This window comes from Shewanella sp. MF05960, from assembly GCF_050849305.1.
In the GTDB taxonomy this organism is placed as follows: domain Bacteria; phylum Pseudomonadota; class Gammaproteobacteria; order Enterobacterales; family Shewanellaceae; genus Shewanella.
Genome location: NZ_JBOZPS010000020.1, coordinates 1 through 57,671 on the forward strand (window position 1 = coordinate 1; position 57,671 = coordinate 57,671).

General features: G+C 43.3%; 58 protein-coding genes, 2 pseudogenes and 1 riboswitch (1 of these 61 running past the window's edge). Of the genes and pseudogenes, 13 read left to right on the forward strand and 47 right to left on the reverse strand.

Features of this window, described 5'->3' with window-relative positions; translation table 11 throughout:
* Positions 1 to 124: 124 nt before the first annotated feature.
* Positions 125 to 292, forward strand: a pseudogene (locus tag ACROAE_RS17070) (HAD family hydrolase); the annotation flags it as partial.
* A gap of 100 nt (positions 293 to 392) precedes the next feature.
* Here ACROAE_RS17070 and ACROAE_RS17075 read toward each other — a convergent pair.
* The 12 genes from ACROAE_RS17075 to gspC are packed head-to-tail and all read right to left on the reverse strand — an operon-like array spanning position 393 to position 11,891.
* On the reverse strand, positions 393 to 1,154 hold the full coding sequence (locus ACROAE_RS17075) for a type II secretion system protein N (protein WP_432403994.1): 762 nt from the start codon (positions 1,152 to 1,154) through the stop codon (positions 393 to 395).
* Positions 1,155 to 1,163: 9 nt separating this feature from the next.
* The gene (locus tag ACROAE_RS17080) at positions 1,164 to 1,640 is read right to left on the reverse strand and encodes a type II secretion system protein M (protein WP_432403997.1); all 477 of its coding nucleotides are present in this window, start codon (positions 1,638 to 1,640) and stop codon (positions 1,164 to 1,166) included.
* Between the two features lies 1 nt (position 1,641).
* Positions 1,642 to 2,850 (reverse strand): type II secretion system protein GspL, encoded by a 1,209-nt coding sequence (gene gspL / locus ACROAE_RS17085; RefSeq protein WP_432403999.1) that lies wholly within the window; start codon positions 2,848 to 2,850, stop codon positions 1,642 to 1,644.
* A gap of 50 nt (positions 2,851 to 2,900) precedes the next feature.
* Positions 2,901 to 3,887, reverse strand: coding sequence for a type II secretion system minor pseudopilin GspK (gene gspK, locus ACROAE_RS17090; RefSeq protein ID WP_432404001.1), 987 nt, complete (start codon positions 3,885 to 3,887; stop codon positions 2,901 to 2,903).
* Positions 3,887 to 4,591 carry a type II secretion system minor pseudopilin GspJ gene (gene gspJ / locus ACROAE_RS17095; RefSeq protein WP_432404004.1) on the reverse strand — a complete coding sequence of 235 codons (705 nt, stop codon included), beginning with the start codon at positions 4,589 to 4,591 and terminating at the stop codon, positions 3,887 to 3,889. Before gspJ ends, gspK begins: the two co-directional genes overlap by 1 nt.
* Entirely contained in the window at positions 4,572 to 4,970 is a 399-nt protein-coding gene (gene gspI / locus ACROAE_RS17100) for a type II secretion system minor pseudopilin GspI (protein ID WP_432404008.1), read from the reverse strand. The genes gspJ and gspI overlap by 20 nt, the downstream gene beginning before the upstream one ends.
* Complete coding sequence (gene gspH, locus ACROAE_RS17105; protein WP_432404012.1) at positions 4,963 to 5,535, reverse strand: type II secretion system minor pseudopilin GspH; 573 nt, start codon at positions 5,533 to 5,535, stop codon at positions 4,963 to 4,965. Before gspH ends, gspI begins: the two co-directional genes overlap by 8 nt.
* Position 5,536: 1 nt before the next feature.
* Positions 5,537 to 5,971, reverse strand: a complete 435-nt coding sequence (gene gspG / locus ACROAE_RS17110; RefSeq protein ID WP_432404016.1) for a type II secretion system major pseudopilin GspG — start codon at positions 5,969 to 5,971, stop codon at positions 5,537 to 5,539.
* A gap of 60 nt (positions 5,972 to 6,031) precedes the next feature.
* Entirely contained in the window at positions 6,032 to 7,264 is a 1,233-nt protein-coding gene (gspF, locus tag ACROAE_RS17115; RefSeq protein WP_432404019.1) for a type II secretion system inner membrane protein GspF, read from the reverse strand.
* A gap of 3 nt (positions 7,265 to 7,267) precedes the next feature.
* Positions 7,268 to 8,812 carry a type II secretion system ATPase GspE gene (gene gspE / locus ACROAE_RS17120; RefSeq protein WP_432404221.1) on the reverse strand — a complete coding sequence of 515 codons (1,545 nt, stop codon included), beginning with the start codon at positions 8,810 to 8,812 and terminating at the stop codon, positions 7,268 to 7,270.
* Between the two features lie 7 nt (positions 8,813 to 8,819).
* The gene (gspD, locus tag ACROAE_RS17125) at positions 8,820 to 10,952 is read right to left on the reverse strand and encodes a type II secretion system secretin GspD (protein ID WP_432404024.1); all 2,133 of its coding nucleotides are present in this window, start codon (positions 10,950 to 10,952) and stop codon (positions 8,820 to 8,822) included.
* A 24-nt stretch (positions 10,953 to 10,976) separates the two neighbouring features.
* The gene (gspC, locus tag ACROAE_RS17130; protein ID WP_432404027.1) at positions 10,977 to 11,891 is read right to left on the reverse strand and encodes a type II secretion system protein GspC; all 915 of its coding nucleotides are present in this window, start codon (positions 11,889 to 11,891) and stop codon (positions 10,977 to 10,979) included.
* 253 nt (positions 11,892 to 12,144) lie between these two features.
* Between gspC and hslR the strand changes: the two genes are divergently transcribed.
* The 4 genes from hslR (at position 12,145) to ACROAE_RS17150 (ending at position 17,244) form a co-directional block, all read left to right on the forward strand.
* Positions 12,145 to 12,543, forward strand: coding sequence for a ribosome-associated heat shock protein Hsp15 (gene hslR, locus ACROAE_RS17135; protein ID WP_432404030.1), 399 nt, complete (start codon positions 12,145 to 12,147; stop codon positions 12,541 to 12,543).
* A 28-nt stretch (positions 12,544 to 12,571) separates the two neighbouring features.
* Complete coding sequence (gene hslO / locus ACROAE_RS17140) at positions 12,572 to 13,432, forward strand: Hsp33 family molecular chaperone HslO (protein ID WP_432404033.1); 861 nt, start codon at positions 12,572 to 12,574, stop codon at positions 13,430 to 13,432.
* 250 nt (positions 13,433 to 13,682) lie between these two features.
* Complete coding sequence (locus ACROAE_RS17145) at positions 13,683 to 15,239, forward strand: phosphoenolpyruvate carboxykinase (RefSeq protein ID WP_432404036.1); 1,557 nt, start codon at positions 13,683 to 13,685, stop codon at positions 15,237 to 15,239.
* A gap of 220 nt (positions 15,240 to 15,459) precedes the next feature.
* Entirely contained in the window at positions 15,460 to 17,244 is a 1,785-nt protein-coding gene (locus ACROAE_RS17150; protein WP_432404224.1) for a M14 family metallopeptidase, read from the forward strand.
* 44 nt (positions 17,245 to 17,288) lie between these two features.
* On the opposite strand, the gene ACROAE_RS17155 is transcribed toward ACROAE_RS17150, so the two are convergent.
* Together ACROAE_RS17155 and ACROAE_RS17160 are read right to left on the reverse strand one after the other, a co-directional pair.
* Positions 17,289 to 18,158, reverse strand: a complete 870-nt coding sequence (locus tag ACROAE_RS17155) for a hypothetical protein (RefSeq protein WP_432404039.1) — start codon at positions 18,156 to 18,158, stop codon at positions 17,289 to 17,291.
* A gap of 50 nt (positions 18,159 to 18,208) precedes the next feature.
* Positions 18,209 to 18,493 (reverse strand): annotated as a pseudogene (locus ACROAE_RS17160) (GIY-YIG nuclease family protein); the annotation flags it as partial.
* 150 nt (positions 18,494 to 18,643) lie between these two features.
* Between ACROAE_RS17160 and moeA the strand changes: the two are divergent.
* Both moeA and moeB read left to right on the forward strand, forming a co-directional pair.
* Entirely contained in the window at positions 18,644 to 19,897 is a 1,254-nt protein-coding gene (moeA, locus tag ACROAE_RS17165) for a molybdopterin molybdotransferase MoeA (protein ID WP_432404043.1), read from the forward strand.
* A 7-nt stretch (positions 19,898 to 19,904) separates the two neighbouring features.
* Positions 19,905 to 20,675: a molybdopterin-synthase adenylyltransferase MoeB gene (gene moeB / locus ACROAE_RS17170; protein WP_160055487.1), complete on the forward strand. Its 771-nt coding sequence runs from the start codon at positions 19,905 to 19,907 to the stop codon at positions 20,673 to 20,675.
* Positions 20,676 to 20,741: 66 nt separating this feature from the next.
* Here moeB and ACROAE_RS17175 read toward each other — a convergent pair whose 3' ends face one another.
* Together ACROAE_RS17175 and ACROAE_RS17180 are read right to left on the reverse strand one after the other, a co-directional pair.
* On the reverse strand, positions 20,742 to 20,915 hold the full coding sequence (locus ACROAE_RS17175) for a DUF2986 domain-containing protein (protein WP_432404046.1): 174 nt from the start codon (positions 20,913 to 20,915) through the stop codon (positions 20,742 to 20,744).
* Positions 20,916 to 21,033: 118 nt separating this feature from the next.
* A complete protein-coding gene (locus tag ACROAE_RS17180; protein WP_432404049.1) occupies positions 21,034 to 21,207 on the reverse strand; it encodes a YqaE/Pmp3 family membrane protein in 174 nt (57 codons plus the stop codon).
* A 200-nt stretch (positions 21,208 to 21,407) separates the two neighbouring features.
* Between ACROAE_RS17180 and ACROAE_RS17185 the strand changes: the two genes are divergently transcribed.
* A complete protein-coding gene (locus ACROAE_RS17185) occupies positions 21,408 to 22,592 on the forward strand; it encodes a diguanylate cyclase (RefSeq protein ID WP_432404052.1) in 1,185 nt (394 codons plus the stop codon).
* 44 nt (positions 22,593 to 22,636) lie between these two features.
* Here the strand turns inward: ACROAE_RS17185 and ACROAE_RS17190 are convergent, their stop codons facing one another.
* The 11 genes from ACROAE_RS17190 to moaA all read right to left on the reverse strand — a co-directional run bounded on the left by ACROAE_RS17190 (position 22,637) and on the right by moaA (position 31,024).
* Positions 22,637 to 23,314, reverse strand: a complete 678-nt coding sequence (locus ACROAE_RS17190; RefSeq protein ID WP_432404058.1) for a TIGR01621 family pseudouridine synthase — start codon at positions 23,312 to 23,314, stop codon at positions 22,637 to 22,639.
* A gap of 41 nt (positions 23,315 to 23,355) precedes the next feature.
* Positions 23,356 to 24,597: a sensor histidine kinase gene (locus ACROAE_RS17195; RefSeq protein ID WP_432404228.1), complete on the reverse strand. Its 1,242-nt coding sequence runs from the start codon at positions 24,595 to 24,597 to the stop codon at positions 23,356 to 23,358.
* Positions 24,598 to 24,664: 67 nt separating this feature from the next.
* The gene (locus ACROAE_RS17200) at positions 24,665 to 25,348 is read right to left on the reverse strand and encodes a response regulator transcription factor (RefSeq protein WP_188958739.1); all 684 of its coding nucleotides are present in this window, start codon (positions 25,346 to 25,348) and stop codon (positions 24,665 to 24,667) included.
* Between the two features lie 7 nt (positions 25,349 to 25,355).
* Complete coding sequence (locus ACROAE_RS17205; protein WP_432404062.1) at positions 25,356 to 25,817, reverse strand: hypothetical protein; 462 nt, start codon at positions 25,815 to 25,817, stop codon at positions 25,356 to 25,358.
* Positions 25,818 to 26,004: 187 nt separating this feature from the next.
* Positions 26,005 to 27,123: an ABC transporter ATP-binding protein gene (locus ACROAE_RS17210; protein ID WP_432404067.1), complete on the reverse strand. Its 1,119-nt coding sequence runs from the start codon at positions 27,121 to 27,123 to the stop codon at positions 26,005 to 26,007.
* Positions 27,104 to 27,784 carry a molybdate ABC transporter permease subunit gene (modB, locus tag ACROAE_RS17215; protein ID WP_432404072.1) on the reverse strand — a complete coding sequence of 227 codons (681 nt, stop codon included), beginning with the start codon at positions 27,782 to 27,784 and terminating at the stop codon, positions 27,104 to 27,106. The genes ACROAE_RS17210 and modB overlap by 20 nt, the downstream gene beginning before the upstream one ends.
* Entirely contained in the window at positions 27,784 to 28,617 is an 834-nt protein-coding gene (gene modA, locus ACROAE_RS17220; protein ID WP_432404079.1) for a molybdate ABC transporter substrate-binding protein, read from the reverse strand. The genes modB and modA overlap by 1 nt, the downstream gene beginning before the upstream one ends.
* Positions 28,618 to 28,737: 120 nt before the next feature.
* Complete coding sequence (gene moaE / locus ACROAE_RS17225; protein WP_432404081.1) at positions 28,738 to 29,199, reverse strand: molybdopterin synthase catalytic subunit MoaE; 462 nt, start codon at positions 29,197 to 29,199, stop codon at positions 28,738 to 28,740.
* Between the two features lie 2 nt (positions 29,200 to 29,201).
* Positions 29,202 to 29,450, reverse strand: a complete 249-nt coding sequence (gene moaD / locus ACROAE_RS17230) for a molybdopterin synthase sulfur carrier subunit (protein ID WP_432404084.1) — start codon at positions 29,448 to 29,450, stop codon at positions 29,202 to 29,204.
* A gap of 49 nt (positions 29,451 to 29,499) precedes the next feature.
* The gene (gene moaC / locus ACROAE_RS17235; protein WP_432404232.1) at positions 29,500 to 29,931 is read right to left on the reverse strand and encodes a cyclic pyranopterin monophosphate synthase MoaC; all 432 of its coding nucleotides are present in this window, start codon (positions 29,929 to 29,931) and stop codon (positions 29,500 to 29,502) included.
* Between the two features lie 112 nt (positions 29,932 to 30,043).
* Positions 30,044 to 31,024, reverse strand: coding sequence for a GTP 3',8-cyclase MoaA (moaA, locus tag ACROAE_RS17240; RefSeq protein WP_432404087.1), 981 nt, complete (start codon positions 31,022 to 31,024; stop codon positions 30,044 to 30,046).
* Positions 31,012 to 31,144, reverse strand: a riboswitch (molybdenum cofactor riboswitch). Its footprint overlaps the gene before it by 13 nt.
* 232 nt (positions 31,145 to 31,376) lie before the next feature.
* On the opposite strand from moaA, the gene ACROAE_RS17245 reads away from it, so the two are divergent.
* Positions 31,377 to 33,026: an electron transfer flavoprotein-ubiquinone oxidoreductase gene (locus tag ACROAE_RS17245; RefSeq protein WP_432404090.1), complete on the forward strand. Its 1,650-nt coding sequence runs from the start codon at positions 31,377 to 31,379 to the stop codon at positions 33,024 to 33,026.
* Positions 33,027 to 33,261: 235 nt separating this feature from the next.
* Positions 33,262 to 35,181 (forward strand): methyl-accepting chemotaxis protein, encoded by a 1,920-nt coding sequence (locus ACROAE_RS17250; RefSeq protein ID WP_432404093.1) that lies wholly within the window; start codon positions 33,262 to 33,264, stop codon positions 35,179 to 35,181.
* Between the two features lie 94 nt (positions 35,182 to 35,275).
* On the opposite strand, the gene ACROAE_RS17255 is transcribed toward ACROAE_RS17250, so the two are convergent.
* The 6 genes from ACROAE_RS17255 to ACROAE_RS17280 all read right to left on the reverse strand — a co-directional run bounded on the left by ACROAE_RS17255 (position 35,276) and on the right by ACROAE_RS17280 (position 40,378).
* Positions 35,276 to 35,635, reverse strand: coding sequence for a DUF4870 domain-containing protein (locus ACROAE_RS17255; protein ID WP_432404096.1), 360 nt, complete (start codon positions 35,633 to 35,635; stop codon positions 35,276 to 35,278).
* A 63-nt stretch (positions 35,636 to 35,698) separates the two neighbouring features.
* Positions 35,699 to 36,391 carry an MOSC domain-containing protein gene (locus tag ACROAE_RS17260; protein ID WP_432404099.1) on the reverse strand — a complete coding sequence of 231 codons (693 nt, stop codon included), beginning with the start codon at positions 36,389 to 36,391 and terminating at the stop codon, positions 35,699 to 35,701.
* Positions 36,392 to 36,617: 226 nt separating this feature from the next.
* The gene (locus tag ACROAE_RS17265) at positions 36,618 to 37,463 is read right to left on the reverse strand and encodes a PfkB family carbohydrate kinase (RefSeq protein WP_432404101.1); all 846 of its coding nucleotides are present in this window, start codon (positions 37,461 to 37,463) and stop codon (positions 36,618 to 36,620) included.
* Between the two features lie 78 nt (positions 37,464 to 37,541).
* Positions 37,542 to 38,879 (reverse strand): coproporphyrinogen III oxidase family protein, encoded by a 1,338-nt coding sequence (locus ACROAE_RS17270; RefSeq protein WP_188958710.1) that lies wholly within the window; start codon positions 38,877 to 38,879, stop codon positions 37,542 to 37,544.
* A 263-nt stretch (positions 38,880 to 39,142) separates the two neighbouring features.
* The gene (gene yqfB / locus ACROAE_RS17275) at positions 39,143 to 39,466 is read right to left on the reverse strand and encodes a N(4)-acetylcytidine aminohydrolase (protein ID WP_432404104.1); all 324 of its coding nucleotides are present in this window, start codon (positions 39,464 to 39,466) and stop codon (positions 39,143 to 39,145) included.
* 42 nt (positions 39,467 to 39,508) lie between these two features.
* A complete protein-coding gene (locus ACROAE_RS17280) occupies positions 39,509 to 40,378 on the reverse strand; it encodes an AraC family transcriptional regulator (protein ID WP_432404107.1) in 870 nt (289 codons plus the stop codon).
* Between the two features lie 251 nt (positions 40,379 to 40,629).
* Here ACROAE_RS17280 and ACROAE_RS17285 point away from each other — a divergent pair, with 251 nt between their 5' ends.
* Positions 40,630 to 41,793 carry an iron-containing alcohol dehydrogenase gene (locus tag ACROAE_RS17285; RefSeq protein ID WP_432404110.1) on the forward strand — a complete coding sequence of 388 codons (1,164 nt, stop codon included), beginning with the start codon at positions 40,630 to 40,632 and terminating at the stop codon, positions 41,791 to 41,793.
* A 110-nt stretch (positions 41,794 to 41,903) separates the two neighbouring features.
* Here ACROAE_RS17285 and ACROAE_RS17290 read toward each other — a convergent pair whose 3' ends face one another.
* On the reverse strand, positions 41,904 to 42,236 hold the full coding sequence (locus ACROAE_RS17290; protein ID WP_432404113.1) for a DMT family transporter: 333 nt from the start codon (positions 42,234 to 42,236) through the stop codon (positions 41,904 to 41,906).
* Between the two features lie 278 nt (positions 42,237 to 42,514).
* Between ACROAE_RS17290 and ACROAE_RS17295 the strand changes: the two genes are divergently transcribed.
* Positions 42,515 to 44,317 (forward strand): tetratricopeptide repeat protein, encoded by a 1,803-nt coding sequence (locus ACROAE_RS17295; protein ID WP_432404115.1) that lies wholly within the window; start codon positions 42,515 to 42,517, stop codon positions 44,315 to 44,317.
* A gap of 17 nt (positions 44,318 to 44,334) precedes the next feature.
* On the opposite strand, the gene ACROAE_RS17300 is transcribed toward ACROAE_RS17295, so the two are convergent.
* Positions 44,335 to 44,982 carry a hypothetical protein gene (locus ACROAE_RS17300; protein WP_432404118.1) on the reverse strand — a complete coding sequence of 216 codons (648 nt, stop codon included), beginning with the start codon at positions 44,980 to 44,982 and terminating at the stop codon, positions 44,335 to 44,337.
* Positions 44,983 to 45,199: 217 nt separating this feature from the next.
* Here ACROAE_RS17300 and ACROAE_RS17305 point away from each other — a divergent pair, with 217 nt between their 5' ends.
* Positions 45,200 to 46,234 (forward strand): DUF7450 family protein, encoded by a 1,035-nt coding sequence (locus ACROAE_RS17305; RefSeq protein ID WP_432404120.1) that lies wholly within the window; start codon positions 45,200 to 45,202, stop codon positions 46,232 to 46,234.
* A gap of 106 nt (positions 46,235 to 46,340) precedes the next feature.
* Here the strand turns inward: ACROAE_RS17305 and ACROAE_RS17310 are convergent, their stop codons facing one another.
* The 12 genes from ACROAE_RS17310 to ACROAE_RS17365 form a co-directional block, all read right to left on the reverse strand.
* Positions 46,341 to 47,210 carry an EamA family transporter gene (locus ACROAE_RS17310; RefSeq protein ID WP_432404123.1) on the reverse strand — a complete coding sequence of 290 codons (870 nt, stop codon included), beginning with the start codon at positions 47,208 to 47,210 and terminating at the stop codon, positions 46,341 to 46,343.
* 112 nt (positions 47,211 to 47,322) lie between these two features.
* Complete coding sequence (locus tag ACROAE_RS17315; protein WP_432404126.1) at positions 47,323 to 47,766, reverse strand: GNAT family N-acetyltransferase; 444 nt, start codon at positions 47,764 to 47,766, stop codon at positions 47,323 to 47,325.
* 327 nt (positions 47,767 to 48,093) lie between these two features.
* Positions 48,094 to 48,306, reverse strand: coding sequence for a hypothetical protein (locus ACROAE_RS17320; protein ID WP_432404129.1), 213 nt, complete (start codon positions 48,304 to 48,306; stop codon positions 48,094 to 48,096).
* A gap of 189 nt (positions 48,307 to 48,495) precedes the next feature.
* A complete protein-coding gene (locus ACROAE_RS17325) occupies positions 48,496 to 49,212 on the reverse strand; it encodes a ZIP family metal transporter (protein WP_432404132.1) in 717 nt (238 codons plus the stop codon).
* Positions 49,213 to 49,345: 133 nt separating this feature from the next.
* Positions 49,346 to 50,338: an alpha/beta fold hydrolase gene (locus ACROAE_RS17330; protein WP_432404136.1), complete on the reverse strand. Its 993-nt coding sequence runs from the start codon at positions 50,336 to 50,338 to the stop codon at positions 49,346 to 49,348.
* Positions 50,339 to 50,430: 92 nt separating this feature from the next.
* Positions 50,431 to 51,351, reverse strand: coding sequence for a formate/nitrite transporter family protein (locus tag ACROAE_RS17335; RefSeq protein ID WP_432404144.1), 921 nt, complete (start codon positions 51,349 to 51,351; stop codon positions 50,431 to 50,433).
* A gap of 89 nt (positions 51,352 to 51,440) precedes the next feature.
* Positions 51,441 to 52,235: an EcsC family protein gene (locus ACROAE_RS17340; RefSeq protein ID WP_432404149.1), complete on the reverse strand. Its 795-nt coding sequence runs from the start codon at positions 52,233 to 52,235 to the stop codon at positions 51,441 to 51,443.
* Positions 52,236 to 52,320: 85 nt separating this feature from the next.
* Entirely contained in the window at positions 52,321 to 52,707 is a 387-nt protein-coding gene (locus ACROAE_RS17345; protein WP_432404152.1) for a septal ring lytic transglycosylase RlpA family protein, read from the reverse strand.
* 216 nt (positions 52,708 to 52,923) lie between these two features.
* Positions 52,924 to 53,940: a formate dehydrogenase subunit gamma gene (locus ACROAE_RS17350; protein ID WP_432404155.1), complete on the reverse strand. Its 1,017-nt coding sequence runs from the start codon at positions 53,938 to 53,940 to the stop codon at positions 52,924 to 52,926.
* Between the two features lie 47 nt (positions 53,941 to 53,987).
* Positions 53,988 to 54,584, reverse strand: coding sequence for a formate dehydrogenase FDH3 subunit beta (gene fdh3B / locus ACROAE_RS17355; protein ID WP_188958678.1), 597 nt, complete (start codon positions 54,582 to 54,584; stop codon positions 53,988 to 53,990).
* Positions 54,585 to 54,609: 25 nt separating this feature from the next.
* The gene (locus tag ACROAE_RS17360) at positions 54,610 to 57,459 is read right to left on the reverse strand and encodes a formate dehydrogenase subunit alpha (protein WP_432404235.1); all 2,850 of its coding nucleotides are present in this window, start codon (positions 57,457 to 57,459) and stop codon (positions 54,610 to 54,612) included.
* A 17-nt stretch (positions 57,460 to 57,476) separates the two neighbouring features.
* Positions 57,477 to 57,671, reverse strand: partial view of a twin-arginine translocation signal domain-containing protein gene (locus tag ACROAE_RS17365; RefSeq protein WP_432404159.1) — the 3' portion only. 3 nt of this gene lie beyond the right edge of the window; 195 of the gene's 198 nt are visible here — the last part of the coding sequence; the start codon falls outside the window, past its right edge — the gene reads right to left on this strand; it ends in the stop codon at positions 57,477 to 57,479.

Consider the following 57,671-nt stretch of genomic DNA (forward strand, 5'->3'; position numbering starts at 1 on the left):
GGTAACGCATACGTTTACGAGCGCTTTTTTCGGATTTAGCTAATACAGCAAGATTGATATTATTCATAAATATAGCAATAAGAGAATGACGATTAATTAGATCATATATTTAATGTAATTGGTATTAGATCCTGCTAGATGCTTATTTATTGATGACAGTGAAGTGATTTTAGCGGCGTCAAAGCGCGCTGGTGTGGGCTATCAATTAGGTGTGAGTAATCCCGACAGTAAAAAACCGCACACGGTATTTAAGCAGTTTCCCGCGGTGAGTGACTTATTAGACGCACTTTAACGAACACAAAAGAAAGTGAACATTAAAAAGCGCGTTGATATTGCTATCAACGCGCTTTTTACTTGCTTCTATTTGGTGGGCCAACAATATCAGTATTGATTTACAACCCTGGCACGACACCCTGATAGTTGATTGGATAATATCCCTGGCTATCTTGGCGACCTAAAAATTGTAACGCGTCGCGTAAATCTTTTGGTTGGGTATCTGTAGGCTTAATTTTAGCGCTGACTTTAACTAAGTTTGCTTCACCTAAAATAGCGGTACCCGTTAAGCCGATGGTATTTTGAGTTTCATCTGTCGCTAATTGTAATTGGCCGTCAAGGCAGCTCAAGCCTAGCGCGATATTACCTACCGGATACGCACCAAATTGGTTTTTAACGTCGGTATTATTTAAAAATAACTTGCCACTTAATTGTTCGCACCAAGGCTTACCTTGCTCTAGCACTTCAATCATTAAGCTCACATCACCACTCACTTGAGTTTTAAAAGGTAAACGGGCTCCGGCAAGTAAAAAACTGTCTGGTACATCAAGGCGAATATTGTTACCACTGATCCCCGCAAGAGACCAGGTTACACTGCCTTTACCGCTAACCGGTGTTGCACGATTACCAATGCTGAAATCAATATTAGCTTGGCCCATAAACAAGCCCCAAGGGCTTAGTTGCCAACTCACATGCTCAACTTGACGCTGATCAACTGTAACTAATGCAGCTTTGCCTTCCCATAGTGTCCCTTCTGTGCCGCTAATGACCACATTGTTAGGGAGCGGTGCAATACTGACTAACCAGTTTGCAGGAATGTACGCGACGAGAAACACAAAATAAACCAGCACGCCAACCAGTATTTTAAAAAATAAACTCACAAAAAATCCTTACTGTGAAAGCTGAATACGTCTGACTTTAACAAAGCCAGTAACATCAGATTCGGCTAAATCGACGCTGTCTAGCGTTAAGCCTTTTTGTTCAACTAAATCGTGTAAATAACCGAGCAATGCATCAAACGGAACATCGTCCATCCACAACTGTATTTTGTCACCTTGCGGCTGCATTCGGGTAATTTCTAATTGATATTGCCCAGCCGTTTGGTTAACGATTGAACTTAAGCTGCCACGCACTTTTGCTTGAGCGCCTGCTTGCTTTAAACCGGCAATTTTATTGGCGGTTTGTTTTACATAATTTAAGGTTTGCTGGGCAGCATTATGGCTGCGTTCCGCCTCTATTTGAGCATTTGATATTGGTGTCCATATACCCCAATACATAATCCCAACGACGAGAATCGCTGCGCAAAAACCAACGAGCTGCTGTTCTCTCAGCACTAAACCTTGCCACCAAGTTCGCAAATTATTCATTTTATTTGCTCCTCAAGGTCAAGGTGCTGGTCACGTTTTCGTCCGTGCTGTTCATTGCGCCACCGTCTAATTGATAATCTTTGGCTACGATCTCTTTAAATTGATCAATTTGGGCATAATTTTGCGCGGTCACTTGCATACGTAACTCGTTACGATTGCCCTCAAAGCGCAAACTATTTGGCTTAAGATCTGGCACTTTACTGAATGCCGGTTTGAGTCCGTCGAGCATCTCAAAAAATGCCGCGCCGCCACCTTGGCCTTGCATGCTGCGCAATGCACTGTCCATTTGCGACCGCATATTAACAATCCGACTCACTCCTGGTACTGCCTGCTTAAAAATGGCTTCGCTTTGAGCACGTAGCACTTCAGTGTCATTATTAAGCTGATGGATCATCAAACCTTTATTTACTAACGCCAATACAATGGCGAGCACTAAAATAATCGCGGCATTTTTCCACACTAACAGATGTTTGCTGTATTCGCGTTTTGGTTTGTAGATCCCACAGAGTAAATCAATGGGGGCGTTCAACACTCCTTTGGCCAATACCATCATTGGCAGATCAAGTGGCTTACTGTCTACTTGTACACCGTCAATCGCAATATCTTCGCTATAACAAGCTACATTAATTTGCGCGTTATCATTACGCGCTGTCGCTTGCTTAACTAACTGAGGCAGTGCAAAGGCTGACCACGCTTTAGGTAGGCTTATACCGCCTCCTTCAGATGTACGAATAAGATATTCATTACCTAAGCTCATTGCTGCCCATCGACATTGCTCTAATGGCAATGCTAAACAGTCTGGCACAATGCGTTTTACTTTTAAGCCCGCGTCTTGCAACCAGGCTAGCCAGGTTTGCATTTGTTCATGGGCAACGGCTGCTACATTGAGGAGTTCACCCTCGCGCGGACCCACCACAAAATGCATGCGGTCAACGTCTGTTGCGAGCGATTCTTCTAGCATGTAAGGCAAGGCTTTTAACGCTTGGCGCTGGCCTTTTTCAGGCAATGCGATTTGAGTCAATGTCATACTGGCCGCTGGCACAAGTACATCAACAGGACGATTGCCCGCACGTTCAGCTAAACTGCTCAGGCTCGCGGCGTCCGCCAACTCACCTGAGGCAATAATTTCTTGCTCTTGCTCTGACCAGACAAGCCATGAACATGGGTGTTCTGATGTTTTTCCTAACCGGATAAATAGCCGTTCAGACACTGTTATTCTCCACCGCTCTCAATACGTCTTTATACGCTATGAGCTTGTTATTATTGTTGGCCACCATACTGACGGGTGAGCACTTCTAAATTATTGCCATTGCGCTTAAGCACACTGTCCATTCTAAATATTGCATTGTCGACTTTGGCGCCCGCGTGTAATAAAAAATACTCGCTATCGACAACAAAGCTCGACTTGAGGTCCGCTTCCGCTTTAATACTGCTAAGCGATGAGCTTTCCCAAAATTCTTCAATGGTACCGTAACCGTCTGCAGGACGTTCGTTGATAATATTTTCAGCTTCACTTACGGAGACTTCATTCTCTAACATTGCAGCAAGTAAGGCGGCTTGTTCCACTTTAACGGTATTCACATTTAATAACTGCCGACTGTCGCCGGGTATTGCACAGACATAATCTAAAATATTGATGTACACATTTTGATTAAACCCAAGCACTGCACGTAATTCGCTGCGATGTTGCATCAAGGTATTTGCTGCGCGATACGGCACATTACGTGACTCATATTCAGCATCTTCTGCACCATAAGCACTCGATACCGTATCCACGTCGATGTAATCTTTTAAAGTTTGCGTTAGTTGCTCAGCACCAAAGTCATCAACACCTAAACTTATTAACAAGGATTGAAACTGCCTTGCTGCTAAGGTCATTTTAGGTTGATTATCTTCGGTACTGCTTGACGGTTCACCCACGGCATTCACATTAAAACAGGCTCGCATATCTTCAATTTCGCCAACAATTTCGCCGTACTCTGCAGGAAAGACCACATTAGCTAACGCCCAATATTGTTGTAAATGTACTGTACCTTCGGCGTCTTCAAAATCTTGCTTTAGCACTTTCATTGCCAGCTCTTCAGCAGACATGGCATACCAATAAGCTTGGTCATATTGCGCCATATTTAACGTCCGGCGCATAGATAACTGGTTACGGCTGGTGATATTGGTGGCAATAATGACCACTAACGCCACAATCAGCATTACGACGATAAGCGCGACACCTCGCTGCTTTTGGCCGCCCATTAGCTTGTACCCTCATCTTTTGAGTCATCTTTTGAGTCATCTTTTGAATCATTTTTTGAGTCATCTTTTGAATCATTTTTTGAATCGGTAACGGGTGCGCCTTTAGGCAATAAAAAACGTCGCTGAATTTTACCTAGGCCTTCAATTTCGATTTCCATGGCAATACCTTTTGGCATTACAGTTCCATCAGCTTTAGTTTGCCATTTATCATCAATAAAAAACGAATACTCAATCGATACCACATGGTCAATCACTAGGCTTTTTAACGGTTCGGCGCCCACTATGGGTTCAGGATACGGATAATACCAACGCTCTAAACGCCCCGCCTGCACCACATAAGCAACCGATTGCACACTGCCTCTGGGTAACATGCCATCTGGGTTTAGCCAGCCTAATCTGAAAAACATTAATGCTTGGGTATCAGAGTCGAGAATATTATCGCCTGCTTGAAAAAACTGCTTACCGCGATCGCCTTCAAATGATCGTGGCGTACGAGCCACCATTTGGCCTAAATCACGCTCTAATGCACCAAAGCCTTGTTGCAAAGCTTTGAGACGAACAGCAAAGTCTTTAGTGACTTCATCGTTTTTCATTACCGCAGATAAAACCGAGTTGGCCGCAATACCCAGCATGGCAAAAATCGCTATCGCGATGAGCATTTCAAGTAAGGTAAAACCGCCTATATTAGGCTTTGTTGTGCACATAACTGCTTACCTGAGCCACAATTCGTTCATAGCGGTTATCGTCACTGACACTCACTTTAATCATTCTAAATTTATCGTCAGTGGTTTTTACCACTTCTTGTCGCCAGTACCATTCGCGCCCAGCTAATTCGACCTGGCCTTCTTTTTTGCCAATATCGGGAAAGTCACTGGTTAATCTAATATCAACCATTTGATTGCTGGCAACCCACTGGGCAAGCGTGCGTTCTTCTAAAATGGGCATGTTGGCCATTTGCTCGCTTAAGCTTTTGGTTACCGACACCGCAGCAATTGAAAACACCGCTAATGCAACAATCACCTCAAGCAAGGTCATACCTAAATTTTTATTCAATGAGCGAATTGAGCGAGGTGAATTATTCATCGACTCGCCCTAACGTTAAACGCCCCAGTGCATCACCAACCACTAATACATTGACGGGTTTTAGCTCATCATCTACGGTGGAAAAATTAAGTTCAAATGGGGTCATTTCGCCACTTGGAAAGAGTAAAATTTGTGGTTCAGGATGTTTTTTCTTATCTTCTTCGCTTTCTTCATCGATAAACGGCTCGTCAAACCACGACTCATCTTGTTCATCTTCTTGTACTAATGGCATACCATCAATCACAATGTCGAGCACGATCCCTGATTCCATTTGTTGAGTCGCCAGTAAACGGTCTTGCTCAACAGGCATCCATTTGCCTTCTTTATAAAATACAAATTGGTATTCGTCTTCATCAATCACAATGCCAATAAATTGGCCGCTGAGCACACTTTCGTCCAGCACCATTTCAGTCGCCGACATAAATCGTTGCGCCTGTTTTTTAAGCGCTTGTTCTGGCCCTGCGACGTTCATAGACATGGTGACTGCAGCAGCCACCAAACCCATTAACAATGCAACCAGTAATACCTCAAGTAAGGTAAACCCTGCGTGACGACGAAAATGCATATTATTGGAAGTCTTGTAGATTCCAGCTGCCAATATCATCTTCAGTCCCTGGTTGTCCGTCTGGACCCGAACTAAAGATATCAATTTTGCCATTTTCACCTGGGCTTAACAGTAAATAGTCATTGCGCCATGGATCCTGCGGTAAACGCTTAACATAACCACCGTCACGAAAATTACGTGGCTCTGGCGATGACGTGGTTTTTTGTACTAATGCGTCAAGGCCTTGCTCTGTTGTTGGGTAAATACTGTTATCTAATTTATACATGTCTAAAGCATTTTCGAGCGCAACAATATCTGAAACCGCTTTTTGTTGATCCGCTTTATCTTTGTTGCCCATTAAGTTAGGCACAACCATTGACGCTAAAATACCTAAAATAACAATCACCACCATCACTTCTAGTAAGGTGAAACCGCGTTGTTTATTGTGTTGTTGCATTAAAGACTTCCTTCTAAAAATGACTCAAAATTTTGAGCTAGCTGGCTTTGCGTATTGTGCTTAGCCACTGATTAAGTTATTTAATTCTAATATTGGCTGCAAAATAGCCATCACGATAAAGAGTACAACCGACGCCATACTCACGACTAGCATGGGCTCAAAAACCCCTAAGGCGATATTGACGTTAGACTCAAACTCACGGTCTTGGTTGTCTGCGGCGCGTTCGAGCATATTTTCTAATTGGCCACTTTTTTCACCTGAGGCGATCATGTACAGCATCATCGCAGGGAATAACTTAGTATTAGTCAACGCGGCACCCAAACTGGTTCCCTCACGCACACGCGCCGTTGCATCATCTACCGCTGCGCGCACTTTGACGTTTTGTAATACTTCACTCGCAATACGCATGCCATCAAGTAGTGGCACTGAACTGGCAGACAAAATACTTAAGGTGCGGGCAAAACGTGCAGTATTTAAGCCTTTGCTAACTTTACCAATAATAGGTGTATTAAGTAACGCGCTATCGTACTTCATTCGCATACTTGGCCTGGTCAGCATGCGCTGAAATAATATTAAACCGCCAAACAAAATTAAGACCACCAGCACACCCCAATGTTGCACAAAGTCAGACGCTAGGATTAAAAATTGTGTGGTACCAGGAAGCTCTTGGCCCATATGTTCAAACTGACCGACCACTTTAGGCACTACTGCGGCAAGTAATACGGCAATAACACCAATGGCAACAACCGTCAGCACAATAGGATAAATCATGGCTTGAGTGAGTTTGGACTTAAGCTGTTGGCGACGCTCGGTATAGTCAGCAAGACGATTCAGTACCACCTCTAAATGGCCCGACTTTTCACCAGAGGCAACCATGGCGCGATACAAATCATCAAATACATGCGGAAACTCAGCCATAGAGTCGGCTAAGCTATAACCTTCAACGACTCGAGAACGAACCGCCATGATCATATTACCCAATCGGGCTTTTTCAGATTGTTGCCCAACCGCTTTTAATGCTTCTTCAATCGGTAAGCCTGCCGCCACTAAGGTGGCTATTTGCCGAGTGATTAATGCAAGCTCGGCAACAGAAATTCGTTTTTTAAACAGGTTAGCCAGGCTAAAGCCGCCGCGTTGCGAACGGGCTTCTTTCTCACTAACAGGTTGCAGTTCAAGCGGCATAAGACGTTGCTCACGTAACTGACTACGAGCATGACGTGCAGTATCTGCCTCTATCACTCCTTTTTGCTGTTTGCCTTTGCTATCAAGGGCTTTGTATTCAAACGCTGCCATTGATTATTCCTCGCGAGTCACGCGTAGCACTTCTTCTAACGTAGTGACACCCGCTAACACCTTGCTCATGCCGTCGTGACGAATACTTGGTATCGACTTTCTGGCATATTTTTCAATGGCTAACTCACCACGACCACCGTGAATTAACTCACGGACATTGTCATCAACAATGAGAAGTTCATGAATACCGGTTCGACCGCGATAACCATTTTGGCTACAAGCCTTACACCCTTTGGCGCGATAAATGATTCGGGTATCGTTAGCAGTAATGCCTAATAATTCACGTTCACGCTCATCTGGCTCGTGGGCTTCTTTACACGTTGGGCATAATGTACGAATAAGGCGCTGAGCCAAAACGCCAAGTAAACTGGATGACACGAGGAACGGTTCAACACCCATGTCTTGTAAGCGCGTAATTGCGCCTGATGCAGAGTTAGTGTGCAGCGTTGAAATAACTAAGTGACCCGTTAGCGAGGCTTGAACTGCAATTTGAGCGGTTTCAAGGTCGCGAATTTCACCAATCATAACCACATCGGGATCTTGACGTAAAATAGCACGCAGGCCCCGGGCAAAGGTCATGTCGACTTTGGTGTTAACCTGAGTTTGACCGATACCTTCTAGCTCGTACTCGATAGGATCTTCAACGGTTAGGATGTTGGTATCTTTAGAGTTAATCTCAGTTAAGCCAGCATACAAGGTGGTACTTTTACCCGAACCGGTTGGACCGGTCACCAAAATAATGCCGTGAGGTTTACGAATTAATTCATCAAATTGTTCACGAATACCCGCCGTCATACCTAACTGCTGTAGATCTAAATTACCGGTATTTTTGTCTAATAAACGCATTACTACACGTTCGCCATGGCTCGATGGCATGGTCGACACACGCACATCGACTGCACGGCCGGCAATACGCAATGAAATACGGCCATCTTGCGGTAAACGTTTTTCGGCAATGTCTAAACGCGCCATCACCTTAATACGCGACACTAATAGGGATGACAATTTACGGTTTGGCTTTAAGACTTCTTTTAGTACACCATCGATACGAAAACGCACCACAAGCTGTTTTTCATAGGTTTCGACGTGAATATCTGACGCTTCTTCTTTAATCGCTTCCGACAGCAACGCATTAATTAATTTAATAATGGGCGCGTCGTCGTCACCTTCAAGTAAGTCTTCTGTTTGCGGTAATTCTTCGGCTAGGGTAAACAAGTCCATTTCATTACCAATATCTTCCATAAGCTGTTGTGCTTCTGAAGAGTTAGCCTGGTAAGCCTGGGTTAACTTAGCTTCAAACTTAGCCACTTCTAACTTTATTACGGCTAGCTCAACGCCCGCATAACGCCTGACTTCTAGCATGGCGTTTAGCGGTGTATTGTCGGTATAAAATAAACAAAGTTGCTCGTTTTCTTTGGCTAATACCAACTGAAAGCGATGCGAAAACGCAAACGGCAGACGCTCTTTACTGTTCGAGTGAAAAACTTCATCGCCTTCAACCACTTCCAGGGCAACATCACTTGATACTTGAGCTAACGGCTCTGTCATTGCACTATCAATCATTGTCTTGAGCCCTGTCCTTTTGCATGCTTTCATCGATGACTTTTAAAGCCGCATCTGATTCACGCATGTCAGTGCTCAATCCTTTACCGCTTTTATAGCGGTCAAGCATGTCATTGACTTCATCTGGCAAGTAGGCTTCTTGGCTCCACTCTTCTAACACTGGCACCTGGGTATTTGGCATTAAATTAATACCACGGCCCTGTTGCTCAAGTTGTAGAGCACGGAAGTAATTGTATTTACGACCTGCAATGCCTTCCATTGTCATGCCATCGCGGATAATCGTTGGCTTGATGAAAATCATCAGGTTTTTCTTGGTCTTTTTACTTGAAGAAGATTTAAACAGATGACCTAAAAATGGAATATCGCCCAAGATTGGTACTTTTTGGATACTTTCTTGTACTTCTTCATTGATCAAGCCACCTAACACCACAATTTGACCTGAGTCGGCCATCACAGTGGTGGTTAATCGACGAGTGGAAAAACTGATATCAACACCTGTATTACCGTTTACACCCGACACTTCTTGTTCGATGGTTAATTTAACCGACGAGCCTTCGTTAATTTGCGGCACTACTTTTAGCTTAACGCCCACTTCTTTACGCTCAACCGTTTGGAAAGGGTTGTCGTTATTTGAGCTAGAGGTTGAGCCAGTAATAATCGGGACTTCATCACCGACAATAAATGATGCTTCTTGGTTATCTAACGTGGTGATTGAAGGTGTGGCTAATACGTTTGAATTGGTGTCACTGGATACCGCTTGAATTAACGCGCCAAAGTTACCAGACGCCACACCCCACGCCATGCCATTAACTTTGCCAAGCGCTTGGGCAATTAAAGTGTAATCACCATCTGCTGTTGGGTTAGTGGTTGTAGTAGAGCCACCGTCTGAGTTAGTAACAGTAACGGTTGTACCGTCTTCCTCTTGCGCAGCGAGAACCCCCGCACCAATTTCACTGATGCTTGGACCGATATTATTAAATTGGGTTAAGCCACCGGAAGTGCTGCCCCATTGCACGCCAAAACCGACGTTATCACCTTCGGCAATTTCAACAATAATCGCTTCAACTAAAACCTGTGCACGGCGAATGTCTAACTGGTTAATCACACTTTCAATGGTACGTAACTGATCGGGTTCAGCACTAATCACCAATGAGTTGGTATCTGCATGCGCCATGATATTAATATCATTACGACGTTTGCTTGTGCTGCCCTGTGCTGCGGTGCCGCCATCTTTATTTTCTTGTAGGTTTTGTGCGAAACCGGTTAATACCTCAACTAAGTCTTCGGCTTTGGCATAACGTAAATAGCGTACTTTGGTATTACCCGTATTGGCTTGCTCAGCGTCGAGACGTTGAATTAACTCAATGACGCGCTCACGGCTTTTTTCATCGCCACTGACAACCACAGCGTTCATGCGCTCATCGGCTACTACTTTTGGAGCTTGCCCAGGTAATTGCGCTTGGTTAGCCGTTGAACGGTACAAGGTATCTACGATACGCACGATTTCACCGGCCGATGCATAGTTTAATGTCACCACTTCAACTGCGGTGTCACCTTGCTTATCGACTCTGCGCACGATTTCTACTAATTTGTTGACTACCGCAGCTCGGCCAGAAATCATCAATACGTTGGCTTGGTCGTAGTTAACCACGTTACCGCCACCAGCATTGTCGTTTAACTGACGCAAAAGAGGCGCAAGTTGCTTAGCTTCAGAGTTATACAATGGCACCACGCGGGTCACCATTTCGTCACCTAAGCCAGGCGCATTATCATCGGCAACACGAATGGCTGATGTTTTGGCGTCTTTGTCTTTAATGACTTTAATAACGTGGTTTTCCATTTCAACCACGGCATAGCCATAAACCTGCAACACGTTTAAGAAGAATTGGTAATATTGCTCATCATTTAATAAGTCGTAACTACGGACGTTAATTTTACCGCGTACGGTAGGATCAACAATGATGGTTTTATTGAGGTTTTTACCGACAATATTAATAAACTCTTGAATATCAGTGCCTTTAAAATTAGCCGCATATTGTTCCGACCAGGCCATCGGCGCAGCCATCATGGCAGCACCCACTAACATTCCAGCAATAATCTTATGTCGGATCCCTTTGTTATTCATTTTACTCAATCCTCTAACGCCAAATTATTGTGGCAAACTAAACATGATTTCGACCAACTGCCCTTCACGCTCTACCATGACAGCCATTTCGGTGAGCTCAGGCAGTTGCGCCATCACTTCTAAAGCCTGACCCATATCGGTCAGATCAAATCCATTAATTGATTTCGCTAAGTCATTAGCCTGAAAACCCGCTTGCTTAAACAAGGCCGCATCTTTACCCGGGTTTAAGCGATAGCCAGAAAGCTCTTCACCGCTACGCACAGGTGAAATGGCTAAAAAGTCGGTAATTTTACTGGGGTCGGCTAATAATTCATCTCGTGAATTAGACAGATCTTCGGAAAAATCTTGATTACTGCGACGATCCACTCGGGTCACTTTTTGATCGACCTTAGCTTGTTGTAACTGCTCGTTGGCCTGGCTTTGCGTTGTGTACTTAAGGCCGTCTAGCATCAAGGTTTCGTAGCGACCACCATTAGTGATAATAATCCTGTCGGCATAGACTTCTTTTAATGATGCCGATGTACCTTTAATTTTATCGCCTAAGCTGTAGGTGTCTTGCTGACCGCTAGACTCAATCACCGCTAAACCTTGCTCTTCAGCAGTTGAGGCAACCACACCGGTTAACTGAATAGACAAGTTAGTTTTAGGTGCATCGGTTATTTGCTCAACGGCTTCAGGCTTAGGTTTATTCGCGTTGCCATCAACACGGCCAAACAGTAATAGGTTACGCACACCAGCAAGCTCTATGCGCTTAGCAGTGCTTGCAGAAATGGGGGATGGTTGCCACGTCGCAGATTGCGATGACACGGGCATCAACTTCCATGTAATTTGTGCAGCAAGTAGCAACACAATGACTAATCCACACAAAAATACAGCTACACTTAACGGCTTATGCGGCACAGTGGCTGCTTTGGTGATCAGTTTATCTAATAAATCCATATATAATTGGACCCTCTATACGTCTTGGTACAGGTCTCTGTTCTAATTGTTGAAAAGTAATACTTAGTCGTCATGCTAACCTACAGAAGATAAAGCAACAACCCTAGCGCATATCAATTGGCGAAACTGCACCAAATATGCTAAGTTTGCGCGCACAAATGAGGCTCAATTTAACCCCATATTGCAATAATACTGACATTGTATGGCAGTTAGATTACTCAGTCTGTGAAATCATCCCTGTTTTGGAGGCCATTTGAATCAAACTCAGTCCGAAAAGAGCATTATTCGGTTAGATAAATGGTTATGGGCGGCACGATTTTATAAAACCCGCGCCATTGCAAAAGACATGATTAACGGCGGTAAAGTACATTACAACGGCCAACGGACGAAATCCAGCAAGAATGCTGAAGTCGGTGCAAAAATTCGTCTGCGCCAGGGTAATGATGATAAAGAATTGATTATCATGGTGTTATCCGGCCATCGACAAGGTGCTAATATTGCGCAAACTTTGTACGAAGAAACCCCCGAGAGCATTAGCAAACGCATCATTAACGCTGAAGCGAGACGGCTCAATATTTTGAATAATCCGGCACCAGATCATAAGCCGGATAAAAAACAACGACGACAGCTTATGCGCTTTAAAGACGTTTAAGCGACTAAAAAGAGTTAAGAGAGTAAAGATGAACAACGATATTTTACATCGCTACCTATTTGATAATGCAGATGTTCGCGGTGAAATAGTCCAGCTTGAGAATAGCTATCAAGAAGTGCTATCTGCTCACGAGTACCCAGTTGCAGTACAACATTTGTTAGGTGAATTAATGGCTGCTACGTCGTTATTAACCGCAACAATCAAGTTTACCGGTGACATTAGCGTGCAACTGCAAGGCGACGGTCCGGTATCATTAGCGGTAATTAACGGCAATAACGAACAAGTATTACGTGGTGTATCACGCTGGAAAGGCGACATTGCAGACGATGCAAGTTTGCAGGACATGTTTGGTAAAGGCTATATGGTCATCACCCTAACACCAGACGAAGGTGAGCGTTACCAAGGTATTGTGTCGTTAGAACATGTCGATTTAGCCGCCTGTTTAGAAGAGTATTTTAATCAGTCTGAGCAGTTACCTACGCAAATCAAGTTATTTGCTAACGGCAAGCAAGCTGCCGGTATGCTATTGCAAGTATTACCGACAAAATCTGATCAAAATGATGACTTCGAACACTTATCAACCCTTACGGCCACCATCAAAGCCGAAGAGTTGTTTAGCCTAGATGCGCCAGATGTGCTGCACCGCTTATATCACCAGGAAGAAGTGCGCTTATTTGATCCTGTTGATGTGACATTTAAATGTACGTGTTCACGTGAACGAAGTGGTTCAGCGATCAAGACGCTCTCTCAAGCAGAAATTGAAGTGATTTTAGCTGAAGAGGGTAAAATCGATATGGGTTGTGAATACTGTAAAATTACCTATTCATTTGATGCTATCGATATTGCCGCTTTATACGCAGGCAGCCACAGTAGTGATTCACAGCAATAAAGATTCCCATTACGTAACCAATTACAAAAAAAGCGCATTATGCGCTTTTTTTATGCCTAAAATTTGACTTAAAAATACTTAACGCCAAAAACTTTCAGAAAAATTACCAAACTGTTCGTTACCAAAGCGTCAACTTCAGATACAATCGCCCCATTAGCTTATACAGCCAGCGCGCAATAATAATACCGAGCTAAAAATAGCACCGCGAAACCTATAATAACGATTCATTGCGAAACCCGACCTAAAAGACATGGAGATCAACACTATGGCGGATTTATCACACCGCGTTAACCTTAACCCTACGACAGCACAGCTTGTTGAAATCGCGCTACTTCGTGGAGAAGGTCAGCTCACCGCCAACGGTGCATTAGTGGCCAAAACCGGAGAAAGAACAGGTCGCTCACCTAACGACCGTTTTATTGTTAAAGACCCCGCTACCGAAGCTGATATCGAATGGGGCAAAGTGAACCGCCCGTTTGATGCCGGTAAATTTGATGCCTTATGGGGTCGTGTTGAAGCCTACCTTGCAGACAAAGAACTGTTTATGTCTGAGCTTGAAGTCGGTGCCGATGACGACCACTACATTCCAGTTCAGGTGACAACCGAATATGCATGGCACCAGATTTTTGCCCGCAACTTATTCATTACCCCTGAAGTCTTTAACCGTAATAACAAAGACACATGGCAAATTATTAATGCCCCAGGCTTTGTGTGTGAACCAGAGCGTGACGGCACTAACTCAGAAGCGGCCGTGATCCTTAACTTTGCCGAACGCAAAGTGCTGCTTGCTGGTTTGAAGTACGCTGGAGAAATGAAAAAGTCGATGTTCTCAGTGCAAAACTTCTTGCTACCCGCTAAAGGTGTTTTACCAATGCATTGTTCGGCAAACGTAGGCCATGAAGGCGATACCACCTTATTCTTTGGTTTGTCTGGCACAGGTAAAACCACCCTATCAGCCGATCCTAAGCGCTTTTTAATTGGTGACGACGAACACGGTTGGGCGCCAGGTGGGGTTTTCAATATCGAAGGTGGTTGTTACGCTAAGTGTATCGATCTAAGCCAAAAAAATGAGCCTGTGATTTGGGATGCGATTCGTTTTGGTACGGTATTAGAAAACGTGGTACTTGATGAACAACGCGTACCTAACTACAACGACACTAGCTTAACTGAAAACAGCCGTGCAGCTTACCCACTTGAGCATATTGCTCAACGTAAAGTTGAAAATCGTGGCGCTGAGCCGCATGCTGTCGTTTTCTTAACTTGTGACGTGTCAGGTGTTTTACCGCCAGTATCGGTATTAAGCAAAGAGCAAGCGGCTTACCACTTCTTGTCTGGCTACACGGCAAAAGTGGGTTCGACTGAAATGGGCTCAACCTCTGCCATTCAGTCAACGTTCTCAACTTGTTTTGGCGCGCCCTTTTTCCCACGTCCAGCCGGCGTATATGCCGAACTACTCATGAAGCGTATCGAATCATTTGGTAGCCAAGTGTACTTAGTTAATACTGGCTGGACTGGCGGCCCACACGGTGTCGGTAAGCGTTTTGACATTCCAACGACTCGCGCTATTGTCGATGCGATTGTTAGTGGTGAGCTAAAAGATGTAGAAACCGTCCACATCGATAAACTCAATCTGAATGTACCAGTGGCAGTAACAGGCGTAGACAGCAAGCTACTTAATCCGGTTAACACCTGGAGCGATGCTGCACAATACAACCAGTATGCACAACAATTAGCACAAGAGTTCAGTGACAACTTTGCCAAGTATCACGTCTCTGATGCCATTAAGCAGGCTGGTCCGAAAGTCTAAACAACAACTCGGTTAACCCAGAGAGACACCATTGAAATCCCAACTTACGTTGGGATTTTTTATTGTGTAGCCTCATATTCGTTAATGGTAATGCTATGATGCCGTTTCAGTTTATACCCAACATCATTACCTAGAGGTCTTCATGCACCGAACTTTGCTTGCTAGTTTATGGGTTAGCCCTTTGTTATTTTGCGCAACCTTGAGTATTGCAGCTGAAGATATGATTCAGCCAACAGCGCAAACGGCTATTGAACAAGCCAATACCTTTATAAACGACAGCATACTACCGCCAATCAAACCCTGGTCTGGTGCGAGTGAAGCCCTTCTCATAAACGCAGAACAACCTTGGGCAACCCCTTTTGAACAGCAAGGTTACCTGAGTACACCAAACTACAGCGACACCATAGCGTGGTTAGATAAACTCGTCGACAGTAGTGATTTATTGCATAAAGTCAGCCTAGGAAAAAGCCCGCAAGGCCGTGATATATGGATGATCGTCGCCTCAAGTGAAGGTGCTGAAACGGCAAAAATGTTAAGCGATAATGGTAAGGCCACAGTGCTTGTGCAAGCCGGTATCCACTCAGGGGAAATCGACGGTAAAGATGCCGGAATGATGCTGCTTAGAGACATGAGCCATGGCAATAAACGCGCGCTGCTCGAAAACGTTAATTTTTTATTTGTACCCATATTAAGTGTTGATGCCCACGAGCGCAGCAGTGATTACAATCGGGTTAATCAGCGTGGACCAATCAATATGGGCTGGCGTACCACAGCTAATAATCTCAACTTAAACCGAGATTATGCCAAAGCGGATGCGCTTGAAATGCAGCACCTCATCCGCGCCATCAATATTTGGCAACCCGATTTGTACATTGATGTACATGTTACCGATGGCATTGACTACCAGTACGATGTCACTTTTGGCTACAACGTAAAACAAGGTTATAGCCCTAGTAGTTTTAACTGGTTAGAGACGATTTATCGCCCCGCAATAGAAGCTGCACTCACTGAGCAAGGTCATATTCCAGGGCAGTTAGTGTTTGCTGTCGATAATGCCGACATGGCCAAAGGGGTGTCGTTATGGAACCCCAGCCCACGCTTTTCAAATGGTTATGGCGACGCCCGTCATTTACCGACTATTTTAATCGAAAATCACAGCCTTAAGCCGTACAAACAACGTGTCCTCGGTACCTATGTGATGCTGGAACAAACATTAAAAACGGTGGCGAAAAACAGCACTAAATTAAAATCAGCCATTTACGCAGACAAATACCGCAACTCAAGCCAACTAGCACTCACCTGGAAAAGTGAAGTATTACCTCAAGGCCGCGATTTTAAAGGCATTGATTACCGCATTGAAACCAGCCCAATAAGCGGCACTGAGGTCGTACGCTGGACAGGTGAACCTAAGCTGTATGCCAATATTCCTGTGGTGGCCAACACCAAAGCTGACATTATTGTTTCACGACCTGTTGCCTATTATATTCCCCCGCAATGGACCACAGTGATTGAACGTTTATCACTGCATGGCATTCGTATGACTCGGCTTGAAAAACCCACACAAATTGCTGCGCAGCAATATCAATTTAGCGACCCCAGTTTTTCAAGTGCTGATTATGAAGGCCATCAAACTGTTACGGCCACAACCACGACTAGCAAAGTGAATGCTCAACTTCCCGTAGGAACCGTTCGTATTGCAACCGATCAACCTTTAGGGGATTTAGCCATGTTGTTATTAGAGCCGCAGGCTGAGGATTCGCTGTTTTACTGGGGGTTTTTCAATACCATTTTCACTCAAACAGAATACATTGAAGATTATGCAGTCGAGCCGTTGGCGGCAAAAATGTTAGCTGATAATCCGGCATTGCAAACGGAGTTTGCTCAAGCACTCAAAGAGCCTGCTTTTGCAAAAGACAGTAAAGCTAGATTACGTTGGTTTTATCAGCGTAGTCCGTATTACGACCAACAATACTTGGTTTACCCGGTGCTTAGAGCCATGAAATAGCTCAACTCACTCGTTTTAAAAAGAATAAAAGCGCTTCGGCGCTTTTATTCTTTAGGGAAATCAATCCAATGATTATATTCTCGCTCATAAAAATCGGCCGGCAAAATAGGATTGTCGAGTAGCAATATTCGGCTATTTTGAAAGCGACTTAAGGGGAATATGGAGGTTGTGGTGGGATGGTGCATAATAAATTCGCTTAATTTGCCATTGGCGAGTAATTGTAACAGTCCCTGGGTAAGACGTTTAGCCAGAGGCTGATTTTGCTTGTTCACAAAAAAGTACATCGGTAATGGGTAACGTAAAATTAATTTGTCATACACCATCAATGTTTCATGACCTTGAGCGCCCACTTCTGCAAAGGCTTCGTTAATGCCACGCGGAAAATAATCACAACGTTGCTGCTCTAGCATGGTGTACATTAACGGGAAAGAAATCACCCGCTCAACCCGGTAACCGTTGTACTCCAAAATATCTGAATCTGGCCACTGGCTACCTTGGCAAGCAACCATTTTTTGTAATTGCTCTGCCGTCGTAATCTTGGCAAACTCACTTAAGCGATTACGCGCAATCACTGGGACACGATTACCCAATAAGCCGCCCACTAATGGCACCGTCACCGCAAGATAATCGCGTTCACGCTCAACGCTAGTACCCGCCCAATACACATCTAGCTGCTTATTTTTTAACATCACAAAGCCGCGCGATTGTGATAGCGACGATTCCAACGTCACAATATGCGCAGGACCAAATTCATCTGAGGTGGTGTCGAGCACTAATTGCAATAAGTCGACATAATATTGGTATGAGGTATTATCTAGAGATTGCGAAGGTTGTATACGTACGACATCCTCAGCACACACCTGCACTGATAATAAACACAATACTATCGAAAACAGCCCTGATTTATATATCAATACCTTCAATCCACAGTGATCTGATTTAACAAGATTAGCCGTAAAAACAATTAGTCATCAGCAGTATTTGTGTTTAATGCGGCAAATTGTGTAACCAGTTGTAATTTTTGCTGGCGCGACATCTTTTTAATGGCAATTTCACGCTTTAATGCTGTACTGCGATCGATTTGTGGCTCTTGATAAACCAGTGTTAACGGGCCTTTACCTTTTAAAAACTTGGCAGCCTTGGGTCCACTACTTTGATGCTCAGCAAATCGACGCTTAACATCGGTCGTTACCCCAGTGTACAAATGCGAATTAGCACACCGAATAATGTATAAATACCATGAAGAAACCGCTTCAGTTTGTGACATAAACGAGAAAAACCTTAAGTATGATCATAAAACTCTTTTACCATCATGGCATACTAAGCGCTATTAATAGCGAACATCATTTTTAACTCAGGCACTAAAAGAGTGCCTTAGGTATTCATTAAGGAAGTTCAGATGCCAAACAATCAAGACCCTTGCGCCCAACCGACATTATTGCATCCAGACCAAGCTATTGAGCAATTATTAGCTCAAGTAGAGGCCACGCAAGACACTGAACTTGTCACGCTGAATCATGCAATCGACAGAGTGCTCGCAGAAGACCTAGCCTCGAGTATCGATTTACCGCCATTTGATAACTCAGCTATGGACGGCTTCGCATTTAGGTATGCTGATTTAGACAGTAGCCAAGAAAGTACGACTCTGCCATTAGTTGGCAGTTCGTTTGCAGGCCATCCATTTCACGGTAAAGCGCAGCCTAATACGTGTATCCGCATCATGACTGGCGCCCCTTTACCAGTCGGTTATGATACGGTGCAAATGCAAGAAAACGCTCAAGCTAACGGCGATAACATTACTATCGGCCATCCACATAAGTTAGGCGCTAATGTACGCAAACGGGCAGAAGAGTTACAAGCCGGCACTAAAGTATTGCATCGCGGCGTGACTATCCGAGCTGCTGAAATGGGCGTTCTGGCCACTATTGGCATTAGCCAGGTGCGCGTTACTCGTAAATTAAAAGTCGCGTTTTTCTCTACCGGTGATGAACTACGCCCTGTTGGCAGCGAACTTGCTCCTGGGCAAATTTATGATTCGAACCGCTATTCAATCCAAGGCTTATTGAGTAAAAGCAATGTTGAATGGGTAGACCTTGGCGTAATTAGCGATAATAAAGAAGCCATTCGCGGCGCATTTAAAGAGGCCGCAAGTAAAGCCGATATGGTGCTCACCTCAGGTGGCGTATCTGTTGGCGAGGCTGATTTTACGAAACAAATTTTATCTGAAGAAGGCCAAATTACTTTTTGGAAATTAGCCATTAAACCAGGCAAACCGTTTGCGTTTGGTAAAATTGGCAATGCAGTCTTTTGTGGGTTACCCGGTAATCCGGTGTCATCGATGGTGACGTTTTACAAACTCGTTCTGCCTATATTGCATAAAATGCAGGGATTGACACCCAAAGCCCCTCTGTTTTGCCAAGCGACATTACAAACCGACATCCGTAAACAACCCGGCCGAGTAGAATACCAACGTGGCATATTAAGCCAAAATGAGTCAGGCGAATTGCAAGTTTCGATTACCGGCGGCCAAGGTTCTGGCATGTTGACGTCAATGAGTTTAGCCAACTGTTTTGTCATTTTAGAGCAATATCAAGGTGATTTGGCTAAGGGCAATACCGTCACCGTTGAGCCATTTAATAGCGTACTTTGCTAGGAGCATTATGCAGCCTGTAGACCAAGATATTTTGAGCGACAACGAGATGTTGCGCTACAGCCGTCAAATATCCATTAAAGCAATGGACATTGAAGGCCAAGAAAAACTCAAACTGGCAAAGGTATTGATTATTGGAGCCGGCGGTTTAGGGTGTGCAGCTAGCCAATACCTTGCTGTAGCAGGCGTAGGGGAAATAACCATTGTCGACTTTGATACGGTCGAGCTATCCAATTTACAACGCCAGGTTTTACACTTTGATGCCAATATTGGCCAGGCTAAAGTCGATTCGGCTAAGCAAACATTGGCTCAACTCAATCCGCTCATCAACATTAATGCATTAAATGCGTTTTTAGATGATGCCGAAATCGACACGTTAGTTAGTCAGCACAGCTTGGTACTCGACTGTACCGACAACGTTATGGTGCGCGAACAGCTCAATAAGAGCTGTTATAAACACAAGATACCATTAGTGTCTGCGGCGGCTATACGCATGGAAGGCACAGTAACCGTATTTGACTATCAAGCTGATACGCCATGTTATCAATGTTTTAGTGCATTGTTTGGTGAGCAACAGTTAACGTGTGTCGAATCGGGTATTTTAGCCCCCGTGGTGGGAATGATTGGTTGTATTCAGGCAACGGAAGCCATCAAAGTGATTAGCGCGATGGGACAAGCTTTGTCAGGAAAGTTGTTAATGGTTGATGCGATGACCATGGAGTTTAGGCAAATGACATTACCAAAACAACCGCAATGCAAAGTATGCGGTTGCGGCGCGTAAAAAACGTAACCTATCCCAAATCAACCAAAATAAAAGCACAAGAGAATAAATACTCTTGTGCTTTTATTATTCTACTGGCACGTCGATGGCGTTGGCCTCTGTAGACATTAATGCTTGTTGCGCTAAACGTTCACGATCCGCTTTAGCAACGTACGGATTTTTATTCGCTGCATGTAGCTTGGCGTTGGCTTTTTTAGCCTTGGCTTTCAATGTTTGGTTAATTTTCTTTTTACGGTTCATATAATTCACATCATCGACAAAATACCAGCGCGATTATAGCGTCAAACGCCCTCAGGCTCTATTCATTCTAACGCTTAACTTAGCTTACCCCCTGAACCGCCAGCAAACAGCTTAGCGTTTATAAATCTTCTTGTAACACCACCCACAAAGCATGAATAAGCCCCGGGATAAAAAAGAAAAAGCACAGCAATATGTTAATCAGTAAATCTTTACCCAAGCCTTTTTTCAAAAATACCGCTAATGGTGGTAGCAATATCGCGATGATGACCAGTAATAATTTGTTTGTGTCCATTTTTCATCCTTATTATGTTGCTTAATTAAGAGAATACAATTATAAAAATAGCATAAGATACAGATTGTTAAACAACACATTTACAATAAAGATTACAAACAGTTTAACAACGCGCTTATCAAGGTATTCTATTAACGATGTGCTATGGTTAATTCCCAGCGCGCTATTCTCCAGCCAATGCAACAATACTGATAGGTCATATGGAACATAACCAAAGTATTATTTTTGTTCAATTCTTTTGCTTAATCGGTAGCAGTTGTGCCATTGCATGGGCAATATACGCAGGCGTGTTCCGCATTGCTCCTAGAGCCAGTTGGCGCTTCGCTCTAGCAAACACCCTCACAGTCGGAGGGGTGCTGCTCTACACGCAACGCAGCGAAGCCATTGACTATCTATACTGGTTTACTGCCGACATGACCATTTTATTGGGGTTTGCATTGGTGCGTTGGGGTTGCCAGCATTTATTTAAACGTCCGGTATCCTATCTGTTTGACCTGGTATTGTTAACCAGCTGCGCCTTGTTGATGTTATTGGTTCCGCCTTCTCTGGCGTATGCCGTTTATCTGGTGATTATTATGAGCATCACCGCGGCCACGTTGATCTCACTCACAGGCCTGGATAACGTCAAAACAGCTAAAAAACACATGCCTATGTTTTATGCCATTTTAATTAATGTGCCTTTTTTTATTATGGGCGCCCTGTTTCTCACCCGAGCTGTAGCACTGTTTCTTTACCCTGAAGATTTGGCCAGACTCTCTGCCGCCAATACACTTAACGCGCCAATAGTCATGTGGAGCTATATCATTTTATTGCTGCTCACTAACTTAGTGTTATACGGTAATGCCCTGACACGGCTGGTGTATAAAGTGGCTCGTTTAGTGAATAGAGATCAACTCACAGGGTTATGGAACCGACACGCCTTACTCGATAAATTAGATGAAGTGGATGCACTGTGGCAGCGTAGCGGATCAGCTTATAGCTTATTGGTGCTGGACCTGGATCACTTTAAAAAGGTCAATGACACTTATGGCCATATTGCAGGGGATGCCGTATTAAAACATACCGCGACGTTATTGCAGCAATCACTACGCAAAGTCGATTTTATTTGCCGCTACGGAGGTGAAGAGTTTTTGATTATTCTGCCATCAACCAATGCTGATGAGGCCAACATTGTTGCCAAGAAAATTCAGTCTAAAATCAATAGCACATCTGTACAGTGGCAACAGCAAGAGATTAATCTCACCTTAAGCATTGGTTATGCGACCAGCAAAACCCACATCAATGTAGAGCAGTTATTACAATTAGCCGATGAGGCGATGTACCTTGCTAAAAATACCGGCCGCAACACTATTTGCACCAAAGAGTTGAAAATATCGTCTCAATAAATAGGCTATAGCCGATAGAATATTTGCTGATATTGCAGGTCAAGCTAGCTTTTCGTTGGCCAAGCTAAGCTATCGGGTTGTTGCCATTGCTCGGCGACTATCGTCATAAATAGTGTATCGACAAACCACTCGCCTTGAGTCGGTAATTGCTGGAAGGCATATTGCTGGCCTAAATAGTTAAAATACAAACTATATGCGTGCAAGTAACAACGATCGCTCGCATCTTTACCGTAAAGTGTGTCACCTAAAATAGGCACGCCAATGCTGGCTAATGCCACTCGTAGCTGATGAGTCTTACCGCTTAATGGCTTTAATAGATATGCGCGCTTCCCTTCACTAATACCCATGCAAAAAAACTGCGTCATGGCGGGGTTTTCTGTCGTTCGCAGTAATTTGTACATACTGCGGCGAGATTTTGCCATGTCGCCGACAATCCAACCTTGCTTTTTTTTAGGTTTACCTAATGCAATGGCTAAATAGTATTTTTGCACTTGATGGGCTGTGAACATTTGTGTAAATACATTGGCGGCTTGTGGCGAACGAGCCACGATTAACAACCCTGAGGTGGGAGTATCTAAACGATGAACCGGATACAACTTATAGCCTAAATCGGCTTCAGCTTGCGCAATAACGCCTGCATTACCATCTTGACTATGAAAGTGAACATGAGGCGCTTTATTGATGACAATAAAGTCAGGTTGCTCGCTCAGCAATTGATACATTGATGAATCCAACTCGATAATACCCGCAGCTAAACCTTGGGTTATTTAAAATGAATATTTACTAACAATCCAGGATTATTGTCATCTAATGAAATAGTGGCTTTATGGCGCGATAAAATCGCTTTTACCATCGACAAACCTAAACCCGTGCCCTTGTAATGACGGCTCGGATCAAGACGAACTAAACGGTCGAATACCCGCTCTTTATCTTCATCCAAAATGCCAGGACCATTATCACTAATCTGAATATGCTTGCCACGCTGTTTAATGCAAATTGCAGCACCAACCGGTGAATACTTAATCGCATTGTCGACTAAATTAAATAGCGCTTGGAATAATAGGTATTTATCACCATTAATGTGCACATCGTTTTCCAGCGAAATCTCTAATATTTGATCGCGCGATTCGGCGATGGCATCAGCCATTTCAAATAAATCTTGGCAAATCTGTTGTAAACTCACTGGCTGTAAATCAAGCGTTTGCTGACCTTCTTCGATTCGAGTTAATGATAACATCGCATCAAACGTGCCTAAACAATGATCTAGCTCTTCAAGTAACTCTGCTGTCGCATCTGCTAATTGGTGAGTGGGTTTATCAGCAAGTTGCTCAATCCCAATACGTAAATGCGATAACGGCGTACGTAAGTCATGGGCAATATTATCAGTGACACCACGCACGGCGCGTAGGTTTTGCTCCAAGGTATCGAGCACGAGGTTAAATTGCCGCGCTAACATGTCAAACTCATCTTGGCTGTCACTGACAGGTAAACGGGTTTCGTAATGTCCGGCTTCAATTTGTTCACTTAAACGGTTGTATTCGACCAGTCGTCTAAGAATGGCTTTTGAGAAAATATAACCCAACGCCAACGTTAAACCTAAGGTAAAGGCTACGGCCCAAAAAGCAGCATTGATAAACTTTTCAATGAGGGTTGCGAGGTGATCGGTTCGCGTAGCAATTAGCACGGGACCGTAACGTGTAATCACTAATCCACCCGTTAAGATGTGCAGCTTATCTGGGCCACCGGTAAAGATAGGAAAGTCTTTGGTTTCAGGTAACTGCGGCATGTTTTCAGGTAAAAAGGTCAATGCCCCGACCATATCAACACTGTTACGCCAGGCGATAAGCGCCGTTTTAGGATCGGCGGCGCGGATCTGTGCGGCAAAACTGCGGCGATTAACCGTTAATGCTAGCTGCTGATAGCGCTGCATTTCTGCCGCAAGATGCTTATCAACCTGGTTTTGCTGCTCTATCACTAATTGTCGATACAGGCTTAATACCAACATCACAATTAAGATGGTCACTAACGTCGAGAAAATAAGCGTGATGCGCCACGCACTACTTTGATATGGCTTAATGGCCTTTGCAGAGGCGATAACCCGCACCCCTTACTGTTTCAATTAATTCACCGTGCCCAAGTTCTTCAAACTTACGACGCAGTTTTGCAATATGCACATCGATAACATTGGTGCGAGGGTCAAAATGATAATCCCATACCGCTTCAAATAGCAGGGTACGGCTAATCACTTGATTAGGGTGTTCCATTAAATACTTGAGTAACTGAAACTCTTTTGGTTGCAGCATTAACTCACTGTCATCAAGTGTCACTTTACGCGTCAGCAGCTCCATTTTCAGGCCGCCAACTTCAATATCTGTTGCGGCTGGCTCTACAACATTACGTTGTACCAGCTTTTCTGCACGCACCAATAACTCTGCAAATGCGAACGGTTTGGTCATGTAGTCGTCGCCACCCGCACGTAAGCCTTTAACACGCTCATCGACATGGCTGAGTGCTGACAAGATTAATACTGGCGTTTTATTACCGCTGGTACGCAATGCCGACAATAAGGTTAAGCCGTCTAGCTTAGGTAGCATGCGGTCTAAAATGAGTAAGTCATATTGATTGTGCTTGGCTAATGTTAAGCCTTCTTGACCATCTGTTGCACTGTCTACCTGATACTTCTGTGCAGTAAATCCGTCAGCCACATATTTTAAAGTAGTGGCGTCATCTTCAACCAATAAAATGCGCTTAGTCATAGAGTCTTTAATCCCATTTGAGCAGTGGAAGTGGACGTAAGGTTTCAATGTCGAAAGCAATGGTATTCTTACTATCTTGATTGAGGAGTTTTAGTTCGAGATAACTAATGGATAAATCGTGGTCCAATTCCGCTTGCGTTAAATATCCTTGTTGATCTTCAATCGCTAAAGCGACCAGTGCAGAAAATGTCATGTGCTTGGCTTGGAGCATTTTTGCCGCGCTCACAGAGCCGACATCATCAGAGCTATACACTGATGATTTTTCATTTAGCAGCACACCATCTAAAGCTCGGTACTGATATTTACTCATTTTACGTGTTTCTACGTTAACCATAGAAATTTTGTAAACGAGTAACCCTTCTTCCACATCAACATCAAAGTCACAAATTGTGCCTTTGTCTTGTTGTTCTAATTGCTCCATGACCACAATTGGCTTTAAAAACTCGCCATTGATCAACAAAGTATGCATAGATGGAGTAGCCATCACGGCACAAGGAAGAAAGCATATTGCTAATAGCAACCGAACCATCACTAGCCTCTATATTAATGAAAATTTTATTACCGCACTACTCTACCTAACCGCGGCCAAAGTCCCAAGAAATCTAAGATTAATAATTGATCATAAATACCGTAAAACAGGGCGTTATCGCCAAAGGTTAACTTGAAGATGGGGCGTTTAAGATATGAATTTGCTCGGACTTTAAAGCGATGGTTGTTTGTATACCGGCTTGCAAACCGAGCTTATCAACCAAATGCGTTGGCACATCAGCATTAAATACCGAACCGATACCAATCACCGACGCAATCACCCGCGACGACTCGCCCATCACTAATACCGACTCAATTAATACATCGAGCTTATTAATGCTTTTGCATAAACGGCCACTGCTAATGGCATTAAAACGGATACCTTGATTGGGAATAACCCAACGAATGGCTTGGCCATTGACGAGCGCAGGAGCGCTGTCACTAACAATTAATTCATCACCCAGCTTAAACCACGTCATATTGCGTTCAATGTCTTGCTCAACGACTTGGCCATCAAAAATATTACGTAAGCCCATTTGCCTTGCCACGGCCTCATCATGTGGATGAGACAATACCTCAAATGGTTTGCCTTGTTGCAACATTTTACCTTGGCTTATCAGCATCATTTTATCGGCTAATAATAAGGCCTCATGAATATCGTGCGTGACCATAACCACTGGGATTGACAGCTGTTGCTTTAATCTTGCAAGTTCAATGTATAAGCGCTCACGCGTTTCACGGTCTACCGCTGAAAAGGGTTCATCAAGCAATAATATTGAAGGCTCACGAGCTAAGGCACGCGCTAACGCGACACGTTGACGCTGACCACCTGAAAGCTGTGCAGGCAACCTATCTGGCAAGCCATGAAGGTTAACCCGCTCTAACCAATCTAACGCACGCTGCTTGCGTAATGCCTTTGGCACATGGTCAAGCCCGGCTATCACATTATCTAATGCCGACAAATGCGGAAATAAACCAAAATGTTGCGGCATATAGCCAATATGACGTTGTTGTGGGGTTAACGAAAGCGACGTTTTAGCATCAAACCAAAGGGCGTCCCCGCATCGAATCTGACCATCTTTAGGTGTAGTTAACCCAGCTATCATTCTCAACAAGGTGGTTTTGCCACCACCTGACGGCCCTACCACTGCGAGCACCTCACCAGCTTTACAGGTGAAGTTTGCAGCTAATGGTATCGGTGATTCTTGGCTAATATGACACACTAAATCAGCGTTGCGAGGTACCATTATGCCCTCCTAAACGCCGTGACATACTGGTGGTTAATGCAAGTGCACTCACCGCAAACACCAGCAATACTAACGACATCATTCCCGCAGAATCAAAGTCAAACGCTTGCACGCTATCGTAAATGGCGATTGAGATCGTTTTGGTTTCACCGGCAATATTGCCACCGAGCATCAATACCACGCCAAATTCACCCAATACATGGGAGAAGCACAACACTAATGCGGTTAACACACCAGGCCATACCATGGGTAACTCAACTTTGATAAAAATCCGTAACCGGCTCATACCACAGCAGGCGGCGGCATCACGAATATCAATTGGAATGGTTTCATAAGCACGCTGTATCGGCTGCACAGCAAACGGGATATTGACTAAAATCGATGCGATAACAAGGCCGGAAAATTGAAACACTAACTGTTGACCAAAAATCTGTTCAACGTAGTGACCTATAACACTCTGGTTGCCCAGGCCCACCAGCAAATAATAACCAATTACAGTAGGAGGCAATACCAATGGCACCAGAATTAAGGCTTCTAGCCAAGACTTACCGCGAAATTGATAATAGGCCAAACCTCGGCCGACCAGTATGGCTAACGGGATCAAAAATAAAACGGTAAAGCAGCTTAACTTGACCGACAACCATAATGCTTGCCAATCCATTAGTCGTGCATCGCTGTAGCATTAGGTAAGTTAAATCCAAATTCACTTAAGATTTTCTGGGCTGGCGGGCTTTGCATATATTGATAAAACCGCTCTGTGGTTTCTGAGGCATTTGGCATTAACGCCATGCGTTGAGTCAGCGGTTGATATAAATCATCGGGGATCACCACATAATTAGCCATTTTGATAAATTGCGGCGCTAGTGCCAACGACAAAGGCACAATGCCTCCTTGAGTTGAACCGCTGATGGTAAATTGTGCCGCTTGTGAGGCATTTTCGCCAAGGATCAGTTTAGGTTGCACTGCATCCCACAAGCCTTTAGCTTTTAAGATTTCACGAGCGCGCTCACCATAAGGAGCATGATCAGGGTTGGCAATGGCAAAGCGAGTGAGTTTGCCATCAGTAATAAATTGCCCTAACCCGACTAAATCAGGATCAAGAATCAGCTCTGATTTTTTTGGTGCAGCAAGCGCTAAACGGCCAATCGCATAAATAACCCCTGCATCTTGGGTATAACCGGCTTTATGTAATTGTTCAATATAAAACTCATCGGCACTGAGCATCATTTCAAAGGGAGCGCCGTGTTGAATTTGAGTGACAAAATTGCCCGATGAGCCGTAACTGATGCGTACACTTAGACCTGTTTGTTGCTCAAATTGGCTAGCGATATCATCTAAGGCAAACTTAATGTTTGCCGCAGCGGCAATAGCGGGAGCCTCTGCCGCATGGGTAACTGATACAGGGAGAATAAGACTCAAACAACTTATCGCTAACGTTGCAACAACAGCACTTTGGCGTATTAAACGCGTTATAGATAACGTAAAGAAAGACATGTATAGCCGACCCTATGGTTGAGCGACACTATCATTTAAGTGCGATGGTTAAATTGTAATGACTGTTGCATTCGCTCGCAAAAAAGTGAGTTCAGCAGCGCACAACTGATGTTCACGACATCACTTTTGCCACATTTTAGCAGCCTGTTCATCACTGTCACGAGCTTCGACCCATTTGCTGCCCGCATCGTTGGCTTCAAGCTTCCAAAAAGGGGCCTTGGTCTTTAAAAAATCAATTAAAAATTCACATGCAGCAAACGCGGCTTTACGGTGAGCACTCGTGACACCGATAAACACAATTTGCTCACCCAACGCCATTGTACCAACGCGATGAATAATGGTGACTTTATTTAACGGCCAACGTTCACGAGCTTGCTGACAAATTTGTGCTAAAACCGACTCAGTCATGCCCGGATAATGCTCAAGCGTTAAGTCTGTGACCACACTGCCATCATTAAAATCGCGCACTTTGCCGATAAAATTTACCACAGCACCATCTTGGTTATCGTTAGCCAATAAGCAGTATTCATCTGCTACGTTAAAATCTTCAGTTTGCACACGTACCGTTGTTACTGCGTTCATACTCAACCTCCTGTTACAGGAGGGAAAAATGCGACTTCGTCACCTGCTTTCACGGGTGCATCCCATTGACTAATTGTTTGGTTAACCGCAACTAACAGTTTGTCTGATGCGAGCACTTTAGCCCATTTGTCGTCGGTGGCAGCCAATGCGGCGCGAAGCTGTTCTGCGGTATGGATATTGGCGCTACTGTGCTCCACTTTCGCAGTACCGAGTAACTCACGGATTTGCGCAAAAAATAATACTTGGATCATAGTGGTCTCTCAATGCATTTAATCGATAATAAATAACTTACACTAGCGACTAGGCTGTAAAGTGGCCAGATTTTCCGCCGCGTTTTTCAAGTAGCCTCACCTGCGAAATAATCATGTCTTTTTGCACCGCTTTACACATATCGTAAATGGTTAATGCCGCCACAGATGCCGCCGTTAGCGCTTCCATTTCAACACCGGTTTTACCAGACAGTTTACATAAACTCGTGATACGCACGCGGTTATGCTCAGGCTGAGCTTCAAGATCGACTTCTACCTTAGTGAGCATTAATGGATGACATAACGGAATAAGATCAGAGGTTTTTTTAGCCGCTTGAATACCGGCAATGCGAGCCGTCGCAAACACATCGCCTTTATGGTGGCTGCCACTCATAATCATTGCCAATGTATCTGGCGCCATATCGATAAACGCTTCAGCTCTAGCTTCACGTTCTGTGACTGCTTTTTCAGTCACATCGACCATGTGAGCATTGCCATCGGCATTAATGTGGGTAAAACGATTACTCATGATATGAATACCTTATCAAATAGAATTTGCAGGTTAGTGACGCACGTTAAACGAAGAAAGGTGGCGATTAACCACCGATAGAGGCAAGGTGCTTAGTGACACCAGTAATGCCCTGATGCAAAAAGTGAGTTTCTTTCTTTTGTGCTAACTGCCCATGTAAACGCGAAATTAACTCATCACGCGCAGAGGCATCTTGCAGCAAGTCACGTAAATCCACGCCATTTTCAGTAAATAGGCACAAGTGCAACTTACCTTTAGCTGACACTCTTAAGCGATTGCAGCTGGCACAAAAGTTTTTGGCGTACGGCATAATAAGACCAATACGGCCTTGATAATCACTGTGACTGAAGTTTTGCGCAGGACCATCATCAACACTGGGTAAATCGTATAACCAACCGTTTTGCTCAAGTTGCTTTTTAATGTCTACACCCGCTAAATGATGCGCATTGAAGTAGTCGTGACCTAAACCGGTTTCCATCAACTCAATAAAACGTAAATCAATAGGCGTGTTTTTAATCCACTGTAAAAAACGCGGTAAATCCTTATCGTTTAAGCCTTTAAGTAACACGGCGTTCACTTTTACTCGCTCAAAACCCGCCTCAAGTGCAGCGTCAATACCGCGCATAACTTGGTCGAATTTATTCTCGCCAGTAATTTGGTAAAACATTTTAGGATCTAAGCTATCAACCGACACATTGATACGGCGCAAACCAGCGTCATACCATTCTTTAGCATGTTGCTGTAAACGATAACCATTAGTCGTCATTGCCACTGTATTGACATTGGGAGTGTTAGCAACAATACGTACGATATCGGTAAAGTCTTTACGGAGGGTGGGCTCACCACCAGTGATGCGAATTTTTTGCGTACCCACAGCAGAAAAACCAGCAACGAGATTTTCAATTTCGTTGAGCGTTAAAAACGTAGGTTTACCATCAGGGCGATAGCCGTCAGGCAAGCAGTAAGTGCATTTAAAATTACACACATCAGTAACTGACATACGTAAATAATGAAAACGTCGACCAAAATTGTCTTGTAACTGGGACATGTTAACCTTTCCAAGTGTGGGAGGTAAGTGCATTTCTTTACTCACCCCGGTGGCAAAATTACCACGGCTAAATGCCCATATCATTGACGTAGGGCAAAAAGCTCGGAGAACCGTCAGGCTTAATTATAGGCCTATTTATGGTTTTACAAATACCCCTTTAGGCGAATATCTTATTCGAAATGCTTACATCGTTTACTATTTGTGACTCGACTCACGTAGATAAGATTGTGTTTGCTACTGTGACAAAAGTGAATTTTGCGGTAAGGTGAGTAAAAGGATAAACGATCGTTTAACTATCGTTATAGAAAAACAATAAACCCGCGATGAACGGGATACTTTGAAAGGTGAGAACATGGAACGCGAGTCAATGGAGTTCGACGTCGTAATTGTCGGTGCTGGCCCAGCAGGTTTAGCTACCGCTTGTCGTTTAATGCAAATATCAAAAGATGCCGAAAAAGAAATCACCGTTTGTGTGGTAGAAAAAGGCTCGGAAGTGGGCGCCCACATTTTATCGGGTGCAGTATTCCAACCAGACGTGTTAGATGAATTATTCAACGACTGGCGCGACTCAGATATTCCGCTAAACACCAAAGTCAGCCACGACGAGATTTACTTACTCAATTCAGACACTAAATCACGCTTAATGCCTAATAGCTTAGTGCCGAAAACCATGCATAACGAAGGTAACTACATTATTAGTGTAGGTAACCTCGCACGTTGGTTAGCGAACCGCGCAGAAGCCATGGGTGTTGAGATTTTCCCAGGTTTTGCTGCCAGTGAACTGCTGTTTAATGAAGACAACAGCGTTAAAGGTATTCTCATTGGCGATATGGGTGTCGGCGAAGACGGTCAACCTAAAGACAGCTATATGCCAGGCATGGAGTTGCATGCTAAATACACCGTATTCTCCGAAGGTTGCCGCGGCCACCTTGGTAAACAGCTTATTCAGAAATACCATTTAGACAATGGCAAAACCCCTCAGCATTACGGCTTAGGGTTTAAAGAAATTTGGAAAATCCCTGCCGAGCAGCATCAGCAAGGTAAAGTGGTCCATACTGGCGGCTGGCCATTAGTGAATGGCTCGTCTGGTGGCGGATTTTTATATCACATGGAAGACAACCAGGTCGCCGTGGGATTAATTATCGATTTAAGCTATAAAAATCCACATTTAAGCCCATTTGACGAGTTTCAGCGTTATAAAACGCATCCAGTGATTGCCCAAACGCTCACTGGTGGTGAACGCTTAACTTATGGTGCCAGAGCAATTGCTAAAGGTGGTTTAAACTCTCTGCCTAAAATGAGCTTCCCTGGTGGATTAATCATTGGTTGTAATGCTGGCACCCTGAACTTTGCTAAAATTAAAGGCACGCACACGGCAATTAAAAGCGGAATAATTGCTGCGACCACCCTAGGTGAAGGGTTAATTGCCGGCTTAGAGGGCGGTAAAGATCTAGATTGTTTCCAGCAGCGCTTCGAAGAAAGCTGGCTTCATGAAGAACTCTATCAATCACGTAATTTTGGCCCAGCTTTACATAAGTTTGGCACTATTGTCGGTGGCGCATTTAACTATATCGACCAAAACTGGTTTGGCGGTAAGTTCCCTGTAACGTTCCGCGACACAACGCCAGATTACGCTTCAATGGGTTTAGCGAGCGAATACAGCAAGATTGATTATCCAAAGCCAGATGGAAAACTCAGCTTTGATAAATTATCGTCGGTGTATTTGTCGAACACCTACCATGAAGAAGGCCAGCGTTGCCATTTACACTTAAAAGACCAAAGCATTCCCATCTCGGTAAACTTAGTCAAATTTGACGAGCCAGCACAGCGTTATTGCCCTGCGGGTGTTTATGAAGTCGTCGAAGATGCTGGCGAGAAAAAGTTTGTCATTAATGGTCAAAACTGTATTCACTGTAAAACCTGCGACATTAAAGATCCAAGCCAAAATATTACCTGGGTAACCCCTGAAGGCGGCGGCGGACCAAACTATCCAAACATGTAAACGATTTAGTTGATAACTCTTTGTTCGCCAATCGTTAATTATTTGGCTACTGTCAAAAAAACGCACCTAAAAATAGGTGCGTTTTTTTTATTTTTTCGACTATCATTAGCGTCATAACATCACAAAGACCTACACCATTCACGATTTTGTACTTTAGTAATAAATACAAAATAACCATCAATTTATTGCCATTGTGACCGATATAACCAAGAGAAACTTCTAGAGGCCGTTGTAGATGAATACATTTAACACCCTTACCATTAAGCAAAAAATCTTGCTCACGGTAGCATTTGCTGTGCTGCTATCAACCATGTTAGTTGGGTTGCTAAGTCAGCGAAGTGCGAAGCAAGTGGTTGAGCAACGCATGCTTGAATCAGAAATGCCGAGCTTAGTCATGCAAATACGTAATGAAATCGATCTCCAGATCAGTAGCTTAATTCATGCTGCCGAGCAGCTGGCTAACAGCCGCATGTTAGGCGCATGGCTTGAAGAAGGTCGTCCAGCAAGCCAAGAGGCGTTAGTTACCGCTCAGCTCAAAGACATGCAAAATCAATTCGATTTAGTGCAAGCCTCTTACGCAGACCGTGACACAGGTGCTTACTATACTCAGGATGGTTTTTTACGTATTTTAAACCAACAACAAGATGCATGGTTCTTTGATTACCGGGATAGTAAAAAAGAGCGAATGTTAAGCGTTTACACTGAAGCTACTGGTGAAGTAAAACTGTTTATTAGCCACCAGCAACCTAATGGCAGAGGCATGGTCAGCTTAGCCAAATCGCTAGCAGATATGGTAAATTTACTGTCGTCATTTAAAATTGAAGATACTGGTTTCGTGTACCTTATTGATGCCAGTGGTAAAGTTCAGTTGCATCAAGATACGCAAAAAGTTGGTAAGGCAACGTTAGCTAATTTATACCCTAACGCCAATACTAACGGCTTACTCAACAAGAATGATTTTAACCTCGTTAAAGCCAATGTTAACGGCGAAGACATGTTAATCGCCAGTAGCTACATTAAATCGATGGATTGGTATTTAGTTGCGCAAGTGCCTGAAGCTGAAGTGTTTGCCTTACTTGAAGAATCGGCTTATCAAATCCTGTTATGGACAGTGTTAATTGCTGGTGTATTCATTGCGATTGCCATTCTTGTTGCCGGTTCGGTTAGCCGCCCTATTGCTCAAGTTGCTGAAATGTTCAGAAACATTGGCGAAGGTGAAGGTGATTTACGCCAGCGCTTACCGGTAAATGGCGACGATGAGATAGCCCAATTGGCCCGTGGCTTCAATAGCTTTATTAGCAAAATCCAGGAAACCGTTATTGAGGTTTCTGAAACCAGCCAACAACTGGGTTTGTCGGCAATTGATGTATCAAATCAAGCACATCAAACACTTGACGACAGCCATTTACAAAAAGACCGCACCATGATGGTTGTTGCTGCCATTAATGAAATGGGCGCCACGGTCAATGAAATTGCCGCTAATGCAGCACAAGCAGCAGTAACCGCTCGCGATGCTGATACAGAATCTGTTGATGGTCAAAAAGTGGTGACTCGTGCACGTTCAACCATTAATCAGCTATCTAAAGATGTTGCCCAGGTTGGTGAAGTCATTGAGTCTCTAGCGACTCACACTAAATCGATTGGCAGTATTTTAGATGTTATCCGCGCAATTTCAGAACAAACCAACTTACTTGCATTGAACGCCGCGATTGAAGCGGCTCGCGCTGGTGAAGCTGGCCGAGGTTTTGCCGTAGTGGCTGACGAGGTTCGTAACCTTGCATCACGTACAGCAGCATCGACCAATGAAGTACAAACTATGATTGATAAGCTGCAATCAGAAGCAGGCCGCGCAGTAAGTGCTATGGCACAATCGAGCAGCCGTTCAAAAGAAGGTGTGACTGCGGTAGATGAAGCCAGCCAATCATTAAGCGGTATTAGCGAGCGGATTGCCCTTATCAGCGACATGAACATCCAAGTCGCGGCAGCAACAGAAGAGCAATCTACTGTGGTTGAAGACATTAACCGCAACGTGACTGAGATTAACGATATTACTCAACGTACTTCTGACACAGCGCAAGCGGCCGCAGAGGCAAGTAAAGCATTGAACAAACTCGCAAGCCGACTAGACGTCTTAGTGGCACGATTTAAGGTGTAATCTCACTTGAGTGTTTGCAACCAGCAAACACTCAATAGCTCGTAAATAAATAATGCCACTCATTGAGTGGCATTATTTTTATCATCTTGAGGTGCTATTTCAAAAACTTAATCGACAACGGATATTGGTAAGCAATGCCGTCACTGGCTTTGACTATCGCGATAATCGTACAAATAATATCTAATAATGCCAAGCCTGCTAGCAATAACACCCCAACGCCAACCAATATCAAAACAGCTGAAATCATCGCATAAATCATTAAACTCAATTTGAAGTTAAGACAATTTTTACCGCACTGATTGGCAAACTCAAACTCATCTCGTTTCATCAACCACACAATCAAAGGACCTAATACGCTACCAAATGGAAACACATAACCCGCAAAGCTTGCTGCATGGATCAATAACCCCATGTCTCTGGCTGGCTTAGTGACTTCGAACGAGGGATCAGACATCAGATATTCCTTATCATTTTATTATTATCAACATGGTGTGAGCAGCATACAAGCACTGCTTAATTAACTGGCTTTACCGTATAAGCGCATTGCCCAGTCTTCTATATTGTGTTGTTCAATTCTTCGTTGCAGTGATTCTACCCAGCTTTGAGCTAGGCCTTCACAATTAAGTAAAGTTTGATACTGCTCGGCATCAAACTCAGGCAAAAAGTAAATTTGCATTGCCTTGGCAATACTAATGTCCGTTTTACGCTCGATTAAGCAAATACTGTCACTGGGGCGAATAACCCCTTCTGACAACACTCGATAAAACCAACCACACATGCGGCTCTCTTGCATTGCTAGGGCAAATTTAGGGTGTTCAAACTGCAAGTTAAGTTTAAAACAAGGCGAACGCGGTTGAGTCACTTGCAAGGTCACATCACCAATTTGCACAATATCACCAATGTTAACGTGTGTTTCCTTTACACCCACAGTACTAATGTTTTCACCCATTAACGGTGCATCTTTAAAGCTCGACATTAAATCCCAGCGGCGATATTGGCCATAATGTTCACGGGGAAAATGATGTAATACTCGGTCTAAACCACCATGGTGCTTAGGATCGGCTTCACAATTACCGACGACGCGATCAAATAGCACAGTTAGTTGTGTTACGGAATGCTTTTGGTTAATACAGCTGGCTACCCCATTGTGCATCTGCACTTGGTCACCTAAATACAAACCCGAAATACGATTAACCCAATTTTTATTCATCCCGCTTATCCCTGCTGACATTTCAACGTACAGTCAATATACCCAATTTTCGGACAAAAAAAAGCCTTACTAGGGGATAGTAAGGCGATAAATAACAGGGAGAATGTATCGTTAAAAGTAAGGTGAGCGGTTAACTCAGCGTAATACGATACAAGTTAATCAGACATGAACATATTAAACGGGATTAATGACATAAAAATGACAATCCAAGTGATCATTAGTCCATTTATGCAAGATAGTTTTGCAATGCCTCACCTGGAATAGAGCTTTGCGTCGCAACCGCAAATGATGCCCATAATGCCCCTTCGTGCATCGCTTCAGTAATCGACATTTTTTGACATAACCCATGGATAACACCAGCAGCATAAGCATCACCCGCACCAGTGGTGTCGACCACATCAGCAAGAACCGCTGGAACATGTTGCTCTACTTCAGCGCTATAAACTATCGCGCCTTGATCGCCGTCTGTCACAATAAAATACTGTAATGCATTACCCGCGATGGTTTGAGCAAATTGCCATGGCGCTTGGTTACATCTGCCTTGCATATCGGTAATAGAAGCAATTAATACATGACAAGGTCGCTCGCGTTGGTCTTTAGCCAATTGCGCAACCACAATACAATCTGGATTATGGCTAATGGCATCTTGCGCCCATAGCTCTGCACCATTGGCGGAGGAGTTAATGTAAAATGCGTCCCATTGTTGCCAATCTGGCGCCGCGGGTAATTCAAATATCGGTCGTTGTGGTCGAATAATGGTACGTTCGCCATCGGGTGTCATGACGAGTAACATTTCGCAGGTATTGCCGCTAAAGCGATGCACCAGGCGACAATCTAAGCCAAGGGTACTCGCTTTCGCTAAAATCCAATCGCCAATATCATCACTGCCAACTTCGCTAACCAACGACACATTGTGCTTAGCCCACACCAAACCCAAACCTGTGTTGGCACCGCCGCCACCTAAACGCAAACCGCCATCTTGATAATGAAACCTGCCACCGGTTTGTAACGGCTTATCAAGCCGTAAAATACGGTCACAGTTTATATTTGCAAGTAACAAAATATTGGCCATAGCGATACCTAAAATAACTCCGAAAAAAGAGTATTCAGTATAACAAAATCGGCATAGATCACACTGCTATCGACATAATTACATGTCAGTCTCAGCCAACGGTTGACGTAACTGCGCACGCACATTGTCCATACCAGAATAAAACTCTTTCATCATCAATAGGCCCAGCATTTTGCCGTTGTCGGTAACAATCAATTCATCTGGATTAAGCGGATCATTTTTTAGTGCGCCCATGGCTTTCATTGATGCCATCTCTTTAAACAAAGCTGTATCTAAATTCACGTTAAAGGTATCGCGGAAATACTGACGCGATAATCGCCCCGAAAACATGCCTAATAAGAAGCGATATTGCATCACTTCTTTTAATTGATATTTTTTCTGTTGCTCAACGGCCATACGGCCCTGCGCGATGCGTTGTTGATATTTTTTAAGCGAAAATGTATTCACATATAAAGTGTCATTTAAAAAACTGAATGAGCCTGAACCCACACCGAGGTATTCATCATAATCAATTACGTATTCATCAAAACCTTCATTATCGGTTTTGCCAAATGCCCATGCTGATAGCTGGTTATACTGACCGGTTAAGCTGTTTAAAATCTGGCGATACTGATTAACCATTTCACCATGAGGAGCTGCTAACTGGCCTTTAACACTTTTACGAGTTTGGTGTGTAATCATTAACGGATAAGTGGTAATTTGGCGCGGGTCGAGCTTAGAGGCCATATCAAGATCTGACTGAATAATCTCGTCAGTTTGGCCTTTAAAACCAAAAATTAAATCGACGTTGATAATCGGAAATAACTCTTTGGCCGCCATAATACGGTCAAATGTTTCTTGGCCTGAACCAAACTTATCTAAACGATCGGTCATCTTTAAAATGCCGTCATCAAAGCTTTGTACCCCAATCGACATTCTGTCAACTAGGCCTTTAAGTTGTTTAAATTCAGGGCTGGCTAGGTGTTGCGGATCGGACTCACAAGACACTTCTTTAATGCCAGGAAACAGGTTCTTTGCATGCTCAATGGTACGAGCTAATTCGTCTTCTAATACCGTTGTAGTGCCGCCACCAATGTACATAGACTCAAATTCATAGCCTAAATCTTTTGCCATCTGCATTTCTTTGCGTAGCGCAATAAAGTACTCACGCGCTTTGTCTTCGCGGAATAAAAAACGGTGAAAAGTACAAAACGAACACAAGGTATGGCAAAACGGAATGTGAGCGTACAGCATGTACTTTTTGCCTTCCACCGGCTTAGGCATGCGGTCGGTCGAAATAGTGTCAAGGCGCAGGTTTTTGTCGACATAATATTGCATCACCCGCTCCATTGAACTGATCATCCAATTGGGCACGGTAATATTCGCTTGGTAAGGTTTAATCAACTCCTGGCTGGCTGATTGAATAATTGAAGACATAAAAAATCCTAATTGAATGAAGCCCTGAGAGCAAACCATTGATAAAAAAGCGCAACGCTAAATACGTATACTGTAAGCAGAGAGTAAAAATACCATCATAGAGACAGCTAAAACGTGAGTTAGCCAATAGATATGCAAACTAACATGGTTGGCGTCAATCAATTGTTAAGCAGATCATGTTTTAGACACTGCTGTTAAGGATTTTTTTCACGACGAGTAAAATGTTATAAATAACGGGGAGATACCTTGTTTTTCCGCCAGTGCTAGGCTTTAACTAGCGAAAATGAAATCATAAATAGACTTGGTTGATTAGGGTAAACCTTGTTGATTAATTGCTTCAGCTCATCCAATGGCAAGCTCTCTTGCGTTGCATGGAACTCAGTGATGTCACCAAATGCCAGCGGTTCCACAGCCAAAATCACGATGTCGCACACTTTTACATGAGTTTCTAATGTAAAGACCTCAACTATACTGCCTGGTTGATAATGGCTTTCACTGCTATCACGTATTGTAATCGTCTTTTGACCCGACTCGACTAATGGCGTCAAAAACTCAAAAAATGTTATTTTTGTCGGTACTGCAAACATATTAATCCCTTCATCAATAAGCGAACGCGATGTAAATGCGCATTATAACCTCGCGCATTCACCAGGACTTTGATCAAAGTAGCGTTTAAATTCACGGCTAAATTGCGCCGTACTTTCATAACCCACCTGGCTAGACACGTCTTTCACTTTCAGCTTTTGTAATTGCAGTAGCTCTCTGGCTTTATTTAAGCGAATTTTCTTCACATATTGAATCGGCGACGATGATGTCACCTCTTTAAAGCAGCGATGAAACGCGGAGGGACTCATATTCACTAAACCCGCTAATGTATCGACCTCGACCGAATCACCATAGTGTTTGTGAATATAACTGAGAGCTTTTTCCACTCTCGACAAGCGGGTATGGCTTAACGACAAAGCATACAGCGGCGCGGCATTTGGCGAATCCAATAGTCGATATAACAACTCGAGCACTAACGCCTCGCCCATCACTTTGGCCTCTAACGGCGACTGTAATGCCTGCAATAACCGAATCACACTGCAGTCCATGTCTTCAGTGCTGTCGGCAATAAAAAAGCCACTCTGGCGCGACTCATTTAAGTCTTTTGGAATTTGATGATGCTCATCCATTAACCTGATGATGTAATTTAGCTGCACTAAGTTAATATCAACCATTAACACTAATACAGGCTCTTCAATGCTAGCAAAGGTTTCGCATTCTACCGGGAGCGGTACGGTCATCACTAATGAATGCTGACGATCATAATCAAAGCTTTGGTCCTCTATATACACACGCTTTTTGCCCTGACCCACAATCAACACTCCCTGGGAATAGCATAATGGCCCTCGAGAAGCATACTGAGAGCCACGAAACATACGTACCCCAGCCAAATGAGTATTATTAACCCCTTCTTTTGGTGCAAGCTGTGCCATTAATGTTGCTATCTCATTCATACCTTCCCCCTTAAAAAACCATTGCATCGATACTACCAAAAAAGCAGTAAAAGGTATTAAAATAATCAATAAACAGTCATAAAATAACAATATAGGTAGAAATAGGCATGAACACGATAGTTCTGTGTATGTTTATTTTGACGAAAAGGATTATCATAACCACATGATTTATTGTTGCTGTTGTGTATCAAAAATCGGTATACACAATAAGCCACTTATTTGTTTCACCGTTAAACCAAAAGGCCCCCATTATGCTTAATTTTGATTATCGTAACCCTACTCATGTTGTTTTCGGTAAAGACCGTATCGCAGAGTTAGACCAACTGGTCCCAGCAAATGCTCGAGTATTAATCACTTACGGTGGCGGCAGCGTACAACGTTTCGGCACACTAGATAAAGTTAAAGCAGCATTAGGTAACCGCACAGTATTTGAATTTGGCGGTATTGAAGCTAACCCTAAGTACGACACACTCGTGAAAGCCGTTGAAGTTGCTCGTAAAGAAAACATCGACTTTTTACTCGCTGTTGGTGGTGGTTCAGTGATGGACGGCACTAAGTTTATTGCCCTGGCAACTCAGTTTGATGGCGATACCACGACATTGCTGCATCACGGCTTCACGCCTGTTCCAGTCGCAAATGATAAGGTTATTCCTCTTGGTGTTATTGCTACCCTGCCAGCTACGGGTTCAGAAATGAATGCCTTTGCTGTCGTCAGTTATCAAGGTGGTAAGTTCCCCGTAAACCACCCATGTGCTTACCCAACATTTGCGATGCTTGATCCTGAACTCACCTTCAGCTTACCAAAAATTCAAGTCGCAAACGGCGTTGTTGATGCGTTTGTACATGTGCTTGAGCAATATGCGACTTACCCAGTTGATGCCCGCGTACAAGACCGCATGGCAGAAGGTATTTTACGTACCCTCATTGAAATTGGTCCAATCACAGTTGAAGAGCCAACAAACTATGATGCTCGTGCAAACTTAATGTGGAGTGCGACATCTGCCCTAAACGGTATGATAGGCACAGGCGTTCCATTAGATTGGTCTACTCACATGATTGGCCATGAGTTAACCGCACTTTTCCATATAGACCATGCACAAACGCTAGCGGTAGTATTGCCATCACTATGGCGTGTGTTGAAAGAACAAAAACACGCTAAGTTAGTGCAATATGCAGCACGCGTTTGGGATATTACTGAAGGTGATGAAGTTAGCCGAGTAGAGCAAGCCATCGACAAAACTGAGGCCTTCTTCAAACAAGTCGGTTTACCAGTGCGTTTACGCGATCATGGTGTCACTCAAGAGCAACTCTCGCTAGTCGTCGATGCATTAGAAGCACACGGCATGACAGCACTGTCTGAAAGCGGCAAAGTCGATTTGGCCACCAGCCGTAAGATTTTAGACATGGCGTGGTAATGAGCTTGTAATCGAAGCAACATTTGGTTGCTTCGACTTAACCTCAACTAAAAAGGGCTTAACAATGACATACATTGTTAAGCCCTTTTTGATTGACCTGTCTTTCTACGCTAATGCGGCGTCACATTTGAAAATAAATTCATTATCACCACACCAATCAGAATAAAGCCCATGCCTACCAGCGCACCTAAATCCAACTTTTGACCGTACATCACCCAAGCTATTAAGGTAATAAGCACAATCCCAAGGCCTGCCCAAGTCGCATAAGCAATACCGACAGGGATCCCTTTTAATGCCAAAGAGAGAAAGTAAAAAGACAACACATAGCCAACAACAACGATGATTGAAGGTGCGATTTTAGTAAATCCATCACTGGCTTTAAGCGCTGAAGTGGCTAACACTTCCGTTAAAATAGCCACACTTAACAATATCCAACTTTTCATTTTTACTTTCTACGCAGACAAAACAGCTGCGAAGTATAAAGGCTAAGTAATAAAAAAACAGCTTTCGATTTTAGAACGATTACTTAACTCTAGACATGGCCAATCGCTACTATTTCTTGTATTTACGTTGACTATCGGTTTATGTTGTTAATATGTTAAATGACATTGCACCTATTTGACGGTGTAATAATACTTAAATGATATTAATGATTGGACTTGGTGGTTAAGTGCAGGGACTTACAGCTGTTTTTCTATTTGCATTGGTATCGATCTATTCGATGCATATGCCTGCAACCGCGGCTAAGTTAACAGCCCAAGAAGAGGCGACACAACAAACCAGCTTAACATTAGAGCAATGTAAAGCCCGTATAAAACAGATTTCCCCTCAAGCCAGCCTGAGCTTTTGCAGCCAACAGCTCAAAATATTAGATATTGATAAATACCCCATCATCGCCGCCAAGTTACAACTTATCTTATATGATATAAACCAAGAGTTAGGTGACAAAGTCGCTGCGGAACAAATGCTTGATGACGTTAAAAATAGCGCTGCTTTTACTCAAAATGTCGAAATTCAATATCTCTGGCTACGTAAGAAAGCCGCTGAAAAACTTTATAGAAAGTCCTATCAAGAAGCTAAAACCTTATTTGAACAAGCTTTTAGCATTGCTAAAGCCCAAGAGTCTGAAATTTGGCTGGCGAAAAGCTATAACGATTTAGCACTAACTGAACAGTATTTGAATCAATATGACAAAGCATTAAGCTACTACCAGAAGAGTTTAGCGATTAAAGAAGCGTTAGGTAATGACTTTTATACTGCGATAACCCTCAACAATCTTGGTTTGATCTATAAAAAGCTCGAAAAATTTAAAGAGTCCCAGCGCTATTTTGAACTATCACTTAAACATTATTTACGCTACACCACTCATAATGTAGATCTTCATGTTATCGGTTATATGTCACATCTCTACGGAAATCTTGCTGAGATATATAATATAAACAATGAATTCAATAAGAAAAATTTCTACAGTAATAAGGTCATCGAAGCATACAACGATAACCTTGTCGGTGACGACAGGCTTTCTGCGTTAATTAATGTCGCGACGATCCATATCAATGCCAATGAATTTACTCCAGCCCTAAATGTCGCCGACACATTATCGGAATATTTAACCCGCGACGACCATTCGTTTCATGATGTAATTTTCTATTTAAAAGCCCAAATAGCCACACATCAAAAAGATGCGACTCAAGCCATAAAATTTATTGAAAGTGCAATGGACTATAGCGACACGAAACAAGACTCATTGCAAAAAATGAACATTTATCACTATGCTAGCGAATTATATTATGACAATGGCCGCCCCTACGAGTCTCTGGTTTATCTAAAGAAATATCAACAGTTACACGAAGCCTTATTGGAAAAAAAATACAGTGAGAACATTACAGTCATTCAAAGCGACATAGAGAATGAACGCGTGCAACGAGCATTAGCAGAAGAGCAAGTTGCCAGTCAGCAGAAGAGCCAAAAAATAGATAAGCTACTTAATTTAATCCTTGGCATTACCAGTATTGGCTTGTTAATTGGCTTTATTGTGAGCTTTTATATTTATAGAAAACGTAAAACCCAGCAGCATTTAATGACCATAATCGAGTCGCATAAACAGCAATTATTTTTATTATCTAATGACGATATAACAGAACAAGACGACACCCAACAGCAGGCAACTTTGCCATTGTCACCGTCAGAATTAACGGCTTCATTTGCTGAGTTATTAGTGAATACGATGATTGATTGCATCAGTATTTGGGAGAAAAGCACTAAAACGAATAAAGTAGAATTAGCCGACAGAAGCCAAATTTGGACGATATCTATCGATTCCGGCCGTCTAAGAACACGCTCTTTAGATAAATACCTACACGTAAAAAAATTACCTGATAATCCACGGTGGCGTAATGTGGTTAAAACCTGTCACTTCATCTTGTCTGAGTGCAACTTGTCTAACGATGATAGAACATTATTGACCTCGCACCTTGACCAAATTATGCAAGTGATCAAGAGCGAGTCTTTAGGCGTAACGTAATTGACTAATTTTGCGGCTTACCCACCTTTTTTAAGTAATGGTTGCTGTAGTTTTATCTCGCGAACACTGTCTCTTACTACTGGCTTAAGTACATTTTTATACACACAACTAAACGTTAATCCTTCAGTCAATCGGTAATCACTTTGTTGTGCTGTCGCAGGATTAATCCCCACTAAAAAGCTATTAGGTGCAATAAACTTAGGCATTAGATTATTATTTTGATCTTTGATATTAATCGAAGCATAAGCATTACACATCGACACAGCCACAAGCCCTGCAATATTGATTCGATTTGTTACGCTATTAAGATCGGGTGAATTAACATTATTGTCTTGTAGCTTCGTGAATGGGTCTATCACGCCATGAAAGCCCCCTAAATCATCTATTTCGACTTCCGGTTGCAGAAGCTGACGAGTGTTCATCGATTGTGACGCAGCAACATGATCATTATGTAATGTCAGTTGTTTACTCATCATCCATTTTTCAATATCAAAGTACTGAGCACGATAATGATACTGTTTAATCATATCCATCTCGCTCAGTTCAAAAGTGATTTCGGTTTTAATCGCGGCACTGACAGGCGTGAGTTCATTAAATGCAAGTTGGTGCGCAGATGCGCTACCAGCACAACTAAGCAGAGTGACTAGGGGTAATACGTATTTCATAAAATATCCTTTTTAGAATGAATGCATCAACTTAGACGCTATGCATTTCCATTTTTATAGTCCACTAAATACTAGGGTAAATTTGGGTAAAACACAAAACACCCCCTTTTTAACCCTCTAACTTTGCTGACTTTTTTATCTTAACTGTTAGTTTTAAATCAGCTTAAGTCATTAAGCATGCTTCAACATTTTACTAACCAGAATAAGGAAAGTCAGGATGAGTATACTCAAAAAAACATTAATCAGTATGTGTCTAATGAGTGCATCAACAATAGTTTGTGCAACCCCAATAACCGCTAACGTCACAGCAGATAACGATTTCATTGTGGTACATTCACCAGGTAATGGTAGTACACCTACAGTGGTTTACCGTGGGGCCAATGGCAGTAATTGGAAAAAGATAGAATCATTCAAGTTTGATATCGACAACTCAGCACAATCACTAGAAACCTGTTCAGTGAGTGTTATTGCGTGGGGGGATGGTGCAGTATCCCAAGGTATGGCAGCCATCTTTAAGGGTGATAATACTATTTATACAGGCTCTGGGCACTTTAAGGCATATCAATCAACGACTCCATCATCCGGTTGGGCACAAACTGGAGGGCCTAATGCAAGTCAAATTAATGCATTAATTGCAGGTTCTTTAGCTAATGGCCAATCGCCTTACCTGTTGCCTGGTTCTGTCGCGGGAGGCACCTCACCCTGGGGAACCATGAACTTCCCTCTCGCCAGTAATGTTAATGCGAATAATTTCCGCTGGGCTTGGTCGACAAGTAATTTAGCCAAAAAAACCTATTCTGTATTCACCGCAGCCTGTGGGGATATCGTTGACGCTGGTGCAGTCCATATGCCTGGAGAACACTTCCAATGTTATGGCGTGCAGAAAGGAGATGCCCTTCGCGAAGAAACTATTATGATAGAAGATCAGTTTGGTAAAACGCGTGCAGTTTTGGGTAAGCCAGTATTGTTATGTAACCCTTCAAGCAAGATCCACAACGACAAGATGTATAAAGTTCAAAATGAAAAGCGCCATATGGTTTGTTATGACTTAATCAAGCACAGCAAAGTGGAAAACTACAATCTAGAAATCAACAACCAGTTTGCACCTGATCAGATAGTCAATGATCAACGTGAGTTGTTCTGTGTTCCTTCGAGTAAAAAACACTTAAAGCCAGTAAAACCAGGAAAACCCGGTAAGCCGTTCCCAAGAGAAATGAAAAGAGCAGAAATAAAACCATTAAAGCAGCTATAAACCTAAATTGATAAAGGGTTATACATAGTCAGTGAGTCCCCTCACTGACTATTTTTTATTGGTGAAAAATAACAAAAATACAAAATATGTTCTTGCGCATAGAAATCTACACGCCCATCTCAACCGCTTTTTTAGGAGTAAAGCTACTGCCTACTGATGCGATAATCACCAAGCCAATGGCGGACCATTGTAATAAGGTCAATTGCTCACTTAAAATAATAAAGCCTGCCAATGCCGCAATCGCAGGCTCTAAACTCATTAGCACGCTAAAGGCTTGAGTAGGCATATTACGCAGCGCCACCATTTCTAATGAATATGGCAACGCACTTGATAATACTCCCACTAATAAACCAAGCGGTAAGACTTCCCAACTGATTAACGCTAAACCTTGGCTAACGGCGCCTACAGGCACTAACACAACAGCTGCCACCGTCATCCCGAGTGCAACCGTAATACCACCAGATGCCTGTTTACCAGTGCGAGTACCAAATAAAATATACCCAGCCCAACAAGCACCGGCAGCCAGTGCCATTAATGCACCAACGACATCAAGCCCTTGCGTACTAGACAAACTGGGCATAAGCAGCAAAATACCCGCAATAGCACAGGCAACCCAAAACAAATCACTTTTACGCTTTGAGCCAAATAATGCCACAGCTAAAGGGCCGGTAAATTCTAGGGCGACGGCAATCCCAAGGGGAATACGTTCAATTGAGAGATAGAATAAAATATTCATCCCGCCCAGGCACAGCCCATAAATAATAATGCTTTGCCAATCTCGGCCTTGAGGTAACGCACGCCAAGGACGGAACACCAACCACAATACGGCCGCGGCAAAACCTAAACGTAACGCCGTAGTGCCTTCTGGCCCCACGATAGGAAAAAGTTGTTTTGCTAAAGAAGCACCAGATTGAATCGTTACCATTGCCAACAACACACTGCCGACAGCAGTAAGAAGTACACGATTGATTTGCATAGAAAAAACCTAAAGATGAAAAACGCAATAACGGCATTCTACATGAGCACGTTAAAACCGAGCAGTATTAAATATCAACATGCACAGAAGTCATACCATTAAGCAATTAATCCTATGCCTGTGCGATGCTTTTTATAAAGTCGATTTTGCTGTTCGTGGTTGCACCATTATTGTCATAACCACAGATATGATAACCACTGGCAATAAGCATATGTAACATGTTGGGAAACTGATTCATGGACTTAACTTTAATCGCTTTAAAGCCATGGATAACAGCCCAAGACTCTTGCAACTGGCGTAATTGAGAGGCGACTTTCATTTCTCGGTGTTGTGGTGCAACACCGCCAAGCCAACTGTAAAACTCATCATGATTGAGCGAGTAGCCCACTTTAAAACCTATGGGCGTTGTATCGCATTTAGCCACTAAAATTAACGCGTTTTTACCCGTAAGACGCTCGGCTATTGAGGTTGCCGTGATGCTATTGTCAAACTCAGGCACTAATCTAAGTACCGCGACAATATCGTCTACCGTACCTTCAACAAACTGATAAGCCATAATGCCCTCTCTTTAATTCACCAACCAACTATGTAATAACCGACCAGGCATAACGGCAAACGTGCCCGCAACGATTAACCCACCACAATACAAAATAATCATGCTGCGCTTATGACCATTAACATTACCTTTTTTAATATCTATACCCAAACAACCTGAAGATGCTCGATTTCAGCAAGAATTTACACGCGTTTAGGCAAGGCATTTATTGCGGGGAATGGTTGTTCCCTTTCCAAAATCAATAACACAGCATAAACGCGTGTAAAACTTGCCCTTTGGGAGTTTCACCGTGTTTCCACTACGTTGTTGCGCTAATTTATAAGGTGCCTACATTACCGCATTAACGCGCCTAGTATTGAAAACACGGTGAAGCTCTGAAACACGTATCTTCAAGTTGATTGGGTATAAATACCCTGCAGGTACCGCGTAAAGTGTCAGTAAACTGAGTAAATGAATATAACCAAAATGATTAAAAAATAACGTACCTAATTGTGCTGGCATCAATAAAGACACAATGGCAGTAAACAACATTAATAGCATATAAATTTTGCCTAATGCTTTATGTCTAGGTGTACCTTTTCGAACCATCAGCAATTAGGTACCAATGAAAAATGCTGGAACGACTGTAACTAAATGTAGATAAGATAAGTGACTGTAATCCATATATTACTCTCTGTTAACAACACTAATGCTTGTTAAATTTATGCGTAATACTATACCGCGCGGTCATCATGATGCGGTTAACATTAATCCCAACATACCAAGACAAAAACCAAAAACAGCTCCCATTGGCGGTGCCCAACGTTTTGCTAATTTTACCTGAGGAGCTAAATCTTGAAATATGGAGTAAAGAATGCCGCCCGAGGCGAAAAGCATCACAGCTGAAATAATTTGTGGGGATTCTGATAACCACAAATAACCACACATTGCAGCGATAGGGCCTAACACAGCCATCAAACAAAACATGATTATAATTTTTTGAGGCTGATATGCAGAAGAGGCATTTAATTCTCGGTAGGCATTAAACCCTTCCGGCACATTCTGTAACGCGATTAACGCCGCCAGTAAAAATGCAGTGTTGCTTCCGGTTGCGAAAGCCGCACCTAGCGCGATAGATTCAGGAATAAAATCTGACAGCATTGCAGCAAGTTGAGTGGCAGGGGTATCAATTTTATTAAGGTAAATATCAAGGGCCATGAAGCTAAGCCCGCCGACCATAAACCAAATGCATGCAGCTAATGGATTAAGATGTGCGAGCCCTTCTGGCACCAACACTAAAGCAACAGCAGATAATAATGCTCCACCTCCAAATGCCATGACACTGTGCCTGAACTCTTGTTCAATCCACTCATTACCTACTTTTTCAAAGCGGGCAATAAAGGCGCCTAAAGGCATAGCCAAACCAGCAAGCAATGTTGATGCTATAACGGTTAGCAGCAAAGACATGATTTAATCCTTTAAAGCGTAAAAAGCTGTTATAACCAACAATAACAGGTCATCACCATGAAATAATGAGACTATTTCTGGAGATGACAAACATAATGAACATCTTAATCACTTTGGCTAGGTTATATGTTTATTATTTACCCAGCGCTTGATGAAATGCCTTAATAAAGCCATCATAATCTTCAATTTGCGGCATATGACCTAACCCTTCAAGCTCGATTAAGGTTGAACCTTTAATTAACTTATGAGCATTAACGCCAAGCTTTTTGTAATCACCTAAGGTTCTGGTTACGCCTTCTTTTAACCAACCACGACCAGGTCCGGTTTGATCTCGAGTGCCTATAATGAGTACCGTTTCATTCGTTATTTGCGAAAATCTATCGACAACGTTTTCTGAGAATATTGGCCCATAAGTGAGGGCATTATTCCAAGCAACAATAGGCCAATCATCGCCTGCTAACATCCCTTGCATGGGTACTAATAATTTCTCGTATTCATCAGACCATTTACCGTCGTAATAATTGGCTTTTTGGTAGTTTCTTGCTTTATCAACGCTTGCGGCTAGCTCATTTTTATAGAAAAAGTTAACGTCTTTAAATTGCACATATCGACTGTAATCTTCTAAGCCGATAGGGTTAATCAAAATGAGCTTATTAACTGCGCTTGGGTAATTAACCGCAAATGTTGTCGCTAACATGCCGCCCATAGAGTGGCCTACAAGATCAAACGTGTTGATGTGTAAGCTGTCTAATAACGATTTAGTATTTAAGGCTAATTGACCAAAACTGTATTGATAAAACTCAGGCTTGGTTGATTTACCAAAGCCAATTTGATCAGGAATAATCACTCTGTAGCCATTAGCTAATAGATCGTTTGCAACCTGTTCCCAGTAGTAGCCGGAAAAGTTTTTGCCATGTAACAGCACGATCACTTTCTTTGCGTCTTTAGCGCCCACATCCATATAGCGCATCGCTAAATCTTTGCTTTGTGAGTTAAAATTAAACGTCTGCACTTCAAATGGATAGTCAAATCCGTCCAACTCTTTATTGTATTTAACAGGTTCTGCGGCAAATACAGGTGCTAACACCGTAAATAGGCTCAATAATACTAAATAAAAACGCTTCATCTTTATCTCACTCAAAGAAATAATACATCAATAAAAACTCAAAGTAGCAGTCACTTACATCTATTACAACATCGTTTTATTCATCTGTTGAACTACATTTCTTGGCGAACTTGGCCATAAGCTAACATTGCAAATAAGCCGGTACCGCCAATAATGTTACCCAATAACGTAGGACCAATATGATGAGACCATGCCGTGAAAAAACTTAACTCGCCATTGAGCACTAAGGTAAATATTTCATTAGAGCCCGCAATAACATGAGTAAACTCGCCTGCGGCAATTAACCAGGTAAACATGATTATCACCAGCAACTCAGACCCTTTTGCAGAAGGGAGCATCCACACCAAGGCAGCAATAAAAAATCCAGCCGGAATACCACGCAATAACGATTCGGATGGCGTTAGCTCCGCCACATGGCGCGATATCTGTAATATCGCGCTAAATATATCTTCCGTTAATATTCCACCATGCACCACCATAGCAGCAGTAAAAAATGTGCCGACAAAATTAGCCCCTAGCACCACAGTCCATAAACGCGCAGTGCACGCTAGGCTTTGTTTAGAAGGGTTTGCCAGTAACGGTAAAATCACGGTAATGGTATTTTCGGTAAATAATTGCAGCCTGGCTAAAATCACCAATACAAAACCAAAGGTATAACCCAGGCTTTCAATCAACGATAGATAAGGATGATCGCTACCAAGATTGCTACGAATAACCGCTTCTGCTAATACCGAAGATGAAATACCGATACCGGCAGCAATACCTGACCACCATAAAGACAGCATCGGCCGCTCTAATTCTTCTTGCCCTTCCCTGAGTATGATTGAGTACACGGTTAACGAAGAAAGGCTGCTATTTTCAGCCACGGCTTCACGCTCGGAGTCAGTTAAGGCGATTTCTGATGCGGTAGCTTCGTGCTCCCGCGTTTCGCGTTTAACCGCTTTGTGGTTAGAGTGCATATTCGACGTTGCCGCAAGGGGCTTATCAGATTGAGTGGGTCCATTTTGTGTCATATTGCTATCCTTTTCGGCGATAAACGTAAGACTTGCTGAACGTTCAATGTTGTTCTATCCGCTAAGTCCAACAGGTGCTGCGATGGCGCTTAATTCACATTTTTAGGTAATAAGTTGTAAGCATTCCTGACAGTATCATAACCATATTGCCGCTCTAACTTACGGACTATAAAGTGGCCTCTGGCCATGTCTTGAAAATGATCAATAAACAAAGTATTAATGATGGCTCCACCCGCGGCGCCAATGGCTGGTATGGCTTGAGCAGCGGCTTTTTGGGTGACTTGCACGCCAAATTTTTCAGCGATATTACTGACGAGTTTAACGAGAAGAGGCGCCGCTTCGTCTGTTACGCCTTTTTTAACCATAAACTCAGCCGCTTCTGACACCGATTTAGCCAGAGCAGCTCTTACCGCAAAATAACCTGATTCACTGCTGTCGTCTAAATCGCTCGCGCCGCCTAAAGCAAACACTTCTAGACAAGCCATTTTAGTGTCTAACGAGGTAATTAATTCACCTTCACTGCGGGCAATATCGGCAATAGATCGCAACATAATAGAAGTTGAAACCGGAAGTTCAACTGCAATCGCAGCTAAACCAAAAAAACCACCCATACCACCACTCACCGCAACACCCAGTTTATGCCAGCGATTAGATGACGCTTCTCCAGGAATGTCTTTCATCGTAAAAATAGCGGCTTCAGAGGCTTTCATTAACGACTTTTCAGTCACTTTAGCGATATTTCTATTCCAGTTGTCTGGCAATAACGCTAAGCCCTTTTCAATCGGCGTGCCGATAAAATTCGTTATTTTAACCGCCAAGCCAGGGTTTTCTAATAATGATTTGGCCATTGCCAACTCTTTTTGATGTGACGCTGAAATATTCACTTATTCCCCTTAGCAATAAATCAATTCACTCCAACAGAGCTTTCCCTGACCAACTTTACACACCCAAACGCATTAGAAGCATAAGCTATCTGACAACTTCAATTTTAACCTCAATGACCCCTGCCGAAATATTGCCGATACTACTGAATGCCGATTTGGAGAGGTCGATAATCCGCCCTTTTACAAAAGGACCGCGATCATTAATATTAACGATAACACTTTTACCATTGGCAGTATTCGTGACTTTAACATGCGCACCAAAGGGTAACGTTTTATGGGCAGCAGTTTTAAGGTTGTGTTGGTATAAATCGCCATTGGCGGTTTTATTATTTTGATGACGATCTGAATAATATGAAGCTTGACCGTACTCAGTAAAACCTATTCGATCACCACTATCTGACTGGATTGTAGAACAGCCAACCAGAAGTAATGAAAATAAAGATAGGAGTAATATTCGAGAAATGGTAACCATGTTTTATCTTATTGTGTGTTCACATAACGAGCCAACGCTATCACTCGCTTTGTCGTGTCATTATGTGATGAACAGTAACCGACTTTGAATAGTGATTCAAATTAAACTCTTCATGAGACTTATACTGATACCCCAATAAAAAACACCTTGCGAGTTAGCCCCACAAGGTGTTTTAGATTAACAATAGTCTGGTGAATTCACACCGCTACAGCTGAGTTACTCTTTGTATTTTAGGGTGCCATCGGCTTTGATTTCGTCGTACCACAAATTGTGGTGCTGCGAAGCCCAGTTTTCGTCACAATAGCCCGATACCATACACTCCATACCGCCTTCGCTGAGTACAGTCGCCATCCAAATGTGCACGATGGTAAACGCAATTAAAATAACTGCACTCACCCCATGTACAAGTAAAGCGATCATAGATAACTCGCGTGGCAAGTCGAGCGTAGGGAACACTAGCATGACCCCTGTTGCGCTAATGCTAAGACCAAAAATAGCTAAGGTCCAGAACCACATTTTTTCACCCGCGTTAGCAAAACCACTGTCTGGGTGTTTGCCTTTAAACGGGCCAAAGTTAATGTAGCCACCGACCACTAAAAACCATTTAAAATCGTACATTTTAAAGGTTTGTAACGGCATCCACTTGATTACACATAATAGCCAAGACACCATAAAAATAGGTCCAGACCAGTCATGGGTAAACTTACAGAAGGCGATAATACCTGCCCAAATGCCGTCACCGACATAAGGAGCAAGGAAATGCCGCCCAAGCATAATGACCAAACCCGTTAACATAAGCGTTAGGCAAGAGATTGCCATAACCCAATGCAACCAGAGGTCAGCTTTGCTCCAACGAAGTACCATTTTACCTGAAAAGCCTTTACTCAGTTTGGATGGACCATTAACGAAGTAAAACACTAAAAAGGCAGCAAAAACGCCGACTATAGCTAAGCCTAGTGCGGGTTTTAAGTAAGTATTTCGTAGTATCTTACCTTCATTGCCTGCGACATTGATAAGTACATCAGCATCTAAGCCTTTGTCTGTACTGTATCCCGGTTCGCCGGCTTTAACTGCGCGCCAGAGATCTGCATCGCTGGTTTTAGACTTTGCTTGTTGTTGGCTAGATTGTTCATCCGCGGCATACACCGGTGATGTAACCAACCCCAATCCCATACACAGAACCAACAGAGCAAACATCCTGCGCAGTGATTTGTTTAACGTTAAAGTTAACATTGTCACTCCTTATATGGCTGCGAACTTAATCGCAGCACATGCTCTGGTTAGATCATTTCGCCGGTTTTAGGGTTGTAGCCCCAAATCACATTTGGATTACCGCGTGATGCCATACGTTGACGGTAAATGTCAGACACAATGCCTGCATCGCCCGCAAGTAACGCTTTGGTTGAACACAACTCGGCACACATAGGTAATTTACCTTCTGCGATACGGTTAGAACCGTATTTGAGGCGCTCTGCTTCTGAATGATCTTCTTCAGGGCCACCTGCACAGAAAGTACATTTATCCATTTTGCCACGGCTACCAAATGCAGTCTTTTTAGGGAACTGCGGTGCACCAAACGGACAAGCATAGAAACAGTAACCACAACCGATACAAGTATCTTTGTTGTGTAGCACTATGCCGTCTTCGGTACGGTAGAAACAGTCTGCAGGGCATACTGCCATACAAGGTGCGTCGGTACAGTGCATACACGCCACTGATATTGATGCTTCTCCTGGTTCACCATCGTGAAGGGTCACCACGCGGCGACGTTGAATACCCCACTCTAAAGCAGAGTCGTTCTCGTTTTTACAAGCTGTGACGCAACCGTTACACTCGATGCAGCGTTTGGTGTCACACAGAAATTTCATGACTGCCATAATGGCTTATCTCCTCATCAAGTGTTTAGGCTTTGCTGATCTGACACAAGCTAGACTTAGCCTCTTGCATCTGAGTCACAATGTCATAGCCATAGGTCATTACGGTGTTAGCGGATTCGCCAATTACGTAAGGTACTGTGCCTTCTGGGTAGTTTTTCTCTAGGCTCTTGCCTTCAAATACACCCGCAAAGTGGTACGGCATAAAACATTCGCCAGCAATAACACGTGGTGTCACCATTGCTTTAACGGTAATTTTTGCCCCTTCTGGACTGTGAACAAACACGTCATCACCATCACGTAAACCGCGATCTGCAGCATCTGCTGGGTTGATCTCGATAAACATTTCTTGCTGTAGTTCTGCAAGCCATGGGTTACAACGTGACTCTTCACCACCACCTTCGTACTCAACCAAACGTCCGGTTGTAACGGCAAGTGGATAGTCGGTAGCAAAATCCTTATCTTGAATGGTTTTATAAAGTGTTGGTAGGCGCGCCACCATACGGTCTTCATACGTTGGGTACTTAGCCACCAAGTCACGACGAGGGGTGTACAGTGGTTCGCGGTGTAATGGAATGTCATCAGGGAAGTTCCATACGATACAACGCGCTTTAGCGTTACCGTAAGGGATACAACCATGCTTAATTGCCACACGTTGAATACCACCAGAAATATCAGTTTTCCAGTTTTGTCCTTCTGCTTTAACTTTTTCTTCAGCAGTTAGATCGTCCCACCAGCCAAGCTGTTTAAGCATGTCGGCAGTAAACTCTGGGTAACCGTCTTGAATTTCAGATCCTTTCGAGAAAGAGCCTTCAGCAAGAATGTTATTGCCTTCATGTTCCACACCATAACGCGCGCGGAAGTTACCACCACCGTCTTTAACTTCACGTCCGGTACGATACAAAATTTGTGTACCTGGATGTTTGTTTTCTGGTGTGCCCCAACATGGCCAAGGTAAACCATAGGTTTCGCCTTTAGCTGGGCCGCCGGGCGCTTCAAGTGAGTTAACGTCGAAAGTACCCCAGTTTTCTTGGTGCATTTTCAAACGCTCTGGACTTTGACCTGTGTAACCAATGGTCCACATACCCGTGTTAAACTCGCGAGTGATATCTTCAATCAATGGTTCTTCGCCATTGACTTTAATGTGTTTACAGAATTGTTCTGCAACGCCCCATTTTTTGGCCAATTTATACATGATGATATGATCAGGTAATGACTCAAATAATGGTTCGATAACTTGCGAACGCCACTGCAGTGAACGGTTAGACGCAGACACTGAACCATAGGTTTCAAACTGCGTTGATGCTGGTAATAAATACACCCCATCTTGGCGTTCGTGCATCACACCGGCCATGGTTGGGAATGGATCGACAACCACAATTGTATCCATTTTGTTGAGTGCTTCTCGCACTTCACGGCCACGGGTTTCGGTGTTAACTGACTGTCCCCAAAAGAAGCCCAGACGAATATTGTCTTTCTGCGCAATCTTGGTTTTGTCTTCTAACACGCCATCGTGCCAACGTGAACAAGGAATACCTGCTGAGGTTTGTGGGTCTTGACCTAAGTATTGAGCTTGGTCGAAACGACTTTTAATCCAGCTCGGTTCTAAGTCCCATACATTGGCCCAATGGTCCCATGCACCTGACGTTAAACCGTAATAGCCTGGTAAGTTATCAAACAACAAGCCAAAGTCTGTTGCACCCTGTACGTTATCGTGACCACGGAAAATGTTTGTTCCGCCGCCTTCGATACCCATGTTGCCAAGGGCTAGCTGTAAAATACAGTAAGCGCGGGTGTTAGCATTACCAATGTGATGCTGAGTACCGCCCATACACCATACAATGGTGCCTGGCTTAGTTTCAGCCATCATTTTAGCGACGCGATACATTTGTTCTTTTGGCACGCCAGCAACATGTTCAACTTCTTCTGGAGTGTATTTCTTCACTTCTTCTTTAATACGTTCCATGCCGTATACACGTTGAGAAATGAATGAATCATCCTGCCAGCCGTTTTCGAAAATATGCCATAACAAACCATAAATAAATGGAATGTCAGTACCTGGACGAATATGGACATATTCATCAGATTTAGCCGCTGTACGGGTAAAGCGAGGGTCAACGACAATGATTTTAGCGCCGCGCTCTTTACCAATTAAAATGTGTTGCATCGCCACTGGGTGAGCTTCACATGGATTAGAACCAATAAACATCATGCACTTTGAGTTGCGCATGTCATTAAACGAGTTAGTTTGCGCACCGTAGCCCCAAGTGTTTGCAACACCGGCTACCGTGGTAGAGTGACAAATACGAGCAGAGTGATCGACGTTGTTAGTGCCCCACATTGCTGCTAATTTGCGATACATATAAGCTTGTTCGTTTGAAAATTTAGCACTACCCATAAAGTAAACAGAATCAGGACCAGACTCTTGACGAATCGACTCCATTTTGTCGCCTACTTCATTGATGGCTTGATCCCATGATAGACGCTTCCATTTACCACCTTCTAGCTTCATTGGGTATTTTAAGCGTTTTTCACCATGACCATGCTCACGTAATGCAGCACCTTTAGCACAGTGTCCACCTTGGTTAAATGGATGGTCAAACGCAGGCTCTTGCCCTGTCCACACCCCATTTTGTACTTCAGCATAAACACCACAACCAACAGAACAATGCGAACAAATTGTTCTTTTGACTTCTGTAGGCGCGTTATGTGGTACATCTTTGGCTTCTGCTTTACGCATCATACCTGCACCAAGCATTGATGCTGCGGCAATACCACCGGTCGCCAAACTGGCAGACTTTAGGAATTGACGTCGGTTAAGACCTAAGCCGGACGTTGTTTTAGTCTCGACTGTGTCTGATTTGCGGGTTAATCGCATCACACACTCTCCTTTTGTTATTTACTTAACGAGGCATAGTAGTTACGGATATGCTCTGTTTCGCGATAGTTATTGCCCGTAGGCTCTTGTGTAGACGGTTTAGTCACTTGGGCAAGCGCGGGTGCACTCACACTAGCAACAGCACCTGCCGCACTGCCGAGCGCAAGTGCTTTTAACACTTGGCGACGACCCATGTCGGAAGCTTGCTTTTT

What these genes read in the sequence shown, in the direction of transcription:
- moeB (WP_160055487.1), top strand. Translation starts at nt 19,905, where the DNA reads ATGCAGCCTGTAGACCAAGATATTTTGAGCGACAACGAGATGTTGCGC.
- ACROAE_RS17185 (WP_432404052.1), top strand. Translation starts at nt 21,408, where the DNA reads ATGGAACATAACCAAAGTATTATTTTTGTTCAATTCTTTTGCTTAATC.
- ACROAE_RS17360 (WP_432404235.1), bottom strand. Translation starts at nt 57,459, where the DNA reads ATGCGATTAACCCGCAAATCAGACACAGTCGAGACTAAAACAACGTCC.
- gspH (WP_432404012.1), bottom strand. Translation starts at nt 5,535, where the DNA reads ATGCATTTTCGTCGTCACGCAGGGTTTACCTTACTTGAGGTATTACTG.
- ACROAE_RS17150 (WP_432404224.1), top strand. Translation starts at nt 15,460, where the DNA reads ATGATTCAGCCAACAGCGCAAACGGCTATTGAACAAGCCAATACCTTT.
- ACROAE_RS17205 (WP_432404062.1), bottom strand. Translation starts at nt 25,817, where the DNA reads ATGCATACTTTGTTGATCAATGGCGAGTTTTTAAAGCCAATTGTGGTC.
- gspI (WP_432404008.1), bottom strand. Translation starts at nt 4,970, where the DNA reads ATGAATAATTCACCTCGCTCAATTCGCTCATTGAATAAAAATTTAGGT.
- ACROAE_RS17245 (WP_432404090.1), top strand. Translation starts at nt 31,377, where the DNA reads ATGGAACGCGAGTCAATGGAGTTCGACGTCGTAATTGTCGGTGCTGGC.
- fdh3B (WP_188958678.1), bottom strand. Translation starts at nt 54,584, where the DNA reads ATGGCAGTCATGAAATTTCTGTGTGACACCAAACGCTGCATCGAGTGT.
- ACROAE_RS17295 (WP_432404115.1), top strand. Translation starts at nt 42,515, where the DNA reads ATGCATATGCCTGCAACCGCGGCTAAGTTAACAGCCCAAGAAGAGGCG.
- ACROAE_RS17330 (WP_432404136.1), bottom strand. Translation starts at nt 50,338, where the DNA reads ATGAAGCGTTTTTATTTAGTATTATTGAGCCTATTTACGGTGTTAGCA.
- ACROAE_RS17265 (WP_432404101.1), bottom strand. Translation starts at nt 37,463, where the DNA reads ATGGCCAATATTTTGTTACTTGCAAATATAAACTGTGACCGTATTTTA.
- moeA (WP_432404043.1), top strand. Translation starts at nt 18,644, where the DNA reads ATGCCAAACAATCAAGACCCTTGCGCCCAACCGACATTATTGCATCCA.
- ACROAE_RS17210 (WP_432404067.1), bottom strand. Translation starts at nt 27,123, where the DNA reads ATGGTACCTCGCAACGCTGATTTAGTGTGTCATATTAGCCAAGAATCA.
- ACROAE_RS17310 (WP_432404123.1), bottom strand. Translation starts at nt 47,210, where the DNA reads ATGCAAATCAATCGTGTACTTCTTACTGCTGTCGGCAGTGTGTTGTTG.
- gspK (WP_432404001.1), bottom strand. Translation starts at nt 3,887, where the DNA reads ATGGGCGGCCAAAAGCAGCGAGGTGTCGCGCTTATCGTCGTAATGCTG.
- ACROAE_RS17260 (WP_432404099.1), bottom strand. Translation starts at nt 36,391, where the DNA reads ATGAATAAAAATTGGGTTAATCGTATTTCGGGTTTGTATTTAGGTGAC.
- ACROAE_RS17270 (WP_188958710.1), bottom strand. Translation starts at nt 38,879, where the DNA reads ATGTCTTCAATTATTCAATCAGCCAGCCAGGAGTTGATTAAACCTTAC.
- ACROAE_RS17300 (WP_432404118.1), bottom strand. Translation starts at nt 44,982, where the DNA reads ATGAAATACGTATTACCCCTAGTCACTCTGCTTAGTTGTGCTGGTAGC.
- gspG (WP_432404016.1), bottom strand. Translation starts at nt 5,971, where the DNA reads ATGCAACAACACAATAAACAACGCGGTTTCACCTTACTAGAAGTGATG.
- moaE (WP_432404081.1), bottom strand. Translation starts at nt 29,199, where the DNA reads ATGAACGCAGTAACAACGGTACGTGTGCAAACTGAAGATTTTAACGTA.
- yqfB (WP_432404104.1), bottom strand. Translation starts at nt 39,466, where the DNA reads ATGTTTGCAGTACCGACAAAAATAACATTTTTTGAGTTTTTGACGCCA.
- gspF (WP_432404019.1), bottom strand. Translation starts at nt 7,264, where the DNA reads ATGGCAGCGTTTGAATACAAAGCCCTTGATAGCAAAGGCAAACAGCAA.
- ACROAE_RS17325 (WP_432404132.1), bottom strand. Translation starts at nt 49,212, where the DNA reads ATGTCTTTGCTGCTAACCGTTATAGCATCAACATTGCTTGCTGGTTTG.
- gspE (WP_432404221.1), bottom strand. Translation starts at nt 8,812, where the DNA reads ATGACAGAGCCGTTAGCTCAAGTATCAAGTGATGTTGCCCTGGAAGTG.
- hslO (WP_432404033.1), top strand. Translation starts at nt 12,572, where the DNA reads ATGAACAACGATATTTTACATCGCTACCTATTTGATAATGCAGATGTT.
- ACROAE_RS17195 (WP_432404228.1), bottom strand. Translation starts at nt 24,597, where the DNA reads ATGTTGGTATTAAGCCTGTATCGACAATTAGTGATAGAGCAGCAAAAC.
- ACROAE_RS17350 (WP_432404155.1), bottom strand. Translation starts at nt 53,940, where the DNA reads ATGTTAACTTTAACGTTAAACAAATCACTGCGCAGGATGTTTGCTCTG.
- ACROAE_RS17080 (WP_432403997.1), bottom strand. Translation starts at nt 1,640, where the DNA reads ATGAATAATTTGCGAACTTGGTGGCAAGGTTTAGTGCTGAGAGAACAG.
- ACROAE_RS17335 (WP_432404144.1), bottom strand. Translation starts at nt 51,351, where the DNA reads ATGACACAAAATGGACCCACTCAATCTGATAAGCCCCTTGCGGCAACG.
- ACROAE_RS17320 (WP_432404129.1), bottom strand. Translation starts at nt 48,306, where the DNA reads ATGCTATTAATGTTGTTTACTGCCATTGTGTCTTTATTGATGCCAGCA.
- gspC (WP_432404027.1), bottom strand. Translation starts at nt 11,891, where the DNA reads ATGGATTTATTAGATAAACTGATCACCAAAGCAGCCACTGTGCCGCAT.
- ACROAE_RS17315 (WP_432404126.1), bottom strand. Translation starts at nt 47,766, where the DNA reads ATGGCTTATCAGTTTGTTGAAGGTACGGTAGACGATATTGTCGCGGTA.
- ACROAE_RS17255 (WP_432404096.1), bottom strand. Translation starts at nt 35,635, where the DNA reads ATGTCTGATCCCTCGTTCGAAGTCACTAAGCCAGCCAGAGACATGGGG.
- ACROAE_RS17290 (WP_432404113.1), bottom strand. Translation starts at nt 42,236, where the DNA reads ATGAAAAGTTGGATATTGTTAAGTGTGGCTATTTTAACGGAAGTGTTA.
- ACROAE_RS17190 (WP_432404058.1), bottom strand. Translation starts at nt 23,314, where the DNA reads ATGTATCAATTGCTGAGCGAGCAACCTGACTTTATTGTCATCAATAAA.
- ACROAE_RS17285 (WP_432404110.1), top strand. Translation starts at nt 40,630, where the DNA reads ATGCTTAATTTTGATTATCGTAACCCTACTCATGTTGTTTTCGGTAAA.
- gspJ (WP_432404004.1), bottom strand. Translation starts at nt 4,591, where the DNA reads ATGTGCACAACAAAGCCTAATATAGGCGGTTTTACCTTACTTGAAATG.
- moaC (WP_432404232.1), bottom strand. Translation starts at nt 29,931, where the DNA reads ATGGTCGATGTGACTGAAAAAGCAGTCACAGAACGTGAAGCTAGAGCT.
- ACROAE_RS17250 (WP_432404093.1), top strand. Translation starts at nt 33,262, where the DNA reads ATGAATACATTTAACACCCTTACCATTAAGCAAAAAATCTTGCTCACG.
- ACROAE_RS17345 (WP_432404152.1), bottom strand. Translation starts at nt 52,707, where the DNA reads ATGGTTACCATTTCTCGAATATTACTCCTATCTTTATTTTCATTACTT.
- moaA (WP_432404087.1), bottom strand. Translation starts at nt 31,024, where the DNA reads ATGTCCCAGTTACAAGACAATTTTGGTCGACGTTTTCATTATTTACGT.
- ACROAE_RS17180 (WP_432404049.1), bottom strand. Translation starts at nt 21,207, where the DNA reads ATGGACACAAACAAATTATTACTGGTCATCATCGCGATATTGCTACCA.
- modB (WP_432404072.1), bottom strand. Translation starts at nt 27,784, where the DNA reads ATGGATTGGCAAGCATTATGGTTGTCGGTCAAGTTAAGCTGCTTTACC.
- moaD (WP_432404084.1), bottom strand. Translation starts at nt 29,450, where the DNA reads ATGATCCAAGTATTATTTTTTGCGCAAATCCGTGAGTTACTCGGTACT.
- ACROAE_RS17145 (WP_432404036.1), top strand. Translation starts at nt 13,683, where the DNA reads ATGGAGATCAACACTATGGCGGATTTATCACACCGCGTTAACCTTAAC.
- modA (WP_432404079.1), bottom strand. Translation starts at nt 28,617, where the DNA reads ATGTCTTTCTTTACGTTATCTATAACGCGTTTAATACGCCAAAGTGCT.
- gspD (WP_432404024.1), bottom strand. Translation starts at nt 10,952, where the DNA reads ATGAATAACAAAGGGATCCGACATAAGATTATTGCTGGAATGTTAGTG.
- ACROAE_RS17305 (WP_432404120.1), top strand. Translation starts at nt 45,200, where the DNA reads ATGAGTATACTCAAAAAAACATTAATCAGTATGTGTCTAATGAGTGCA.
- ACROAE_RS17200 (WP_188958739.1), bottom strand. Translation starts at nt 25,348, where the DNA reads ATGACTAAGCGCATTTTATTGGTTGAAGATGACGCCACTACTTTAAAA.
- ACROAE_RS17280 (WP_432404107.1), bottom strand. Translation starts at nt 40,378, where the DNA reads ATGAATGAGATAGCAACATTAATGGCACAGCTTGCACCAAAAGAAGGG.
- ACROAE_RS17175 (WP_432404046.1), bottom strand. Translation starts at nt 20,915, where the DNA reads ATGAACCGTAAAAAGAAAATTAACCAAACATTGAAAGCCAAGGCTAAA.